Origin of the sequence: Brevibacillus sp. BD137, from assembly GCF_041644655.1 — a bacterium.
GTDB classification, from domain to species: Bacteria; Bacillota; Bacilli; order Brevibacillales; family Brevibacillaceae; genus Brevibacillus; species Brevibacillus brevis_D.
Window position 1 is genome coordinate 1 of record NZ_JAOTNO010000014.1, and the last position, 56,480, is coordinate 56,480.

Sequence of the window (56,480 nt, forward strand, 5' to 3'; positions counted from 1 at the left end):
CCAATAAAGTTTGTTACTGGTTCAAAGCTAGCAAATCTTTTAATGATAGACTCATTAACGCTTTCGCTGTTCAGTTTTCAAAGAGCATATCGTTCTTTTCTTTCGTCGTTAACGCTTGTGGCGCCGACCTTTTAAACTATATCAGATCTTCTTTTGAAAATCAAGGGTTATTTTTAGAAGTTCGAAGTTTTTTTCATTCTCTCTAAAATTCCCTTCAAAAGCGACAAGAGTTATCATACCAAGCCGTAAGAAAAAACGCAAGCATTATTACCTAGAATTTTATCCCATCCCCTGTTCATCCAGAGCAGAAAGCAATTCTCCCATAGAATGAATAACAATTCGCGGCATGAAAAGCTCCGGAAGCTCTAATAATAATGGGTTCTTGCACTCCCTCCTCCACTTCTCCAAGCAAAACAAGGGCATTCCGTGATCATTTACACGCATCTGCGGTTGGAGCTTCAGCAATTCCTCTGGCAAATTTCGCTCAATTAAAATAGAGGTTACATGACTGCGGTTAGCAAGTTGAACGTCATGATCCAAACGATCTCCTACATGAGCAATTACTTCTCCCTGCAGTTTTTGCAAAATAGCTGGATCAGGTTTGCCTGTACCAGCTCGTTCTGGCGTAATGATCTCATCAAAGTATTCCAGCAAGCCTAATGCTTCCATTACTGGTGCCTGAAACTTGTAAAAACCATTAGTGACCACCGCTAAAGAAAAGCCCCGCTTCTTTATCTCCTCGAGCATCTGGAGTATTCCATCCTCGAGCAACTTAACCTTGGGCATTACAGAGTATTTCCGAACCAGCGATTCAATATCAAGCATTTTTTCTATACTCCATGCATCGCATCTACTAGCGAGGATATCATCCCAATCATACGCTTCTACATAGCGTTTTTGGGACATACGCTGCTCATGCTCGGCTACCATTTCAGAAACAATGTCATGCTCTCTCCCCAATTGACCAGTGATCACACGCGCTATCTCTGGAAATACCCACGCTCCAAACGGGTTTTGCATCAAGGTTCCATCCAGATCAAAGCTAATCCAGCGCTTACTCATTTTATCACCCCCGACGTCAGTCCTCCGATAAATTGCTTGGAAGCATTGAAATAGTCAAACACTCCGTGTCGCACTCCCCAAATAGTGTAAGCGCGCCTAACGGAATGGTGCTAAATTTTTGCTCTTTCAAAAGATCAGCAGGTAAATAAAAAGAGACAGACGATTTGTCTGCCTCTCTTTGAAGAAAACGGCGAGCCGCTTTCTTACATCATGCCCATACCGCCCATGCCACCCATATCTGGCATGCCCATAGGAGCTTTGTTTTCTTCTGGTTTGTCAGCAATTACTGCTTCTGTAGTCAGGAACATAGCCGCTACAGATGCAGCGTTGGACAGAGCGGAGCGAGTAACTTTCGCTGCGTCAACGATACCAGCCTCGAGCATGTTTACATACTCTTCAGTTGCAGCGTTGAAGCCGATGCCCACTGCTTCTTTTTTCAGACGCTCTACGATTACAGAACCTTCGAGTCCTGCGTTCGCAGCGATTTGACGAACTGGCTCTTCCAGGGAACGGAGTACGATTTGTACACCTACAGCCTCTTCGCCACCTACATTGATCGCTTCAACCGCTTTGATTGCGTTGATCAAAGTAGTACCACCACCAGGTACGATACCTTCTTCTACTGCTGCGCGAGTAGAGTTCAGAGCGTCCTCGATGCGGAGTTTTTTCTCTTTCAGTTCGGTTTCAGTAGCTGCACCGACTTTGATTACTGCTACACCGCCAGCCAATTTAGCCAGACGCTCTTGCAGTTTTTCACGATCGAAATCGGAAGTAGTATCTTCGATTTGTTGACGGATTTGGGTTACGCGGCCCTCGATGGAAGCTTTGTCGCCAGCACCTTCAACAACAGTTGTGTTTTCTTTTGTAACCACGATTTTGCCAGCGCGGCCCAGTTGCTCCAGCTTAGTGGATTTCAGGTCCAGACCCAGCTCTTCTGTGATTACTTCGCCGCCAGTCAGAGCAGCGATGTCTTGCAGCATAGCTTTGCGGCGGTCGCCGAAGCCAGGAGCTTTAACCGCTACAGCTGTGAAGGTACCACGCAGTTTGTTCACTACGAGAGTAGCGAGCGCTTCGCCTTCAACATCTTCAGCGATGATCAGGAGTGGTTTGCCGCTTTGTACAACTTGCTCGAGTACAGGCAGAACTTCCTGGATGTTGGAGATTTTTTTGTCAGTGATCAGGATGTAAGGGTTGTTCAGAACCGCTTCCATCTTGTCAGTGTCAGTGATCATGTAAGGGGAAGCGTAGCCACGGTCAAATTGCATACCTTCTACTACTTCCAGCTCTGTTACGAATCCTTTGGATTCTTCAACAGTGATTACGCCATCTTTGCCCACTTTTTCCATTGCTTCAGCGATCAGGTTACCTACTTCTGGATCGTCAGCGGAAATAGCAGCTACTTGCGCGATAGAGGATTTGTTCTCAACCGGCTTCGCGATGGATTTGATTTCTTCTACAGCTGCACGAACTGCTTTTTCCATACCGCGACGGATAACCATTGGGTTAGCGCCGGCAGTTACGTTTTTCAGACCTTCACGGATCATAGCTGCAGCAAGTACAGTTGCAGTTGTTGTACCGTCACCAGCGATATCGTTGGTTTTGGTAGCAACTTCTTTAACCAGTTGCGCACCCATGTTTTCGTAAGCGTCTTCCAGCTCGATTTCTTTCGCGATGGTTACTCCGTCGTTGGTGATCAATGGAGAACCGAATTTTTTCTCAAGAACCACATTACGGCCTTTTGGACCGAGGGTTACTTTAACCGCATTTGCCAAAGTTTCAACACCGCGCAGCATGGAGCGGCGAGCGTCTTCAGAGAATTTGACTTGTTTAGCCATCTAAACTCAACCTCCTGTTATGTGTTTATTCGTTCGACTTCCTATGTCAAGAGCCTTAACCGATGATCGCGAGGATATCGGATTCGCGCAGCACGAGGTATTCGTTGTTGTCTACCTTTACTTCAGTACCAGCGTATTTGGAGAAGATTACTTTATCGCCTTCTTTTACTTCCAAAGCGATGCGCTCACCGTTGTCAGCAACACGGCCAGAACCTACTGCGATTACGCGGCCTTCTTGCGGTTTTTCCTTTGCAGAATCAGGCAAAACGATACCGCTTGCAGTCGTTTCGTCTTTGGAGATAGCTTCGATTACCACACGGTCACCCAATGGCTTAAGCACTAAAAACACCCTCCTCAAAAAATGTAGGTAAACAATATTTCTGTTGTTAGCACTCGACTGTTATGAGTGCTAACACCCAATTCCTATAATAATGAATCACTATGTACTTTGCAAGTAGTTTCCCTCACTTTTTTCCATTTGCAACTGCTTGACTACTCTTCCTCCTATTAAATTGTATTCTCTAGCAAGAAGGTTCTAGTATTCGGACACGCTCATATAAATGAAACATAGAATCAGGCAAGCTCACCAAGGAGGGAATTGTTCCATGCACAAATGGCTCTGGATTGGCTTAATTGCCCTGGGAGTCTTCGGAATCAGCCGTCTCTTCACTTCGGATACTACTTCCTTTATACGGGTCAATCTTAACCCAGCCTCTATCTATTGGGATGGCCGAGAAATCGTCGCAAGCGAAAAGCCCGGGTACTACATGGAGGAAGGCAAGGAAATACCAGCTTCCCTCGAATACGAAGGAACACTATATGTACCTCTGTCCATGATCAGTCGCCACTTGAATAAGCCTATCGGGTGGGATGAAGCTTCCCAAAGCGCTTGGGTCGGTCAACCTCCCGTATTCTCCGTTGGACAGCCTGAAAAACAGAATACACCCGATGCAGTCCCTGCCTCTCTGACGCTTCCCCAAAAGCCCGCAACCGTCAAACCACCTGCAGCACCCGTTCGAGAGGAGAAGCCTAACACGATTTTTGACATCGCTCTCGGCATGTCTTCTGAGGAAGTACACAAACGGTTAGGTGAGCCTGCCCGTAAAGAGCCAAGCAGTCTCGGCTATCAATGGTGGGTGTACAATCACGAGCCTGCCCGATACATTCAAGTCGGCATCGCAAATGACAAAGTCGTCGATGTGTACTCGCTCGCTCCTACAGCAAAGCTCGGAAACATCGGAGTCGGCACCAGCCAGCAATCACTTGAGCGTCAATTGGCTGTACAAAACATCGTTTCTTTCTCTTTTCAAGGGGCACAACTCCAAATAACCAATCAAAAGCAGCAACGCCCTCTCGTCATGAAAGATGGCACCCCCTACATTTATTACTTGGACAAGCAGAATGGCAACAAGGTCACTGCTGTACGTATGATGGATACGCAAATGCTGTTGCGCGGCAGTTTTTACGAAACGAAGTGGACCTATCAAGGTCAAGCACCCAATTTTGATCCCCCACCGCTTCGAGTTGGCGAACGAGAAAAGGTCAATGCTGCATCTGAGCGCCAAATCCTCGATCTGGTCAATGTCTCCCGCTACCGATACAAGCTTCCGCCCCTTCAATGGAATGAAAAGGCTGCCGATGTGGCACGCAAACACAGCATGGACATGGAGAGTAACAATTTCTTCGATCACATCTCTGCGACGACTGGGAGTAATCCATTTGACCGCATGAAAAGTGCCTCTCTCGCTTATAGCATGGCCGGAGAGAATATTGCAGCAGGCTATACGGATGCCATCGAAGTCCATGAGGGCTGGATGAACAGTCCAGGCCATCGCAAAAACGTACTCGAAAAAGGCTTCACCCAATTAGGAGTGGGCGTATATACAGACTACTTCACCCAAACCTTCCTCACTCCCAATAAATAATCGAAAAGCCCGGTCTCGTCGCTTTTTATGGACGACCGGGCTTGTTCTTGCAAAAGCAAGTGCCACTTTACGGCAATTTCACCTGTTTCCTCAAGTCGTCAACCTTTTCGATAAACTCCACAACGACCGTTTCATATTCCTTCGTATGCAGAATCAGCCACGGACGACGCTCCCCTTTTTTGGGCATGATGACAAACATCTCTGCAATCATCGCATCGAGATTAGCGGATTTTAGCTTTATCGGCTTTGGAGGGACTAGTGGAATTTTTACGATCATGGCGGAATCCAAGGATGGATTAAACTCCAAGACCCTCCCGCTCACACTTTGCAAAATTTGCTTGGCTTCCTCCTGAAATCCAGTTGTATTTTCAAAGCTAGCCACAACGCGCTGCTTGTCCGTATCAAAGAGTTCAATAGGCTCCCCCAGCCCAGCGGCATTTGCAGTACTCCCAGAAAAAAGCAACGCCAAACATACGATTAGCCGCCACATATTCAGCACCTCCCGGATCATAACGTCCGTAGTATTTCCCGATTTCTGCCAGAATACCAAAAAAGCCCTCTGCCACTCAGGACAGAAGACTTTTCTCATGCTCGTTATTGAACAGGTTCGTTTGTTTCCAAACCGCCGTATTCTTGTTCCCACGCTTCTTGTTCTTTTAATTGCTTGCGATAAACAATCCGGGATAGCCAAATGCTCAGCTCGTACAAAAGCAGCAAAGGGATGGTCACGAGAATATCACTAACAATCTCTGGAGGCGTCAAGGTAATCCCGACGACAGCCAATGCAAAGTAAGCGTAGCGTCGTGCCTTTGCCAGCCTCATTGGATTGAGGATTCGCAGTCTCGTCAGGAACATAACGATAATCGGCAGCTGGAACAGTATCCCGAACGGAATGACCATATTAAACATGAAGCCAAAGTATTGCGCGATTCCGTAGTTCGGGTCTGCGCCCATCGATGCTGTAATACCGGTCATAAACTGCATGACCATCGGAAAAACGACGTAGTAGCCAAACAAGACACCAATGATAAACAAAAAACAAGCCGCCGGGATAAAGTAAAGTGTCCCGCGCTTTTCCTGTTCTTCCAGCCCTGGCGAAACAAAACGCCAAACGTGATAAAGTGCTACAGGCAGTGTGATGACAGCACCCACTAGGAAGGCAACCTGCATGTAAACACGAAGTGCGTCTGACGGATGCAACGAGACAATGGGCACGCCATCCGCAATCGGTTCTTGCTTTAAATAATCCACAAGTGGACCGGCGAGGAAAAAACCGACGATCAATGCGACAATAAACACGGCCAGCACCCATATGATGCGCTTGCGAAGTTCCGTCAGGTGTTCTACCAATGTCATTTCCTGATCCTTCATGGTAACCACCAACCTTACCTGTTACGCGTTCTTCTGCTCTTTTTCCAATTGCAGGCGCTCTTGCTCCAGCTTTTCGCGGATTTCTTTTTCCAAGCGTTCACGTTCTATTTTTTCACGAACCTCGCGTTCCATTTTTTCACGAACTTCGCGTTCAATTCTCTCCCGCTCCGCTGCTTCCTTGTCAGCGACAACCGGCGTTGTTTTGGCAAGAGACACTTCTTTGGAAGCTAGCTCCTTGCGCTTTTTCTCCTCATCGTCGTCTTCATCGTCGCTCGTCAGACTACGGGTAGCATTTTTGAATTCTTTCAAAGTATGACCTACCGCACGCCCCAATTCTGGAAGCTTTTTCGGACCAAAAAGCACCAAGGCTAAAACTAAAATTAAGATTAATCCAGGAATCCCGATTGAGCTCATACGTGTTCACTCCTTTTTCTTGTGAAGTCGTTTGCTTTTCGTTATTTGCCAGTCTAACCAGCTAGCACTTTCGTAAACCACCATATCCGAGTCTTGTCATATCAGAAGCTACAATTCGCTCCCCAGCTAAAATGCGAGGCAAAAATACATCAAAGGAAGTAAACGTTTCATGCATGACCGCTCCCGGCAATCCGAGAATCGGTACTTCGCCTTTATAAGCAACCATCAGCATGGAGCCCGGCAGCATCGGCGTACCGTAGCGCACTACTTCTGCTCCTACTCCTGCAATCGCTCCAGGCGTTCGGTCATCTGGATCGACAGACATGCCCCCCGTGACCAGGATCAGATCGACCCCTTCATCAAGGAACGATTGAATCTGCTGTTCGATCGCTTCCTTGTCATCTGGCGCAAAACGCTGGTCTACGACAGTAGAACCAAGAGCTTCCACCTTGTTTCGAATCACAGGACCGAACTTGTCTGCGATCCTGCCAGAGAAAATTTCTCCCCCTGTCGTAACAAGTCCCACTCTTTTATCCTGAAACGTTTTTACTTGTACAATCGGTTCGTCAAACTGTTTGGCCAGTTGCTCCAGCTCGATGATTCGAGACTCTTCCATAATTAACGGGATGATTCTCGTAGCCGCCAATGTATGCCCCGGATGCACGACCTGATCTCCATAAATCGTGGAGAACGCAATTCCTTCGAGCTGGTTCAACGCATGGACAGCTTCCTCGTTGATTTTGGCTAAACCTGTTCTTGAGGCCTTCATCGATACTTTGCCCTCATAAGGAGGCGTCAAGGTCAAGCCAGGTCCGGAAACAGCCTTCGCGATACGAATGCCCGCTTCTTCCTCATGGATGTAGCCTTCTGGCATCTCCAGCACGTAAATATGCTCTTTGCCAATGGACAACAGTGGCTCAATATCCGCCTCGGTGACAACATGTCCTTTTTTGAACAAGCGTCCTTTGAATTCTCCAGGCAAAATTTGCGTCATATCGTGAGGAAGCATCATGCCGATCGCTTCACGCACTGGCACTTCCCGCATTTGAGGTTTTTCTACCAATGCAATCCTCCCCAATCTTCGTTTGCTTCTCCCGTGCCTTGCAAAATGTGCAAAGCGTCGGACAGCATATCGCCAATCGCATTAAAACAGATTTCTACGCCTTTCGGATTGCCAGGGAGGTTGATAATCAACGAATTCCCCCTCGTTCCCGCAACTGCACGGGTCAGCATCGCCCGGCGGGATTGCTTCAAACCAGCACGGCGCATTTCTTCAGCCAAGCCGGGGACTGGTCTGTCAATGACCCACGCTGTCACTTCTGGCGTAACGTCACGCGGGCTAAGTCCCGTTCCCCCAGTAACAATCAACAGATCGCATTTTTCGCGGTCTACGAGCTCAATCATATGTTCTTGCAAATCTTCCATATCATCACTAACGGCACGGTATACAGCGACATCTACTTGAAGCCATTCCCTTGTCAGATGACGAACGATTGGCATACGATCGTCCACACGATCTCCTCTGGCAATCGAATCACTTGCAGAAATAACGCCTACCTTCCATTTGCTCACGATACATTCCTCCGGTTTCTCATTCGATAGTATTGTACACTTTTCTGTAAAAAACGTCTCGTCGTTTTTCCTTGGCGGATAGCACCATTCGCAACAGAAGAAGGCATGTAAAAGCTACTGACACAAAACATTCAAAAATGCAGAAGACCTTTTTCGGTGACAACTGCATCTAGCAAAACATCATGAGTCTCTAAGGGTACATGCTCCACAACCTGAATAGAGAAGCCGACTCCAACCAAGAACGGGAGCTTTTTCAGCGTTGCCAGAAAGCGATCATAATAACCACCACCATATCCCATACGTCCCCCCTTGCTGTCAAAAGCAACGCCGGGAACAATGATCGCATCCAGGTGTGATACGTCCGCTTCCTCTGCCAGGGCAGGATCTGGCTCCCAAATCCCGTAGACTCCCTGCTTTAGCATGTCCGTTCCTGTATACCGATAGGGAATGAGACGTCTCTCGGCAACGTTTGTGAGCGGCAGCCATATGTCTTGGCCTCGCTTTTTTGCCTCATGTAGAAAGGGCAGAATATCCAGCTCATCGCCAAAAGGATGGAAAGCCATGATTGCTTTGGCATCAGTCAGCCTTTCATGAGACAGCAAATGCTCGCATACCTCTCTGGAAAGCTGCTCCCGTTCCTTTACTGACATGGACTTGCGCCTCTCCAAAATATGGCTTCGCAGCTGTTTTTTATTCGTTTTTTGGTCCATGACAACCTCTACCCTCTTTCGTATCGTGCATGGGACATTCCCACGAGGCTTGTCCCATGCGCTCTCTCTAGGCTACACTGGCATTAGTATATAAAGAGGTGAATCCGATGATTTTGCTACAAGCTGAACATATAGAAAAAACATATGGTATCGAAACCATTCTACAAGACATCTCCCTGCAAATTCAAACCGGGGAAAGGGTTGGTCTGGTTGGCGTAAACGGTGCAGGCAAATCGACTCTAATGAAGATCCTCGCCGGCGAGCTAAGCTACGACAAAGGAATTATCCGCATTCCAAAGGATGTTACACTCGGGTATTTGGCACAAAACAGCGGCCTTGAATCGGAACGATCGATTTGGGATGAGTTGTTGAGTGTTTTTTCCCATCTACAAAAGGAAGAGCTGGAGCTTCGTGAGCTCGAAGCCAAAATGGGCGATCCCGCTATTCTCGCTGATGAGAAGCGTTACCAGCAACTGTTGGAAAATTACTCCCTCCGCTCGGAGGCCTTTAAGGAAAAAGGCGGATACAGCTACGAAGGCGCGATTCGCGGGGTTTTGCACGGTCTGCGCTTTGCGGACTTCGATTACACGACGCCAATCCGCACATTGAGCGGTGGACAAAAGACACGTCTGGCACTCGCCAAGCTGCTGCTCCAATCTCCGACTATTCTTCTGCTCGATGAGCCGACGAACTACCTGGACATCGAGACACTGACTTGGCTAGAGACGTATTTGCAAAACTATCAGGGCGCCATTCTCGTAGTTTCCCATGACCGTTACTTTTTGGACAAGCTCGTGACCGTTGTCTATGAAATCGAACGGACACGCGCTACTCGCTATGTCGGTAACTACAGCCGCTTCCTCGATGAAAAGGCGGCTCGTCTCGAACAGGATTTGAAGCGATTCGAAAAGCAGCAGGAAGAGATCGCCAAGCTGGAGGATTTCATCGCGCGAAACATTGCTCGAGCTACGACGACCAAACGAGCACAAAGCCGACGGAAGACATTGGAAAAGCTAGACCGATTGGACAAGCCAATCATGAACAACAAATCCGTCCACTTCTCTTTTGATGTAGCGAAAATGAGCGGTACTATTGTGATGAAAGCAAACAACGTCGCGATTGGTTACCCGGATGCTGTCCTTTCTCAGGGTCTTACGTTTGAAATCGAGCGCGAAGAGCGTGTGGCCTTGGTCGGTCCCAATGGTATCGGGAAATCGACACTGTTAAAAACGATCGTGGAACAGTTGCCTAAGCTGCGCGGCGATATTCATTTCGGGAGCAATGTAACGATCGGGTACTACGACCAGGAGCATCGTAACCTGAACGAACGGAATACAGTGCTCGGCGAAATTTGGGATGAATATCCGAATATGTTGGAAAAGGAAGTCCGCACCCTGCTCGGCAACTTTTTATTTAGCGGTGATGATGTACAAAAGAAGATCAGCGACCTGTCTGGTGGAGAGCGTGCACGCGTCTCTCTGGCAAAGCTCATGCTGAAGCAAGCAAACTTCCTGATCTTCGACGAGCCGACGAACCACTTGGATATTTTCAGCAAGGAAGTGCTCGAGAATGCCCTCTACGATTATCCGGGTACGATCCTGTTCGTCTCCCATGACCGTTACTTCTTAAACAAGATTGCCACCCGCGTCCTAGAGCTGACAGGTGATGGCGTGACCAGCTATTTGGGTAACTACGATTACTTCGTGGAGAAAAAGCAGGAGCTGGAAGAGCTCGCAGCCGAACAAGCAGCGTTGCCCGCAAAAAAACAAGGCGGTACCGCAACGGCACAGCCTGAGAAATCCTCTTATGAGCTGGATAAGGAAGCAAAACGTCGCGAGCGTCAACGTCAGCGCCGATTGGAAGAGATTGAGGTCACGATTCAAAAACGAGAGGCTGACATTGTCAAATGGGAAGAAGAGCTTTGTCTCCCGGAAATTTATAGTGATCATGTACAGGCAAAAGAACGCAACGATCAAATTCATGCTGCCAAACAAGAATTGGAGCAGTTGTATGACGAGTGGAGCGCGCTATCAGAAGAGTAGTCCCGTCTTCAGAGTAGTCCCGTCTTCACGTAGAACAGCGCTCTTGTGCAGGCTCCTCCAAGGCGGCATAGAGAGCAGGAACCACCAGAAAGGTAATGCAGGTAGCTGCTGTGACGATGCCTGAGTCATTGAGAAACAGCCCAGCCAGTGCACCCACAATGACACCAGCAAAGCCTTTAACCAAGTATGGCGTGTCCTTCGCCAGATGGTGCAAAAAGCGGTCGTTTTTCAAGGTGAGAACGCCTAGTGCAATCAGTGAGACGACAAATGCTTTGCTCCAAATGGAAACGCGAATCAAGCGGAGATTCATCGCCAGTTTTCGTTCAATCATCTGCCCTACCTCGGCCCATTCCCCATGTACAATCTGCTCGGAAAGACGTCCGACATGAGTCAAGGGTTGATCTGACATGAGACTGATCGCCATCAAACCGCATACACCCATAACCAGGCCGCCTGCAAACAGCAGGAGGCCTTTTTTGCCAATTCGCCAGCCCTCAAGCCGTGACAATGCCACGGTAAATCCGATCAGCCCCGCAAGAAAACCGCCTGCGTCCGTTCCCAGGCTCGGTGCCACCATGTAATAAAGCACGACACTGTATATGGCTGCGGAGACAGCAGGCAACCATTTCTGTTCCCGACGTAGCTCCTTTTGTCCTCCGGTCATTCTCTCGTATAGCGAAGCCACAAGCATGATTGTGCTGCCGATCAGGACCCCTTCGTATTCATTTCCTAGCCCGTAAAACCTCGCTCCGATTACCGGATCATACCCGAGATACGATTGCCGCATCAAATGAGCACCCGTCCATCCGTCCACCAGCAGAATGGCTGTCGTCACTCCGCTAACTGTCATCACGATTCGCGGGAGAGCGTGGGTTTCCTGCCAAAAAGCCGCGATCAAGGCAGTCATGATGAGCCCTCCCAAGACAACCGCGCCGGAAACCTGCCAGTCGAGCAGGCTCTCCGCCAAAAGCAATGCGGGAAACCATAATAAAGCCAGCAGCGCAAGTCGTATTCCTCTACGAAGCCGCAAAAGTCCTGACCCTTCTCTCTTCCGCCCAAACCACCAAAGGACAACCGCACACCCTACAATGACAATCTGCAGCATGACGTAGGTATAGAGCACTGCTGGCCTTGTTGCATATGTATGATGAATCTTGCCTACCTGATTCTGAAGGGCAGTGAGACCATTCCCTTTTTCGATACGTATGACATGACCAGCCAACCCTTTTGGTACGGGTACGTCCAGCCAAGACAGTATAGTTGGCACCATATCGAGTCCACTGACTAATCCCGACTGCCTCGTGGTAGCGGAGGTCAAAACTCCATTCGCTTTCTCTCCCCAAATGAACACGGGAGTTAAGAGAGTCTTTTCTTTTGTCGCCACATGATTAACAGCTGGTGATGCCAATACAATGTGTTGATGTGGTTTACGTTTCTCAAGGAGTTGGTCAAGGAAAAAGGACAAGTCACGTAAAGCGCGCTGATACTGCTGGGTAAACTGGCCTTGGTCCATATCCGCACTCAACTGGTATAACCGGTTTAAATCTGAGAGCTGAGCAATAATCAAGCCCGCTTGATGTTCGCTGTGGATTTTCTCAAGCAGGTACGTGTAGTTTGTCTTGATCCCGTACGGATAGCCACGAAGGAGCTGCATGCTTTTTGCCGAAATGTCCCCTGTCGGAACCCTTCCTTGCTGATCCATCGCAAACAGAACGGCATGTCTTAGTCGGATATCCTCATAGTCACCGTTTCCGTATAAAGCGACCTGAATGTTGTTTGCAGCAAGCACGGTCCCAAGAAGCCCGATTTGCGCAGAATATGGTTTCTCCCGATTATCTGCCAAGAGCCGGAAAATACCCGGAAAAATGATCGAGGAGCGCGCCACCTCCTGCGCTTCATCACCGCCTAGCTCTTGCGCCCTTTCACCGGCTGTTTCCCTGGACGAGAGCGCCTCAAACGGATGATAGCCTGTCCCGCTCCTTTCAGAGTAAAGCGCTTGACCGCCGCTCCCCATGAGCAGGTAGCCGTTTGCGGCCGTGCGCGATCCGGGTGTTCGTATGGACAGAGCCCCAGCTCCTGCACCATCCAACCATTTATCCACAGTAGATAACTTTTTGAGCTGCTCCAGATCATGAAACGACAGCCCCTCCACAAACAGCATGATGACCTGCTGTTTTTCCTTTGCTACCAACGGTTTTCCTATATTTGTAGCTAGAAACAATATCAGGAATGACAAGCAAATCAGCGCGAGTTTCTTTCTCACGAGACTCCCTCCTGTTGATAACTCGACTTTTTTATCCACATTTTCCACAGAACAATCCACAGAGTATATGCGGTTTTCCCGGTCATTTTCTCGTGTTATCACCAGTATTCACAGGAGTACATGTGAACAATCCAGAAAGTTATCCTATGATGTGGATAAATCGGCGGACAGTCTAAACTCTTGTGGGCGTAGGCCGAAGCGTAGACTGGAAATGCGCTTCTTCCCCCCACCTACAGCCGCTCGTTTAAACAAATAAAAAAAGCATCTCCGACTCAACCTCAGAGATGCTTTTCATCCATTCACTCTATTGCTCAGAAAGCGACAAGCTTGGGACCCCGTTCAAATCAAGCCCCTCAAACTGTCCTTTTTCATACTTGATAAAGCCTGCTGCCGCAATCATCGCAGCGTTGTCTGTGCATAGCGAGAACGGTGGGATCACCAACGGTATTCCTTCTGCCTCGCACCTTGCCTGCAACCGCTCACGCAATCCGCGATTCGCCGCAACGCCCCCAGCCAGTAAAACCTGCTTCGCTCCATGCGAACGGGCTGCCCGAATCGTCTTTTCTACGAGCACTTCTGTTACAGAATCTTGGAAGCTCGCCGCCAGATTCGCCGGTTCGATCGTCTCTCCTCGCTGTGCTGCATTGTGCAAGGTATTGAGCACAGCTGATTTCAAGCCACTGAAGCTGAAATCGTAGGAATCTGGCGCAAGCCATGAACGAGGGAGTGGTACATTTGCCTCCCCTTCATGCGCGAGGCGATCAATATGAGGTCCACCTGGATATGGCATATTCAGCGCTCGTGCTACTTTGTCGTAGGCTTCCCCTGCAGCGTCGTCGCGCGTTTCCCCCAAAATCTCGAACTGACCATGCTCCTTCATCCAGACAAGCTCCGTATGCCCGCCCGATACGACGAGTGCGATCAGCGGAAACTCCATTTCTTGCACCAGACGATTCGCGTAAATATGACCCGCGATATGATGGACTCCAATTAGCGGGATGCCTCTAGCCATGGAAATGGCTTTTGCTGCTGCCACGCCAACTAACAGGGCTCCGACAAGCCCAGGCCCGTACGTCACCGCAATTGCCTGGATGTCATCCAACGTTTTCCCAGCCTCGGTCAGAGCCTCTTCGATGGTAAGCGTAATATTCTCTACATGTCTGCGAGAAGCCACCTCGGGCACGACTCCGCCAAACCTTTTATGGATATCGGCTTGGGAAGCGATGACGTTCGACAGAACCTCTCGGCCATCAAGAATGACAGCAGCAGATGTCTCGTCGCAGCTTGTTTCAATTCCTAAAATATAAGTAGGAGCACCTGATTCCATATGTGCTTCGTATTTTTGCTGTATGCGCTTCTCGTAGCGCGACGTATACGTCTTGTTCATTACAATGTCACCCACATAATGATTGCGTCCTCATTGTTATCCGAATAATATCTCTTGCGTCGCCCATGCTCTTTAAAGCCGAGCTTGATATACATGTTCCGCGCGACTGTGTTCGAAGGTCGCACTTCCAGCGTCATGCTATGGGCACCCTGCAGCTTGGCAACACCCATCATTTTGATCATCAGCGCCAATCCAACCTTTTTTCCACGATAGAGTGGATGGACGGCGATATTTGTAATATGTGCCTCATCGATCACGATCCACATGCCGCAGTAAGCGATAATTCTATTTTGGTGAGCGACGACTACATAGCGTGCATTTGGATTTCTCGTCAGCTCGTTGACAAATGCATCATGCGGCCATGGAGTTGTAAAAGCCAAGCGTTCCAGCTCTGCCACAGCCCCAACGTCCTGCATCGTCATATAACGATATTCCAAATCGATTGGTTGACTCATGCTTTTACTCCTTTACGGCCCCCGCCTGCTTTTGGGCAAGCCACTTCGCTTCTGCTTCTGCCAGTTGCAAATACTCTGGAACTAGTTCATGCGCATTTCCGCCTTCTTGAAGCTTGCGTAGTGCCACATAGCCGATATGGGCAGCACGCGGGTGATTGAACGCTGGAGAAGCAAATTGCGCCTGATCCCCGAGCTCTTGCACAATTGTCTCCCGATGCAGCCTTACATCTTCACCCAAGAACAAGATCGGCTCTCCTTGCGCCAGGTCTCGCAACAGTTGCAGCCATTCTCGCAGCAGGATGATTTGTTCTGTGGACTGCGCTTGCACTGCCTCCATGCCACGGGAACGGTAACAGCCAGTATACACTTGACCTCTGCGCGCATCGAACAGCGGGACAATCAATCCAGAGAAGCCTGTGGCATTCATGGCGATTACCTCCAGACTGGATACACCGATGACTGGCACATTCAGTGACCAAGCCATGCTTTTCGCTGAGGCTACGCCGATTCTCACGCCCGTGTAGGAGCCCGGTCCGTTTGCCACCCCGAAACCACTGAGATCCTCTGGCGCTGTTCCTGTTGCATCGAGCAGTTCACTGACGCAATCCATCAGACGCACGGAATGGTTTTTTTGCTGGTTTGTCGTCATTTCAGCCAAGACTCGCTCTTCCTCTACCACAGCTACACTTAGCACCAGATTCGATGTATCAATCGCCAGTACGCGCATCAAAATCAAACTCCTCACACAATTTCACATAACGATTCCCTTGAGGAACCAGCTCAATCATACGCTGTTCCTCCCCTTCTCTACGCAGGAAGACGGTCATCCGATCTGTCGGCAGGACATCCTCGATCAAAGAGGCCCACTCTACGACACAAACACCTTCGCCAAAAAAGTAATCGTCCAGACCAAGAGAGTCTGGATCATCGCCTACCCGGTAGACATCCATATGATAAAGCGGCAAGCGCCCCTGATATTCTTTTATGATAGTAAAGGTCGGACTGTTCACTACTTGTCGGACTCCTAGTCCTTTGGCCAACCCCTGGGTAAAAGTCGTCTTGCCCGCTCCCAGATCTCCCTCCATCGCGAGGAAGTCGCCTGGTTCAAGCAGACTTGCCAGTTGCTCGGCAAAGCGCTGCGTCTCCTGCGCTCCCGTGAGCCTCCATGTATAGCTCATCTCTTTCATCCACTCCTAAAATGGTTGAATCCCGCTTTGGGCAACGGGAGCTGTTGATCATCGCGCTGAAGCATCAATTCTGGTTCATGCCTTTTTTCTACCACCTCACCGATGACAGTAAACGGTACACCACTAGCGGCAAATTGCTTGCTTACGGCTTCGTAGTGACTTTTCGCAAGCGTTCCGACCAATTGATAATCTTCACCACCATAAAAAGCCCATTCCAGCGGATCTTTCTCTACGTGCCGTGCATACTCCCGAACTTCGTCATGGATCGGTACCGTTGCAGCATCGACCAAAATCGATACGCTACTGGCCTCAGCAATCTCCCACAGCTCTGAGGCAAGTCCATCACTTACATCATTCAGCGCACTGCATGCCCCTGATTCCAGTAGCAGTCTGCCCGCCTTTATTTGGGCAACGGGACGCTGATGGGCATCCATCAATGTCTCCCAAGGTACAGAGACGCCTCTTTCAGCAGTCTCGCCTTGCAGGAGAAGATGTAGTCCTGCTGCGGAAGTTCCGACATGCCCTGTAACAAAAACAAGCTGTCCAGGCTTTGCTTGTGAGCGGCGAATGGCGCGCCCTTTTTCTACCTCACCCAGTACGGTAACACTCAGGTGTAGGGCATCAGGCGCAGAAACGGTATCGCCACCAATGACACGAACTCCATATGCCTGACAAGCCTCGTAAATACCTTCATAGATTTGCTGGCATTCGTCAGGCGTCCATTGCGGACTTACCGCGATACTGACAAGCGCATACCGGGCAACCCCGCCCATCGCTGCTACATCGCTCACATTGCTGATAACAGCCTTATATCCGATATCACGAGGATTCATCGTTTTCTTCAAAAAATGAACCGTCTCCACCATCGCATCGCAGCAGGCCACGACTTCCATTTCTGGCGCTGGGGAGAAGACAGCGGCATCATCCCCTATCCCGACGGTCAAACCGTTCCCTTCCTGCCCCGCAGAACGACTCGTCCATTGCCGGATCAGGGAAAATTCGTCGTGTGCCACTTCAAACGCTCCTTTTCTTCGCGGAAAACATTTTTCGTCTGTTCATTATACCCCTGCTGTCAAAAGACGCGCAAGAAAGCCAACGCCTCTGGCTATTCACATCGTTAGCTCACGCAACAGCAGCTTTCCTTTGCAACGCCCGCAACGATAGCGGCTCGGATTCATCTTTCGTTTGCGTTTGTAGCTCATGCCACATTCCTTGCAAACCAACTCGTAGCGATAAGGCAGGGTCGTCCGGCCACTTCCTACCTGTTGACAGTATCGGCTTCCCCCCACGTGACGCAGAAGCAGTTGAAAATCCCGATCAGCGTGACGATACCCTCTCTTTTCTATGTGCAAATGATAATGGCAAAGCTCATGCTTAATGATCGCAATCAATTCCTCTACCCCATGCTCCTGCAAATGCTTCGGGTTCAATTCAATGTCATGCGAGCGTAGCAAGTACCTTCCGCCAGTCGTGCGCAATCTGCTGTTAAAGCGGGCCTGATGGCGAAAGGGCTTGGCAAAAAATTCGCTGGATATTTGCTCTACCAGCATTTGCAGTTCCGTATCGGTCATCTCATCTCCTCCGCTTCCTTCTTTTCACCATAGCAGTTCCAGTTGAAAAGTTCCAGACAGATAGGCTACACTGAGTGCAAATAAACGGTTGTGACCGTTTATTTGCTGACCGCATGCGGTTATATCCTGTTTAATGAAAAACGTCTAGACGTTTTTCACAAATAAACGGTCATATCTAAACGGTAGACAGAATGGTGGAGGAGCTTATGCGCTATTTGTTGTTGCAGTCCAGTGACGGACTACAGTTTGTCTCGTTGCCCGAAACGCATATGTACCAATTAATCGCTCTATTGAAACGACTTTACAAGGAAATTGACAAATTGACGATCACAGAGCGTCCAGAATTACCTACGGTTCTGGCAGACTGTGCAGATGTGGAGCGGTTAGGAAACGAGCTTTCAATCGTGGATGGTTTGGAGTACGTCAGTGGTCTGGAGCGCCGTTTCGCTGCCTTACAAGAAACCGAGTATCCGCTCATCTCTTTATTAACAGAGATTCGTGCCTTGCAAGCCCAATTGGAGTATTTACATGAAGAAGAAGAGTAAATGAAAATTCTAGGCACCTCCTGCTCGTCTTGGCGCATACATTGCCTATAGACGAATCTCTCCAGGAGGTACTTTCATGCCACAATGGATGCGCAGGCAGTTGCAACGTGCCTTTAATGGGAAGGACGTTCGCCAAATCCGTGTGCTCAACAGTTGCTGGTTTTTATATTTAGAAAAAAATGGCGGCCGCCCTGACTGACAGGAGGCCGCCTTTTAGTTCTTTCTTATCCTTCTGTTGGAGCGATCATGGTCATCCCTACACGCTGACGTTTTTCGTCAATTTCTACTACCCATACATCTACGATATCGCCAACAGTCACCACTTCAAGCGGATGCTTCACAAAGCCCTTCTTCAAACGGGAAATGTGCACGAGTCCGTCATTTTTCAGACCGATATCCACAAACGCTCCGAAGTCGACCACGTTGCGCACAGTACCTTGCAGCTTCATGCCCACACTTAGATCAGACAGCTGGAGGACATCACTTCGCAAGAGTGGTTTTGGCAGCTCGTCTCGTGGATCGCGACCAGGACGCAAGAGACTGTCTACAATGTCTTGCAGCGTAGGCTCGCCAATCCCGAGCTTCGCAGCAGTCTCTTTTACATCCAAAGACTGCACGCGTTCCTTGCAGTTCTCACTGCCGATCTCCTGAGCGCTAATGCCCAACATCGACAGTAGCTGGTGAGTCGCCTCGTACGATTCCGGGTGAATCGGTGTTTTATCCAGTGGATTCGCTCCATCCATCACGCGCAGAAATCCGATACACTGCTCGTACGTTTTGGCGCCCAAGCGAGTAACCGCCTTAAGCTGAGATCGCTCCGTGAACATCCCGATCTCTTCCCGTTTTTTCACGATATTTCCCGCCACTTGACGGCTGATCCCTGATACATACTGCAAGAGAGAAGGAGAAGCCGTATTCACATCTACCCCGACATGGTTTACGGCAGACTCAACCACAAACTGCAGACTGTCTGCCAGCCTCGATTGGGAAACATCGTGCTGGTACTGACCAACGCCGACGGACTTTGGATCGATTTTGACCAACTCAGCGAGCGGGTCTTGCAAACGTCGCGCGATCGATGCCGCACTTCGCTCTGCTACATCCAGGTCCGGGAATTCTTCCTTGGCCAAGGCCGATGCAGAATACACGGATGCTCCTGCCTCGTTCACGATGATATACATTACCTCTCGCTTCAGCTCTTTCAGAAGCGTGGCAATGAACTGTTCTGTCTCGCGCGAAGCAGTACCGTTCCCAATCGCGACAACCGTAACCCCATAGGTTTCGATCATCTGCTTCACTTTCACTGTGGCTTCTGCCACTTTATTGGCCGGAGGGGTCGGATAAACGACGGCAACCTCGAGCAGTTTCCCGGTTTCGTCTACAACAGCGAGCTTACAGCCTGTCCGAAACGCCGGATCTACCCCAAGGACGACTTTCCCTTTTACAGGTGGTTGAAGCAGTAAATTGCGCAGGTTTTCTGCAAAGATGTGAATTGCACGTTCCTCAGCTGCCTCTGTCAGCTCGGCGCGCACCTCTCGTTCAATAGAAGGGGCGATCAGACGCTTATACGCGTCCTCGACTGTCACTGTCAGCAAATCGCGGGCAACTGTATCACGCGGAATGGTGCGTTTTTGCATCCAAGCCAAAATCTCTGCGACAGGCGCTTCAATGGAAACCTTCAAAATGCCTTCGTTTTCTCCCCGATTAATAGCCAGTACCCGATGGGGAACGACCTTTTTCAGAGGCTCACTATATGCGTAATACATTTGGTATACATTTTTCTCGTCTGCTTCTTCGGCTTTTTGCTCCGTCAGAAGCAATCCTTTTTGCACGGAGCGTTGACGAACCCACTGGCGAATTTCCGGGTCATCAGACAGAATTTCCGCCACGATGTCCATTGCTCCTTGCAGAGCTTGCTCAGTTGTCTCGACGCCTTTTTCCGGGTTGATATATGGTTTTGCTTCTTCTTCCGGATTCCCGGTTTTCGGTAAGCTCATGAGGTAGTTGGCAAGTGGCTCTAGTCCCTTCTCCTTAGCCATGGTTGCACGCGTGCGGCGTTTTTGGCGGTAAGGGCGGTACAAGTCCTCTACCTCTTGCAGCTTTGTCGCACGCTCAATAGCTGCGCGCAGCTCGTCCGTCAGCTTGCCTTGCTCATCGATGAGTCGAACGACTTCTTCCTTCCGCACTGACAGGTTGCGTAAATAGCGAACGCGTTCCTCAATCGCTCGAATTTGTGTTTCATCTAGCTGCCCCGTCATTTCTTTACGGTAGCGGGCAATAAAAGGAACCGTGTTTCCTTCATCCAGGAGGGCAACCGTGCGCTCCACCTGGTGAGGTTTGACACCCGTATCTTGGGCGATTGTCTGGATCATCAACGTAAGCTCCATACCTGTCCTCCTGCGCTCATTCTTCGTCGTTTATTGTACCACATTTGCTAACAAGGACTGGAAAAAGGAAAGAAAAAAGAGGAGCCACTTGGCCCCTCTACGTCGCGGTTTCCAGCTGTTCCACTCTCAATGCTTCTCTCAGCTTGCCCAACGCCCTGCGCTGAAGGCGGGATATATGCATCTGCGACATCCCCATGATGTCCCCCGCTTGCTTCTGACTCAAATTTTGATAAAAAGTTAATTGAATGATTTCTTTTTCACGGTGATCCAAAATTTGCAGGGCCCGCTCCAGCATCAGATTCTGCTCGACTGCTCCGTACCCTTCTTCCATCGTCCCTACTAGGTCGAGTAAAGAAATGGTGTTGCCGTCCAGATCCGCTTCCAGCTCACTGTCCATAGAGAGAGAATGATAGCTGCGCCCCATCTCCAATGTCTCTAGAATCGCTTCCTCTGAAACACCGAGGCTGTTGGCAATGTCCGCAATTTGGGGAGAACGCTGTAGCTTGATCGTGAGCTCATCGACCACTCGTTTGATCTTGGGACTCAGTTCCTTTACCCTGCGCGGAACATAGACACTCCATGTCTTGTCCCGAATATAGCGCTTAATCTCCCCCACGATAGTCGGAATCGCAAAGCTCTCAAATGTCCGTTCAAAGCTAGGGTCGAACCGACGAAAGGAAGCAAGCAGGCCGATTAATCCGACTTGCACGAGGTCTTCATACATGACTTGTCCGCGAACAAACTTCTTCGCTAACGATTCCACAAGAGGAGTATAGGCCCTCACCAGTTGTTCCTGTATCGTAGGATCTTTTGTTTCACCATACAGGTGGATGAGCTCCTTCAACTCCTCTGGACTATATTTCTGCTTCCGAGATTGTCCAGTCATTGCCAGCCACCCCATCCTGCCGAACATACTTGGTCATGGAGACTACTACTCCTGATTCAGAGCGAGTCTCCACCTCATCCATAAGCGTGTGAATGAGATAGAGCCCGAGCCCACCCTCATCCAAATCCTCAAGGCTTTTCCCTGCATAAATCGGCGTCAGTTGCTCAGCAATGAGCTCATTCGAAAATCCAACGCCCTGATCGCTTACCTCGATCATCAACCGATCTCCATAAACGTGGCATTGGATATGAATGGAGCCAGGATTCTCTGTTTCCTTGTATGCATGTCTTACTACATTCGTGCATGCTTCTCCGACGGCAAGCTTGATATCCTCAATCTCTTCATAAGAAAAGCCCATACGGTTGGCTATACCGGATACAGTCAGACGTGCTACTCCCAAATACTCCGCCTTACTTGGCAGAGCCAATTGAATCACGTCTGCCTGAGGTCGATTTGGACCCATTACTCGCTCTCTCCTTTGCGGATGGCAATATGATCGTATAAGCCAGTGATGCGAAATAGCCTTTCCACACGCGGAGACATTTTGTGCACCTCAAATGTTCTATTTCTTTGGAAGCACTCTTTCATAATCCCGATGAAAATTCCGATTCCGGTACTGTCCATGTATTCTACTGCTTCCAAATCAACCGTAATGTGATTGATGTCCGGTTTGGTGACGAGTGACATGAGTGTTTCCTTTACTTTCGGTGCTGTAAAAGCATCAATATCTCCACCAAGGACCACTCGGTGCTCAGTTTCAAGGCTCGTTGTCTGAATTAGCAGGTCCATCTGCGTCTCCCCCCGTACGTTGCTTAAGTTCTTCGAAGTACAATCATGGTGTAATCATCCAGCAGGTTAAACTGGGAGAGCAGAAGCAGTCTATTGTACAGGCCGTTTGCCATCTTTTGGGCAGATTCGCCAACCTCTTTTTGCAAATGGTGTACAAGCTCTTCCCTTTGCAAATAATATCGGTTATTTTTGCATTCTGTTACACCATCCGTCAGAAGAATCAGAACATCATTCATTTCTAAACGAATCTCCTGAACTTCGTATTCACTGTTTGGGCATAAACCGAGTGCATTCCCTCGTCCTTCAAGATCGTAAAACTTTCCTTCGGCCGACCGGTACAAAAACCCTGGCTCGTGTCCTGCCATGGCATAGCGGAAACAGTGTTCCTTCGCGTCGTAACTGCCAAACATCATCGTCACAAACATGCTCGGATCAATATTTCTTCCCACGATCCGGTTTATATGGTGCAGCATTTCATCGGGACCCAGCTCCATTTGTCCAAGGCTGTCTATCGCATATTTCACCATCGACATACACATCGCAGCAGGCATTCCTTTTCCGGTAATGTCTGCTATGGCGACACCAAAACGCCCTTCACTTTGCTCAATGAAGTCGTAGTAGTCGCCCGAGATTTGTTTGGCAGCAATACTCACTACGCCAATCTCCAGTTCTGAATAGACTGGAACCTCACTTGGCAAAAGTGATTGCTGCATCGCTTTCGCCACGGCTATTTCTGATTCCATCTGCTGATGGCGATTGCGCCAGCTATTTACGGATCGGTGCTCATTCCCATATTCGATCATGACCTCTGTCAAAATGGAGAAGGAGGAGCGTACAAACTCTGGCACTTCCCCGAGCTGCTCAAGCGCTTGCGCATGCAAATCAGTTATTTCTTCTGGTGAAATATCTTGAGAAAGCATCCATTTGCCCAACTGCTGGGCTCCATAAAGCTGGTCCTCTCCTTGAGCACTCAGGTAATCCCGAAGAATTTTTACATACTCTTCTTGGAAGCTCCGGGTTACCATCTATCTCATTCCTCCTTTGCTTGATCGCTCCACTTCACAACAACAACACGCGTTCCTTCCCCCAGGGTACTGTGGATCTCGAATTCATCCATCATGCGCCTGACACCCGGCAATCCGGCTCCGAGGGCACCCGAAGTCGAATAGCCATCATCTAATGCCTGGCGAATATCAGGAATCCCTGGACCGCTGTCATTTGCTGTTATTTGCAAGCCGATCATTCCTTCGCGCTCAATCGGCGAAATAGTGATCGTCCCCGCGCCCGCATACAAATAAATGTTGCGAGCTAATTCAGAGATTGACGTGGCGATGCGGGACTGCGTGATCGTGCCAAAGCCAAACAGCTTCGACATATTTCGCCCCACTTGCCGCGCCGTCACGATGTCTGATTCTTGTTCTATATTGATTGTCTCAGGAGAATAGTCTGCCACAACCAAAAAAACCCCTTCCGCCTCGCTTGGTAGGTAGAAATGAGTTTTTTCTCTACCTCGAAAAATAAATCATATTGTGTCACATTTTGTCTTATATTCTCTTTTCGAACAGTTCGATGTACACCCACGAAATCCCTGCAAATCTGACAGCAAAAAACCACTTGCTTCACTCAAGTGGCTTTTCCTATCAAATAATCTGATCTTTTTTCACACGTTAAAAATCAATGAGTCCTAAACTGATTTGCAAGGATTCATTAACCCGATCCATCATCTCGTCATCGAGATGCGTAATTTTATCAGTTAGACGTTGTTTGTCAATGGTTCGTATTTGTTCCAACAGAATAACGGAGTCACGATCAAATCCATAAGTTTTTGCGTCAATTTCCACATGCGTAGGCAGCTTCGCCTTTTGAATCTGCGCCGTAATGGCTGCGACGATGACCGTCGGACTAAATCGATTTCCAATGTCGTTTTGAATGACTAAAACAGGCCGTACGCCTCCTTGCTCAGAGCCAACGACCGGGGACAGGTCCGCGAAAAACACATCGCCACGTTTGACAATCACCAGTCACACCCCGCTAACTAAGCGGACAAGAGTATGGTCAGCCTCTTCTTCAGCGCCAAAAGCCTCCGATGCCATATTCAGATTGATCTTCGCCATCTCCATGTACCCTTTTTGCATGGTCTCACGGATTGTGCGTTTTTTTCGCTCTTTCAAATACAAATGCATCGCTTGACGAATAAACTCGCTGCGATTGGATTTTTCCTTTTGAATAACGCCATCCACTTCCTGAAGCAAGTGTTGTGGCAAGCTGATCATGATGCGTTTCGTGTTTGACTTCGACAAGACAAATCCACCTCCAACCATGACCGTAACTTCCATCCGCTTTGCTGGTTCTAGAAAGAACAGCCAATATGAACAATACCATTATGTCGAATCCATTGCAAAAATATACCTACTGTGCGCTTTTTCGGTGAGAAAACGTGAGTGTAAACAATCCAAAGGTGCAGGTGAAGACTTCGTTTACCCAAAAAAGCCAGCTTTTTCGCTTAACTAGTATTCGTGTTCCACGGGGAAATTCCTGCTGATTTTCCCTGCTAGATATTTACATTTTCATGGGACGAGTGCTTCATCGTCAATGGGTGAAATACGTCTGTTACCTTCTGGTCGCGCAAATAGAGGCGCGGAATTCGGTAATTCAGCATACAAGGAACCTCATAATTGATTGTTCCCAGCAAATCGGCAATTTCATCCAAGGAGATTTCCTCATCACCCTGCTTACCATACAAGACGACCTCATCATTGACCGCTGCTTCTGTCGAATTCAGGCTGACCATGATTTGGTCCATGCAAACTCTGCCTGCAATCGGGTAGCGCGAGCCATTGTACAACACCTCTCCGCGGTTGGACAAAAGGCGAGAATAGCCATCTGCGTATCCGATCGGCAGCGTTGCAATCCACTCATCCGGCTGTGCTGTATACGTAGCACCATAGCTGACCGTAAATGGCTCATCTGCCTTCTTCACGTGGGCAATTCTGGTCTTGAGCGCCAACGCGGGGGCAAGAATAACATCCGCACGTTCTTTCATGTACAAAGAAGGATACAATCCGTATAAACCTATGCCTAAACGAATCGTATCATACCCCCAATCGGGAAATGCGATAGCCGCAGCCGTATTGCAGCAATGAACGGTCGGCAATGTTTTATCTGCTTCACGCAGTGCTTGCAAAAAGGATTGAAACAAGTCGTGTTGTCGTCGCACATGGGTTGTATCTGGTTCATCCGCGCAGGCAAAATGCGTAAAAATGCCTGTCCACTTAAGCTTCGAGCATTCTTCAAGGGCACTTACAACCGCAAGCAAATCTTCCTTTGTCCGAACACCTAAACGTCCCATCCCCGTATCGGTCTTCACATGAATCCCGACAGGCTTGTGATCGTTTTTCTGAAGAATGTCGTTCGCTTCTGTGATCCATTCGACGCTGTAAGCAGTTAACTCTACTTCCAGCTCGCTTGCAGTGACAATGGACTCGACAGGTGTGTATCCCAACACTAAAATCGGCGCTTTGATCCCTGCCCTCCGCAAAATAAGCGCTTCATCGAGCAATGCGACTGCAAGTGAATCTGCACCGCTCGCCAACGCTTCTTTTCCAACATGGACAGCGCCATGACCATACCCGTCTGCTTTCACAACAGCCATAATACCCGTTTTTTCTGGCAAATGGCGTTTGAATGTCTCGAGGTTCGCCCGGATGGCATCCAAATCAACCTCTACCCAAGTGTCACGACAAAACGATTTCATTCCTATCTCCTCTTGTTCCCTTTTTTATAGTAAAACAAGCGTTCATTCAAATGACTGAGAAATTGCCTGGAAACCATCAGGGATTCCTTTTTGCCGCCTACGAGATAAAAATGACGGCCTTCATAAATTTGCTCGACTTCAGACAGCGGGTAGCTCTTTTCCTGTCCTGACAAGGAGATAATCAGGTGGGTCTTGGTCAGCTTGTACACCGGACGTAATACCGATTTGTACATAAACGGAGACAATCCAACAACAGCAATGGCAATGGCGAAAACAAGGACCTTGAATCTCGTGTCATTGGTCGGGAAAAATTGAGCGAGAATCATCATCCCCAGAACAAACATGACAGTCTCGTTAATGCGCATTTTCCAGCTTTTTCGCAGGAGCATGTCTTTGTAGGTCGATGCTTCCTGGTACAAAACTTCGTTAGACGGTTTCTTCATGTAAAGCATGCCACCTCATTCAATAAGTTACTCTGAATGTATCGTGTTTTCCCGCTGTGTGTCAATTCGCGGATTGTCCTTTCACCTCATTCGCACGTTGGTTTTTATGTACAAATCGACGCACATCGACCAATCCCGAGAAAATAGAAAAGCAGATGGGAGTAACTCCCACCTGCCTGACTTTTCTACATGGTTTCCTTCTGGTCCTTTTTCTCTTTTTCATGTCTTGGGAAAACGACTTTTTCAAAGCTGCCGTCCACCATCTTTTGCACCATCGCAGTCAATTCCTCGCTGCGCTTGTCAGCTTGCTCCTGTGTGAGCTTGCCTGCCTTAACTGCTTCTTTTAGCTTGGTTTCGTGCTGACCTACCAAGAGCTTGATAACGTCATCCACTTCTACACCTTGCTCCTTAGCGATAGTCGCCAACGATTTTCCTGCTTTTTGCTCTTCCTTCAGCTTGTCTGCATCCAGCTTCAGGAGGGACAGCAGTTCTTCATTTTTCTCGATACCCATTCCTTTACCTGGTCCACGTCCGTGATGCGTATTTTGCACCATTTCTTTTACTCGTTCGCTCGCTTTTTCATTCATCTTGTCGGCTTGCTCCTGAGTGAGCTTGCCTGCCGCTACTGCCTCTTTCAGCTTGGCTTCCTGTTGTTTCACCAACAGTGCTACCAGATCATCCACGGATACGCCTTGGGTCTCTGCGATTGTAGCCAGCGATTTCTCCGCTTTCAGCTCTTCTTGGAGTTTATCGGCGTCCAGCTTCAAGAGAGACAACAGTTCTTGGTTTTTCTCGAAGCCACCGATGAAGCCTCCTCTGCCGAAGCCTTTATCCGGTTTCGAGTTTTCTACCTGTTCTTTTACGCGGTCGCTCAGATTTTCAGACAGCTTATCTGCCTGCTCCTGCGTGAGCTTGCCTGCTGCTACTGCTTCCTTCAGTTTGGCTTCTTGCTGGTCAACCAGAAGTGCCACGACATCTGCAGTGTCAACTCCTTGGGCTTGTGCAATCGCTGCGAGTGTTTTCCCTGCCGCAAGCTCTTCTTTCAGCTTGTCAGCATCCAGCTTTAACAGAGAGAGCAGCTCTTTATTTTCTTTGAAGCCCACCCCACCGTGGTGGCCCATCTTGCCAGTTTTGAATTTTACTTCTACGGGTTTATTCAATGAAGTTGGTTTTGCTGAATCGGCTGCCATTGCTCCGCCTATGCTACCCAGACTCAGAACTACTGCCATCGTTCCCATCAGCATTCCCATTTTCGTTTTGCTAAACATATACACTCAACCCTTTCGTCTTTGCTCGTGTAGTGTGCTTGTTCTTTGGTACAAGACCAAGTGTACATGGGTATTTTTAGATTCCCGTTTGAGAAAAAAGGAAAACTTGAGGGAAAATCGTAAAAAACTATGAGTCAACATGGTGGAGGAAAAGAAAAAGCACAGTTATCTTCGACTCTGACACGCCAGCAGGGGGATTGACTGACCGTCTCCACTGCAAAAAGAGGACCGTCGATCCAAAGCCACCCTACGGGCGGATGTTTCTCAAGGAAGAAGTGTTCGACAAGCGTGGTCCTCTTTTTGCAGTTCCGACTGGGTAGGCGTTGTCAAGGTCTGCGAGCCCTGTGCTTTTTCTTTTCACCAGCTTTTTTGATTCATCGCTACCTTTAATACTTAGGAAGATCATCCTTTGAGTATCAGGGGGTTCTTCTCAAATAGTAGAACAAAGCCGCTTGGGAAGAAGTGCATTTCCAGTCCAAGCGCCTCTGGAGCCCACCTGAGCGTAGGATTGAATGGCGGGGAATTTCAGCTTCACTTATGAACTACTTCATCGAAACTTCTACGTTTGAAGCGCTCCCGACATTCAATCCGAAGCGGACAGTCTAACCCCTTGCAGGGCGTAGGCCGAAGCGTAGACTGGAAATGCGCTTCTTCCCCTCCACCGCAGCCACTTTCAAATTGGAAAACAAAAGAGGACGGCATTCACCGTCCCCTCTCCCACGCTTTTATTTCGCGCTGAGGCCATATGTCGACTGAGCGACATTCACCATTTCTTCCTCAGGAAGATCCCCCGCGATTGTATATTCGATGCCGTCGAGCTCCCACGTCAGCAGTCGCTGATTTTCACCTGTCTGCGCAAGCACACCAACCGTAAAGCCGAGGTTCACAGGCATACCTTGCTCATACGATACAGATGCTGCTGTCGGGCGACCTTCGATTACCTTGTAGTTGTAAGTCCCTTTGTAGGTTAAGATAACCTTTCTCTCTCCATCACGGGTGACTGGCTCGATATCTCCTTGCTTAACCCCTTCTGGCATATACGTAGGGACGATAACACCGAATTGGCTGTTCGGTTGTTTTACGACCTGTCCATTTGTTTGCGCCATTGTTGGGATCGTTGTCAACGAGCTTGTTGTCATATTGCGCTCTTTGTCAAAGGCGTCTTTGTCAAACATAGGGTTGAACGAAAAATCAGTGAAATCAATTCGTACGAGCGGATTCATGCTAGCATCCATAATTTCGGCGTGCGTTGGTTTGAAATCTTCTGTCAGCCAAATTTTTTGCTTGGTCAAAGAACGATTGCCGCTGTAGTTCGCTTTCACTTCGAATACATACTGTTTTTCTTCCATCTTCATTTGGCGCTCAGTGTCATCGATAATGCTCTTGGCCAGCGTTTCGTATAGATATAACGGTCCGTTGTTCTCAGGCCAGCCACTTTGGAAGCGGAAGCTCTTGTTTAGGTGCGGGGTCAGTACAAAGACTCCTTCATTGTTTCGCAAGATGATTTGTGTAATGCCACGCTGCTTTGAGGTGAGAGCTACCCGATAGTTGGTTGGCTTTTCATACCAGACCTGAACATCGTACTCCATGGGGGTAGAGCCTGTCTGCATGGTCAAAACTGCCTGAGACTTGTACCCAGACATTTTTCCCAGCGCACCGTTCAGGTCGCTCACCACATCTTCTGGTGTTTTCTGACCGAAACAACCGCCGAGGAACAGGGTGAAAACCAACAATAACACCAGTGGTAAAGCTACCCGTTTCATTCAATGAACTCCTCCTTGTCAATATTTTCGACAAAGAAGGGCATCCCTGTCTATTTCCTGGGAAATCTGTCAGTCTCTCGCCCATGCAGCGCACATCGTGTCAATGGTTGCAAATGGTTACGAAGTTGGCGACATATCGCTTGGATCGGCTACAGACTTAGCCTTCCTGTGTAAGAGCAGGTAGTCCCTCCTGATCTACGCGATATAAATGTATGTCCATCCTCGTCCCAATATGCAGACAAGTTTATCGGTTTTTTCCAAACATCTATCGTTCTTCTACAATGACTTGCGCAATCGCATGCGACTGGCTATGCGAAATGCTCACATGAATATGAACCCGAGTGGGGTCCAGATCAAGTTTGCTGTACACCTCGTTCTTTATGGTCATGACCGGCTTGCCCAAATGATTCGGGAGGATTTCCATATCCAAAAAGCTGAGTACAGCACCAATGCCTGTGCCAAGAGCTTTTGCTCCCGCTTCCTTGGCAGCAAATCTGCCTGCAACCATTTCCGCCTGTCTCGTCTCTGATTTTCCATGCAGGAGCTGTTGTTCATCTGTGGTCAAAAAATGTTTGATTGCACGCTCTTGTCTTTTTATCAAAGTAGCGATGCGCTCTATTTCCACAATGTCTACGCCTGTTCCAATGATCATGAGCATTTGCCTCCTAGTGGGCTGATTTACGAATCACAGTATCATCCACTTCCACGCTTTTGCAAGTGCGAGGATAGAGACCACATTTCATGCATAGACTTTACGGAAAAAATAAAACCCCCGCAAATTGCGAGGGCTTTTGTCCGCTGGCTCCTACTCAGTAACTTGGCCAGAAGATTGTTGTGCAGCCGATTGTTGGTTCTGACGGCGAACTTCCGCAACATTTGTCTCACTTGCGAACTCAGTCGCAGCGCCTTGGGAAGTAGCGCGTTGTGCGGATTGTTGGTTCTGACGACGAACCTCTGATACGTTTGTTTCACTTGCGAATTCAGTCGCAGTGTTAGCTGCTTGGCTAGCTTGGTTCGCTTGGCCCATACCTGCTTGGTTGTTTTGTTTAGGCATCGTTAACATTCACCTCCTCGACGTCACTGAATATAATTTGTACAGCCCCCTACATGCGTATCCATCCTCATTTTTCCAAATCATGCTGTTGTTTACTTGCTTTGTCTCGGCCGATCATTCATATTGGAAAGGCAAGGCTTCTACTCTGCTTTTGAAAGGAGCAATTCTGTATGGCTCACAAGGTTATTATCTATACCCAAGTCACTTGCGGTCCTTGTCAGGAAGAAAAAATGTGGCTGACTTCAAACAACATTGCTTTCGAAGACAAAGACATCCGTCAAAACGAGGCTTTTTTCCAGGAAGCCATTCAATTAGGCGCCAGCATGACACCTGTAACCTACATTGAAAAGGAAAACGGCGAGCAAATTGTCATCCATGGATTTGACAAGGATGAACTAAAAAAAGCGTTGGATCTCAATTGATCCAACGCTTTTTACGACTGATCAGCCAAATGAAGGTTCACTTGCAGCTGATTTTTGTTTGACGACTGGCGACATGTCCGGCAAGTTAGACAAAATTTGCTTCACTTCAGGACTGCATTCCGTATTAACGGAGTAATAAACCCATGGTCCTTTCCTGCGCTCTTTGACCAAACCATGCGTTTTTAACTTAGCCAGGTGCTGGGAAACAGAAGGCTGGGAAGTTTGCAAAATTTCCACGAGATCACGGACACATAAGGACTGTACTTGCAGGAGAGCCATGATCGTCAAGCGCGTCTTGTCACCAAGTAGCTTATAAGTCTCTGACAAAAACAGAACCTGCATCAAATCCATTTCCATAAGGATACCCACCTTTGCCTTACATATCTGTTTATCAGTATACTATATGGCTTATATGATGGGGAAGATAGAACGCAAAAGTTATGTGAACCCCGCCTATACATCTTGCTTTTTCATCGCCTCAATGATCTTGTCTGCAGTGCGAGCAGCCAGCGCCATGACTGTATTTGTCGGATTACTACCACTTGAGGTAACAAACGTAGAAGCCCCTGCTATGAAAAGATTGGGTATGTCATGTGACTGCCCGTATTCATTCACAACAGAGGTTTCCCTGTCATTCCCCATCCGGCATCCCCCCATGAGATGAGCGGTATCAGACACCACATGCTCCGGATGTCCCCCCATCGCTTCAATAATCCGGTTCATTTGCCCAATGGCATGCTTGTAAAGCTGTTTGTCGTTCTCCTGATAACTGAACGTTACCGTAGGGATCGGCATTCCGTATTCATCCTTTTCCCCTGAGAGCGTCACTCTGTTATCGGGGTGAGGCAGTACTTCCCCTACCAAGGTGACCCGCGCATACATATTGTAATCCAGCATGGTCTCTCGAAGCTGTTTTCCCCATAAATACGAGCCGTCTTCTCTCTCGGCAGCAATGGCAGCCGCCATCCCGACCGGACGTGACCCGTGTGCACTCAATGTATATCCGCGGGCAAATCCTCGTTCGCGATCCGTCTCATAAAAATGCTGCGTCAAGGCAAGCACAGGGGTTCCTTTATACAATCGCACTTCCTCCGGTAGACGTCCGTATACATCATGACTGGAGTGGGGCATAATTGCTTTTCCTACCCATCCACTCGAATTCGCCAGCCCTTGCGGAAACTGAGTATTCGCCGAACTGAGCAGCAATCGGGGAGTCTCCACCACAAAACCAGCCAAGATGACCACACGAGCCATTTGCCTGTGCGTCATACCATTATGGTTAAACAACACACCGCCGACCCGGTCGCCAGCCATCAAAATTTCCGTCACCATGCAGTCGGCCAGTACCTCTGCCCCCTCCGCTATCGCTTTGGGAATATGATGAATCAACCCGCTGTACTTGGCATTCGGCATGCACCCTTGATTGCAAAAGCCACGATTGATACAGGGGGGACGCCCATCAAATGGACCCGATAAAATCGCCAGAGGGGCGACCACACTCTCGATCCCCAGCTTCTCGCACCCTTCCCGGAATAGTTGCGCGTTGGCGCTGATGGGCTCCCGAACCGGGTACGGATACGGGCCTTGAAAGGAACCCCACGGAAAATGATTAGGACCTGAGACCGCAATCTCCCGTTCGATCTTGTCGTAGTACGGGGCAAGGTCCTGATACGTAATCGGCCAGTCTTCCCCTACGCCGTCTACCGTCTTCGTCTTAAAATCACTCTCGTGGAAACGCAGGAACACCCCCGTAAAATGCACGGTGCCTCCCCCAATTCCCCGTCCTGAGTTGTTATGTCCCAAACGCAGCGGGTCTTTGCCTGCTACCAGCCTCGTTTCCTGCCAGGCCAATCTCCGCATCGACAGCTCATCACTGGCGAAATCGTGCTGCGGGTCCCAAAACGGCCCCGCTTCCAGTACGACTACGCGCAACCCGGCCTTTGCCAACTCATAAGCCAGCACGCCTCCTGCCGCTCCGGCACCTACGATACATACATCTGCGTCATCGGCGTATTTTCTTTGATCCACAGGAGTAGGGCGATGAGTAATCGTATGATGGTCATGACTCGTCATTTGTTTTCGCCTCCCATGGGTCCGTCAATCCTTTTTCCACCCGTACATAGCCGCGCGGATATGCTGGTCCGCCATAGCCGATATCCGACCAAACTAACGGATGCGAATAGTACGCACTGACTGTGTCATGCAGCAACCGCTTGAAAAAATCTGCGGGAGCAAAGTCTTTCCACGCCTCCTGGTTTTGGATGCCTCCATTCGCGACGTGCTGAAGAACAGCTTCCTGCTGATCTAGCTTCAACGCAACAAAATCAGTTCCATAAGCGGCATGACTCTCCGCATCAATCCCTTTCAAGCCCGAGCGATAGAGCTCTTTTTTGGGTGGAATTCCGACCTTACGTTGTGATTCTCCGATATTACTAGCCGTCGTATTATCTAGATGCTCCACCACAAAGGTCAGCACCTCCAAACGGTGATCATTGACCAATACGCCTACGACTGTCTGCAAAAGCAAGGATTCAGGCTTGGTAAAAAATTGATTGGCAATCGCGGGCATTCGTCTGGCGCCTACCACTTTCCTGGTGTGAGCATCCCACTCTGTATGCTGGTCCCAAACATCATAGGATGGGTAACGTTTAGGCTTTTCCATGTTCTCTCACCCCTTTGAAAACGATTTTTACCAAAACAGCGCAAGAAGCCCTAATGCAGACATTGCCGTGATCAGTAAAGGAAGAATCACAGGAGGACCGACGAGAAAATTTTGACCCTGTGAATACCCCCCCACACGCTGCCCGACGCCAACCGTATGTAAATAGGCCCCATACAAACCCCCAACCATGCCAACGACCATCATCAAAGCAAACACCCAGCGCAGCCAACCCGCATTTACAAACGATAAAACAATAGCAGTAACCGCAAATACAGGGAGCTCAAGCACAGGAATCCACATTGCCCAATGTCGGAAGTTTTGTCGAGAGTGAAAAAGTGTGACCTGAACCGCAATCAGGGCAAACGCCAATCCAGTAAAAAGTATCAGTACGCGTTCGATCGGCCAGCCATGCCACATGGAAACATCCTCCTTTTTACGTACATTGCGCCTATTTTTTCCGTCCTTGTCAGGTCCTATTCTGCCTATTTCAATACAAGCAGCATGATGAATAGAAAAAAGCCTGCTACTAGCCAGCAGGCTTTTCATTCCCTATGAAAAATAAACCAATGTCAAATACAAACCGAGCAAGGTGAACATCAATGTCGGTACGGTCAAAATAACCCCTGTCCGAAAATACTGCCCCCACGTAATCGTCACGTCTTTGCGTCTCAAGACGTGCAACCAGAGCAAGGTCGCAAGCGATCCGATCGGCGTCATTTTCGGCCCCAAATCGCTTCCGATCACATTCGCGTAAATCATTGCTTCCCGCAACACTCCATCTGCTTGTGTCCCTGCAATTGCCAACGCGTTGAAGATGACTGTCGGGAGGTTGTTCATGACAGAGGAAAGAGCAGCAGCCAGAAAGCCTGTTCCCAAGGTCGTTGCCAATAAACCATGCGCCATGAACCAATCCAAGGCGTCCTTGACCAAGTCAGTCAATTTCGCGTTGTGCAGCCCCCACACCACGACATACATGCCAATCGAAAAAACAACGACTACCCACGGTGCTTCTTTCATAATCCGCCGTATGGCGATCGCTTCACTTTTTCTTGCAGCCAAGCAGAAAATGATGGCTGCCCCCGCAATAATGATAGACACGGGCGTATGGATGGACTCGCTAATAAAAAAACCAATCAACAGGACCGCAAGAATCGGCCACGACAAGCGAAACATTCTGTGGTCGCGTATCGCTTCCTCCGGATTTTTCAGATGGGAAAGGTCTATCTGCGCTGGGATGCTTTTGCGAAAATATAGGTACAAAACCAGCAAACTTCCACCAATCGAAAACAAAGTCGGAATGATCATTTTGGCCGCATACGCAGCAAAGCCGATATCAAAATAGTCAGCGGAAACAATATTCACCAGATTACTAATCACAAAGGGCAAAGAACTCGTATCTGCAATGAACCCGCTCGCCATGACAAATGCCAAAACCGTTTTCCCATCCAGCTTCAGTGCCCGCACCTGTGCCAACACAATCGGTGTCAAGATCAAGGCAGCCCCATCATTCGTAAACAAAGCGGATACGAGCGAACCAAGCAGGATTACATAAACGAACATAAGCCGCCCATTCCCTTTGGAAAAACGAGCCATATGGAGCGCAGCCCATTCAAAAAAACCGATTTCGTCCAATACGAGCGAGATGATAATAATCCCGATTAGAGCCAGCGTCGCATTCCAAACAATGGAGGTCACCTCTGCAACATCACCGATCGTGACTACCCCAATCGCCAACGCCAACAGTGCACCACCAACAGCCGGATAACCAATCGACAGCCCCCGTGGTTGCCAGATAACCAATGTCAACGTGATCAGAAAAAGGAAAAATGAAATCCAAACCACTGCAAGTATCTCCTTTCCAAAAACCAAAGAGAGCGGACCTCGAAAAGTCCGCTCTCCTACCATACTACAAATTGAAATGATCTGAAACGTCAAGTAATGGAATCCTTTAAAGTAAAATGTGGCCACCTTCTACATGAAGTACAGTTCCGGTAACAAAACTATTTTGGAGTAGGTATAGTACACTTTGTGCGACGTCTTTTGCTTGTCCAACTCGCTTCACAGGAAGCTTGTCTGCCAACGTTGCATAGAAATTTTCGCGCATGTCTTCAGGCATTTTGCTGCGTGATGGTGTATCAATAATGCCAGGTGAAATGATATTTACTCGGATTGGTGCCAGTTCCAGGGCGAGGGTTTGCCCCAGATTCGAAACTGCCGCATTGACTGCACCAAGGGCAGAGGAACCAATCATCGCTTTGTAGGCGACAACTCCGGAGAATAAGGTGATGGAACCGTTTGTGGAAATCTTCGTTGCTCCGTACTTCGCTGCGTAGTATTGGCCCCAAAATTTGTTGTCAAACAGCTTCCGCGCTTGGGCTGTATCCGTTTGAAGAAATGAACCACCTGATGTTTCCGCTGCGCTGACGACCAGATGATCAAACGTACCTACTTTTTCAAAAAAGGCCTGAACCTGCTGCTCATCGGTGATATCAAGCGTATACGCCGAGGCTTTGGAGCCCAGACTCTCTTTTGCCTTTTGCAATTTCTCTTCGGAGCGGCTGGCAATGATCACTTCTGCTCCTAGCGCTACTGCCTGTTTGGCGGTCTCCAAACCAATTCCGGAGCTTCCGCCGATGATGACTATCTTTTGATTGTGCAACATGATAAGATCTCTCCCCTTTATTTTGAGGTTTTTATTAGAAACTCAATACCTGTTTGAGATGCTCCTCGAGTTCTGATACAAAACGGTCGATCTGGGGATTTTTGATGACATCATAGCAAGCAAAGCTCTTTACAGGTTGCATGCCTAAAAATTCCTGTACGCGGTGCAAATGGCTGATTGCATCCTCCAGGCTTTCTCCATTAAAAAATTGGGTCGGATCGTTAAATGCTTTTTCTGGAGCATTCCAAGTCGTTGAAAACATATATTTTTTGCCGGTTAATAAACCGCCTCTACCGTACTGATTAGCCCCCTTAAAAAACAAGCCGTAGGCATATACTTCATCCATATATGTTTTCATTAAGCCAGGGACACTGAACCAGTAAATGGGGGTTTGATAAATGACCATATCTGCCCAGAGAAATTTCTCGTGCTCTTCTTCGATTTGGTATCCGTTTTGAATAATGGTAGTTCGTACATGGTTCTCTTTTTCGAGCAGACTCACCATATGATCCGTCAACGTTTGGTTTAGTTTTCCCTCTGATGAGCCATATTTTTGATGGCCATTGATGATAAGGATTTTTTTCATTTTTTCCATCTCCTTTATGTTAGGACGTTCAATTTTCCGCTAAAACGCTAATTTGTTGCATAAAAGTTAAATTGTCTTCCAGGTGCCAGTCTTCAATGAGCTTCCCATCCTTGATGCGCAAAACATCAATTGCCATAAATTGAATGGGCTTCCCGGCCAGAGGTTTTCCCATAAACTCGCCTTTGCTCGTACCCGTAAAGGAAAGACGAGCTGTCACCTTGTCCCCCACTACCAGTAAATCCTCAATCTTGCATTGCAAGTCGGGAACTGCTTTACGGAAGTTGCGGGAAGCGAATAACAAGCCATCGGGGCCTTGCGGTCTTCCTTTCGGCAACGTGTTATCTATGAAACTTGGGGAAACGGTTTGTGCAATGAGATCCTCATTCCCAGTGTTCCAGAATCCGTAGAAACGTTGTGCAGCCTGTACCATCTCGGTAGCTTTCGTTGAATCCAAAGAGGAATCAATCGTCATCGAAACGGGTTGAGGAAGATCCTTCAATAGTTGGACGTCTGTCTTGGCGGACAACACAGCCGTTTGTTTATCATAAGCAGACGTTTTCGAATCAGTAGCGCACGCTGTCGTGAACAGCATCGTCCCGAAGATGACAGCAATACCAGCTATCGAACTCATTTTTTTGGTAAGTGGAATCATGTCGTTCTAATCAGCTCCTTATTTAGAGGGGAAGTATCGGTTTACATTGCTATTGTAATGACACTAACTTCATTTATGGAAGTAGTGATATTTATTTCATATAGTTTCCGAAAAGATACTATTGCGCTATAATAGCCAAAAACCCTAATAATTTTTTTGGAGGATATTCCGATGAACGTTCTTGAGCCAATCGAACTGAACAAAGGAACCCCAGGCCAATCTTGCCCCATTGCCAAGACGCTTGACGTAATCGGGACCAAATGGACCTTTTTAATCATTCGGGACCTGCTTATCGAAGGAACGCTGCGTTTCAGCGACCTGCTGAAATCCATGGATGGGATTAGTCCAAAAACACTGTCGCTCAGATTGAAGGAATTGGAGGAGCACGGCATACTGGAGAGGAAAGTGTTTCCGGAAGTCCCTCCCCGCGTGGAATATACGTTAACGGAGAAGGGGAAACGATTGGAAGGTATTTTCATTGAATTAAAGAGATTTGGGTTACATTTATAAACGTTTTTCAAATCAAAAAGAGCGGACCTCAAAAGTCCGCTCTTTTACCATCATGCCTATTGAATTATCCGAAACGTCCGGTAATGTAATCCTCTGTTCTTTTGTCACGAGGATTTTGGAAGATCGTCGGGGTACTGTCAAACTCGACTAGCTCGCCATTCAAGAAAAACGCAGTCTTATCGGAAATACGTGCCGCCTGCTGCATGTTGTGCGTAACGATTACAATTGTATAGCGGTTCTTCAGCTCTTCCAACAGCTCTTCGATTTTGGCTGTCGAAATCGGATCCAAGGCGGAGGTTGGCTCATCCATCAAAATAATCTGTGGCTGAACAGCGAGTGCCCGTGCGATGCAGAGGCGTTGCTGCTGTCCACCGGAAAGCCCTGTTGCTGGCTTTTTCAGTACATCCTTCACTTCATCCCAAAGGGCTGCTGCCTTGAGGCTTGTCTCTACCAGCTCGTCCAGCTTGTTACGATCGTTCATGCCATGGAGTCTCGGCCCGTACGTGATGTTGTCATAGATGCTCTTCGGAAATGGATTCGGATGCTGAAACACCATGCCGATATTTTTGCGAAGTCGCTCAACTTCTACACGAGAGCTATAAATATCCTCGTCGAATACTTTTACCGTTCCCGTAATTTTGGTGTTCGGTACAGAGTCGTTCATTCGATTTAACGTCCGTAAAAATGTAGACTTACCGCAGCCTGATGGACCAATTAAGGCTGTAATGGAATCAGACTCTACATCCAGATTTATATGATAGAGGGCTTGCTTATTACCGTAGAAGAGATTCAACTCTCTCACCGAAATAACACTCATACGGTCTTCGCTCCTTCGTGGTTGTTACGTCCTTTTACTTCCCCACTATAGCGCATCAATGTTAGGTTTCCGTGTGGTGTTTATTAAGTTTCGATAAAGATTTCGACTTAGGACTTTTTACATAGGTCATCTTACATTAATTTATGGTAAATCTTGTCGATAAAGCATATACGCTCCTCTAGGTACCCCCTACAATAAAGCTGAACGTTTTGTTAAGGGGAGAACAATTAATGCCAGACATAAGAAAACCGTGGGGTCGCTCGTCGTTTCATTATCGTTCAATTTTCACCAGGCTGTTCGCAGGAATCATGGGAATGGTTGTCTGCATGATGGCAATTGCCGCTTTCTTCATCAGCTATCAATCCGAAGCCACACTCAATGAAAAAACAAAGCAGCAATTACACGAAGCATCAGGTGCAGCTCTACAGAAAGTACATAGCAGGGTCTATGACATCGTAACCGCCTTGCAATCATTTGCCTCCACTTATAAAAACAGCAAGATCACTAACAGTCAGATCTTTGGCATTTTTACTGATTTGTCCACCAGCAATTCTACGATTTCCGAATTACAGATCGTCACCACAGACGGAAAGTATTTGACCTTTCCGGGATCACCTCTCGACAGTTCCTACGATCCGCGAAAAATGGACTGGTATGAGGGAGCATTGAATCAACCGCAGCAGGGGGTTTTTGTCTCAGATGTCTTCCAGTTTTCCAAGACGGAGTTTCCAAAGATAGCCGTCTCACTCCCTTTGCGCAATGAAGACGAGGAGCCTGTAGGCGTCGTCGTGGCATTCGTCTCTGTTCCGAAGCTGAGCGAATCCATTGGCCAGATCAAACTGGGGGAAACCGGATATGCCATGATCGTTGATCAACAAGGCAAGCTGGTCGCTCATCCCGATCAATCCTATGCGTTGCAGCGCCCCCTACTTACTGAGCTTGCCATCGTACAAAACGTCATCGCCGGTCAATCTGGGTACGAGCCGAGTAGGATCAATGGGGTGGACTCTTTTGCCGCCTATCAATTTGCCCCTTCGCTAAAGTGGGGAGTGATCGTCGCACAGTCGGTATCCGAGGTAAAGCAAGAGGTCCGTCGCCTTCAGCTAACTATTTTGGCCGTCTCACTCGTCGGACTCGCTGCACTCGCCCTGATGCTGTATGTGTACGTTCGCCGAATCATCAAGCCGATTAAGGAAGCACAACAAAAAATGTCCGCCTTTAGCGAGGGAGATCTGCTGCAAACCATGCACGTACAAAGCAATGATGAAATTCGTCAGCTGGCTGACAGCTTCAATCGAATGAGTGAACAAATCCGGACGATCATCGGTAAAATCCAGTATGTCATCTCAGACGTCAAACAAGTAGCTGATCATGTAGGAAAAGGGTCCCGCCATTCTCACGCCATGCAGTCAGAAGTCGTATCCGTAACAGAGCGGCTTGCCCAAGAAATGGACAATCAGCAGGAGCAAATCGATGATATCCACGCCACGATGGCCGGCATTACACAAGAAATGTCTCGGATCACAGACTCCATGGAAAAAGCAATTGTACAAAGCCAGGAATCACGTCAGCAAAATGCAAAAGCAGCAACCTCCATCGATTTACTAAAAGAAAATATGCACAGTATCTCGGAAGATATGAAGGCATCTATGCATGCTATGTCCTCCATGAGAGAGAGCATGGGCGACATCAACGAAATGCTCGGTCTGATTTCCGCTATCTCCAAGCGAACCAAGCTTTTGTCCTTCAATGCTCGAATCGAAGCTTCCAGGGCTGGACAAGCTGGGATCGGCTTCAGCGTCGTAGCAGACGAAATTCGCTTGCTGTCCGACCAGACAGAAGAGGCATCCTCCCGTATTCAAAAGGTAATTGAATCAGGGGAAGAACGAATGGAGCATGTAGCCGCCTGCTTGCAAACAACCGATCACGCTACTGTAAATGGCATCCAAACCTTGCACCAGGCTGCTTCTATCTTCCACAATACGATCCAGCTCAGCGAAGCGTTGACTGCCCAATTTGAATCGATCAGAATGCTCACAGGAACAATCTCGACACAGAGCCTAGCCATTTCACAGCGGGTAGACAATCTGTCTGCCTCTGCACAGCAAGTAGTATCAGGCACACAGCAAGCTGTAGCCGCCAATCAAGAAAGTCTATCCTTATCGGAGCAATTTCTCGATGACTCCCTGCGCCTGACAGAAATCGTAGAAGATCTCGAACAAACCATTAAATTTTTTCGAGCGGGAGAACCAACCCTTTCTTTGAAAAATTCATGATATCATAAAGTGAATGTGAACTCTTTACAAACCTATCCTGCGAAAGGGGATGTCTGGACCTTGGATAAGCGTTCCATTCACTTTTATGTTATTGCCCTTTTTGTACTGCTAGCAATGTCCCTCGTAACCTTTATCAAGATCTTTGATCAAAGCCACTATCTGCGTTACTTGTTTGTGGCGATATTTTTTGTTGGCTTGATAGTCGGTTATGTTCGATACTTGATGAAGGTCAAAAGCGAGAACATGAAGGATCAAAGCAAATGGTACAGGTATGGATTTTTACTTGCTTTTGCCCTTATCTATATGGCTATCAAATATGGTGTAAAAGCTGTTGTAGGCTATGAAGCTTCCAGCGAAGACTACGGCACTGTCATCGCGTTCTTCTTCTTGGGTCTGTTTATTACCTACTATGGTTTTTATTCACGATATCTACGGAAAATCTGAAACCAATAGAACACGAAGCCCTCCTGCAAGCTGATTTGCTTGGGAGGGCTTCGTGTTCTTTTCTATTCTCACTTATCCAAAACGTCCGCTAATATAATCTTCGGTTTTTTCGCTTTCAGGCGATGTAAAGATTTTTCCTGTCTCATCCATCTCGATTAGCTCACCCATCAGGAAGAAGGCGGTTTTCTCAGAAATTCGCGCTGCCTGATGAAGGTTATGGGTAACGATCACGATCGTATACTCATCTTTTAGCTGCATGACCAGCTCTTCGATTTTCATGGTAGAGATCGGATCGAGAGCGGAAGCCGGTTCGTCCAACAGCAAAATGGTTGGCTGCATCGCAATTGCACGCGCGATACAAAGCCTTTGCTGCTGTCCACCAGAAAGGGAGAGCGCTGAGTCGCGAAGGCGATCCTTAACCTCATCCCAAAGCGCTGCTTTTTGCAGGCTCGACTCAACCAATTCGTCCAAATCACGTTTATTGGTCATCCCATGGAAACGCGGTGCAAAAGCGATGTTTTCATAGATCGATTTAAAAAATGGATTCGCTCGTTGGAACACCATTCCTACCACTTGGCGCAGGCTCTCGATGTTTACTTGCGAGCTGTTAATGTCGATACCATCAACAATAATGGAACCCTCTACCCGACAAGAAGGAACCAGATCATTCATCCGGTTCAAGCTCCGCAGAAGCGTCGATTTGCCGCATCCGGATGGGCCGATAAAGGCCGTCACGGAGTTTTTTTCAATATCCATGGATATATTTTTTACGGCGTGCTTCTCTCCGTAGTATACATTCACGTTATTCGTCTGAATGATCGTTTCTTGCATGGTCAGTACGGACATGGCTGCCACCTACCTCTTCTTAGTTTGATCCTGACGTCATCTTTTTGTAAACCCAATTCCCGAACCAACGAGCGGAAAGGTTAAAGAGCAAGACGGCAATAATCAGAACAGCAGCCGCGCCATCTGCGACATCACGTGCATCCGGTGTCAGCCCCTCGCTGTTTACCTTCCAAATATGAACGGCCAGGGTCTCGGCAGGACGGAACGGATTCAGAGGTGATGTTGTGCTGTTCATCGAGAAGTCGGTGAAATCCAGATTTGGTGAAGACATCCCTGCCGTAAACAGCAAGGCAGCCGCTTCCCCAAATACACGGCCAGAAGCCAGAATGGCCCCTGTAAGGATACCTGGGAGTGCTGCTGGAAGGATGACAGACACGATGGTACGCCATTTGGTAATACCAAGCGCGAGACTCGCTTCCTTTTGACTGCGTGGTACGTTGCGCAGTGCATCCTCTGTTACACGAACCAAGAGTGGCAGGTTAAATACCGTCAGCGCAAGTGCCCCACCAAACAGGGTATAGCCCCAGCCTGTCATATTTACGAACACGAGCAATCCAAACAAACCAACTACGATAGACGGAAGGGAAGACAAAACTTCTATACTCATGCGGATAAACTGTGTAATCTTGTTATCCGGCGCATATTCAGCCATATAAATGCCTGCTCCGATCCCGAGCGGCAACGCGATCAGCATAGTTAGGACCAGCAAGTACAACGAGTTGAAAAGCTGTGGTCCAATACCGCCACCCGCATTGACAATATCCGGCGGAGAGGTCAAAAAGTCGAGATTCAGCTTATGCCAGCCTTGTGAGAGAATGAAGCCCAATAATCCCACCAAGGTACCGATAATCAGTACGGCAATCAGTGTCAAAACAACAGTAGCAGCGCGGTCCATCAGTCTCGCTTTCATCTATTTTGCCAACCTCTTTCTGCCCAACAGGCGCAAAATCACGATAAAGATGAAAGACATCGCCAAGAGCAGCAAAGCCATTGACCAGAGAGCATTGTTATACGGAGTTCCTTGAATCGTGTTCCCCATGTTCAATGTAATACCGCTAGTGAGCGTACTGATTGGTTCGAACAAACCGCTTGGCAGCTTCGTTGTGTTACCGATAACCATCTGCACAGCCAAAGCTTCTCCAAAGGCGCGAGACATTCCCAAAACAATGGCCGTCAAACAGCCAGGAAGTGCGGAATGCAACACGACATTCCAAATCGTTTGCCAACGAGTAGCACCCAGTGCGAGCGAAGCATTGCGCAAATCTTGCGGAACTGCCTCAATTGCATCTGCTGCCACACTCGTAATGGTTGGCAAAATCATCAGGGCAAGAACAAGTCCCCCTGCCAATAAGCTGAAGCCAAGAACATCAAATTGTTCGCGAATAAAAGGAACAAGTAAAGTTAGTCCGACATAACCGTAAACGACCGATGGAATACCAACCAACAGCTCGATAACCGGCTTCAATACTTTTTTCCCGAAGCCAGGAAAGATCTCTGTCATAAAAATAGCGGCGCCGATTCCGAGTGGCGCGGCAATCAAAGCAGCCAGTGCCGTTACGAAAAACGAACCGAGGATAAACGGCAACACACCATACGAGGATGGCTCGCCTTCTGGGTCCCATTTAACGTGGGTTAAAAATTCTTTGAAGCTTACTCCATCGACAAAGAACGTCGACAGCCCTTTTGAAGCAATAAAATAGGTGATCGATAAAACCACAATAACGAGCAAACCCGCACAAATCATCGCAATGGTTCTGCCAGTAATATTCTCTGTTTTTTGACGCTTGTTCGTTGTCAGCATTTTTTGCGCAATCATCGATTTACGCTCTGTATTTATCCCTTCAGTACGATGGCTCATGTTCTCCCTCCTGGAAAGAAAACGACTGTACGCAAGCAAAATGAGGGGAAGGCCCCCCTACCCCTCTATTTTGCTGTTGATGATAACGCTTATTTTTGAGTTACTTTGCCTTCTGCATCACGTTCCACTTTCATGTCTGTGATTGGCAGGAAGCCCAATTCTGTAACAGTTTTCTTTTGTACTTCGTCAGTCAGGATGAAGTCGAGGAATGCTTTTGCATCGCCAGTTGCTTCACCTTTGGTGTACATATGCTCGTACGCCCATACTGGATATTTGTTCGTTGTAATGTTTTCTGCGTTTGCTTCCATGCCATCCAATTTCAGAGCTTTTACAGTGTCATTGAAGTAGGACAGTGCCAAGTAACCAATTGCACCTGGTGTTTCTGCAATGATTTTGCGAACAGTACCGGAGGAATCCTCTGTGATACCTTCTGCTTCTTCTTTGCCATCCAAAGCGAATTTGCTGAATGTCGCGCGAGTTCCGGAAGATTTCGGACGGTTAACCAGCGTGATCTTCATATCATCGCCGCCAACTTCTTTCCAGTTCGTGATTTTTCCAGTGAAGATGTCGATCAATTGTTGCTTGGTCAAGTTGTCCACTTTTACTTTTGGGCTTACCGCTGCTGCCATTCCGACAACCGATACTTTGTGGTCTACCAGTTCGTTTGCTGGAATGCCTTTTTTCTCTTCTGCAAAAATATCGGAGTTACCAATCGTTGCTGCACCACTTGCTACTTGGCTCAAGCCTGTGCCGCTTCCTCCGCCTTGTACTTGGATTTGTGCGCCTGCATTTTTTGCCATAAAGTCTTTGGCCGCTTGCTCGACCAGAGGTTGTAAAGCGGTAGAACCCACTGCTGTGACAGGTTCACCGGAAGTTTTTGTTGTCGAACCAGAGTTGCTTTGCTCCTGGGCTGGTTTTTGCGCCGGTGCTGGTGTCTGTGTCTGCGCAGTGTTGCCGCTTCCGCACCCCGCGAGTAATGCCCCTACACATGTCAGCGCAATAAACATTTTGCTGAGTTTTTTCATTGGATGAAAATCCTCCTTAAAAGGTTCGGTTTGTTTTTTTCTCTCTTACAAGTACAAACTATACAGCGGGAATGTTGTCGTATTATGTTGTGAATGTAAAGCTTTCTTAAAGATCCCAGGATTCCTGTTGTAAAACGGCGCAAACATGGGAATAATGTCCCTATTCTTTTGGTGGGGGTGTCCATGTGGAACGTTTGGCCTTGCTTTTTGTGATCATCGGAGCCCTGAACTGGGGGTTAATCGGGTTATTTCAATTCGATTTAGTCGCAAGCTTGTTTGGTGGAGCGGAGTCTATCGTAAGTCGAATCGTGTATACGTTGGTAGGCTTGTTTGGGGTGTATGCCATCAAGTTTCTATTCACGGATCGGGAAGAAACGCCAACATCATAAACACTGTGTCCGGCTGTTGAGGAGAGGAGGAAACAGGAGAAAACGCTCAGCTTCTTGTCCCACCCGCTGAGGGATTCACTGCCCGCCTCCATGCAAAAAGCGAAACCGCGTCCAAAGTAGTTCTTTCAGGATGTTTTTCAGAGGTGGACGCTTAAGAACGTGTTTCGCTTTTTTCATTCCGCCTCAGTCGGTGTACCAAAGATCTTCGCTTTTTTCTCCTGTTTCCTCTACGAGCTTTCCATGCTATTCGAGATTTTCAAAGCCTTAAAAGAATGAAGAATGTAATCAGTCACGACAGAGAAGAATATTTCCAGACGTAGCGACTTGTGGAGTCCTACCGAGCGGAGATGCGATTAGCGGGCAAAAGAAACGCAACGTGCCCATGCGACGAAGCGGCTACCACTTTTGCGTTTCCCCGCTAATCGCTTCGGAGCGGGCAGTCTCAGCCCCCAGCAGGACGTAGCCTGGAGCCTAGACTGGAAATATTCTTCTCTCCACGACAGCCACGTTATTATAAAAAAAAGCGGCACATCCCGATGAACAGGGTGTGCCGTCTTTATGGTGATGATTAATTGTCTCGTTTCAGTGGCTCGGAGAGATCTACGTGCCCCATCAGCGTTTCTACTTTCTTGCCATCCTCCAAGAAGACAATCTCCTTTACTTCCGAGAATTGAAAGAAGGTATTCTTCAACGCATCCAAAGCCATTGTCTCGCCACTTGAACCCATGTTGAACTTATTTTTGCTATCTGCATCAATCGTCAGGGTGCCTTTATCGATTGTAATGGAATGGTACTTAAAGTCTCTCCACAGTGGAACGTGCACGTCTGGCTTTACAGGCGTCTCCAGCAGGGCAAGTGTCTTTTTGTACTTCTCGATATCTTCTGCAAACGTGATCTCTTGCTCTTCTTTTTGCAGCTCCATCACATTATTATCCGAATAGTAAACGGTGACCATTTGCTTTTTCAGAGTCGGCTCTGTTGTCGATGGATCAGTGTTTGAACCAGATGGCTGTTCTACTGGTGTGGTTGGCTGTGGTGTTTCTGTCGCGTTTTGCCCACATCCGGCCAAAAGCAGCATCACTAACGCTGCCATCCAGATCACTCGACTTTTTTTCATCGTGTAAAGCCCCCTTACTGATAAGACTCGTAGTATTCACGAATAGCCGCAACAATGGCTTTCGCGATTTTATCTTGGAATGCCGGATTCGTTAGCTGCTCGTTCTCCTGTGGATTGGAGAGGAAGCCAGTTTCGGTCAATACAGCAGGCATTTTCGTGTTTTTGATCACATAAAAGCCGCTCTTCTTGAAGCCTCGATCCGGGAACTGCGTTGCCCCACGCAAATATTTATGTACCAATTGGGCAAAGTCTTTACTGTTTTCATTATAATAGAAAGTTTCTGTTCCTGCAGCCGTCGGTTTCTCGAATGCGTTGGCGTGAATAGACAAGAACAAGTCGGCATCTAACTCATTGGCAACAGCGACACGCTCTGACAGTTCATAAAACACATCCGTCGTGCGGACAGGAACGACTTGAAACTCTGGGTATTGCTTCAGCAAAGCCACAATCTTATTGGAGACAGCCAAGTTGTAATCTTTTTCATTGTTGCCAGCGGAGCCCTTCGTACCAGGGTCTTTTCCTCCATGACCGGCATCAACGACGATCAGGTAGCCTGTTTTCTTCGGTTTTGGCACCAATTTTACTTCGATACCATCTTTCGTGTAAGCCAGCTCATACGTGCTCTTTTGGTTCAGCTCAATAACGACGCGAACTGTGTCAGGAGACGCACTGTATTGGCTGTAACGCAGGTTAGTGATGAGAGGCTCTTCTGTTGCTTGTTCTGCCTGATTCAGTCCGTCAGAATCTGAATCTGTGCCTTGGTCTTCATCAGCAGCGGAGGCCGTTTCCTCGGATTCGCCTACGCTATCATTTTTCTCGTCTTGACGCTTCAGATCATCGATTAAATCATCATCCAATGCGGTTTGTGGGAGATCCAAGACGATCCGGTGTGGTCCTGTCATCACAAAGGACTGCGGAATGACAGGTATGGTCGTTTCAATACGAACACGGTCGCCGTTCTCAGATACACCTTTCAAAATATTGAGGCGATCGATCTCAACCTGACTATTTTTCTTGTCCCACGTAAATGACCCTCCAAGCTCGTCCTCCAATTGACGTAATGGGAGGACCAACTGATCATCAATCGTCATCCCGCGCTCAGGTCTTTTCCACGTAAAGCCTTTTTGTCCCACTTGCTCAGCTACGGCCTGTGCGGACGCGTACATTGTGTCTTCCACTTGATACAGCTTGATCGGCTGGGTTGGTACCTTGCCATTCAGTTTGACCTGCGGTGTTTCGTTCGCAATGACAGTACGCTTGCTGTTGTCCCACCCGACTGTAACACCAAGTGACTCCCCGACAAAACGCAGTGGCAGCAGCATACGCTTTTGTGAAATAACAGGCGGCGTATCGAGTTTCATTTGTTTGCCGTTCAACACTGCTGTACGGGAGTCAAGTGTAAGGGAGAGCTGCTGTGTGCCTTTGGTAATGACAGCTGTTCGAGTAGCCTCATTCCAATCCACATTTGCACCTAGCCCTTCGGCGATGACACGAACGGGTACCAACGTGCGCCCATTCTTGATGACTGGCGGCACTTCAGCATTTACTGCTTGTCCACCAATCACGAGATTGACAGCTTCCTCTGAGGCACTGCTTGCTGCAACCGCCCAACCGGGGATTAGCAGCAGGACCAGCAATGCAAAAAGCAGAGGGTAAAATCGTCTCTTCATCCTGACCTCCTCCGTGATGTCTGTATTCTTCGTTATGTGGCGTCAGCCAATGTGCAACGTTCACCATTCTATTAGACGCTGGATGATCTGTAAAGTTTATAGTCTTTTGGTACCAAAATGAAAAGACCGCCTCCGCAAGCCCCGCGAGACAGTCTTTGTAACTGAGCATTTGTTACCGAAAAAATCCCCTTCTCTCTTGCCTACTTACTTGTTGAACCGGTTTTTTTATCATGTTCAAGCCCCCATTAGCAAGAAATTGCTGGATCAGCGATATCACAGCTGGATTCGATAGTACCTTAATGGAGTCGGCTACCTTGGGGTTTTTCAATTGGGGAATAGCGTCGCCTAGATGCGGTAAAAGCGGCAGTAAATCTTCGATAGAAATGGCAGGCTTTTGTGGTGGGGGTACAGCTTCCACTTGGGCGGTATTCCGTCGTCCTCCAAACAGCAGACTTCGCCGTTCTCCTGTACCTTTTGGAGGTGCCTGTTTGAGACGCCCCAGTGTATTTTTCATATCCTGTAGCTCCTGGCGCACCTGACTCATTTCTTTCATCATTTGGGCATTGTTTGCATGCTGCGCATCCGCAAGTTTGTTGATCGATTCTAGCAAAGGGTTCTTGGGGACAGCCTGCTTCTTTTTCGCTTTCATTTTCTCAACGATAATCCCACCTCCCTCCTCACTCTCCCCCCTTATCTAAAACGTTTTTTTATATTTTCCAAATCCTTTGCAGTGACACCTTTTTTCGAAAGCTTATTCAACAAACTTCCGACATTTTCTGTTTTCTGCATCTGACGAAACTGCGCAGCATAACTGTTAACCTCTTGCTCGGTCAATTTTTTCCCTGACTTTCTGGCCATTTCACGAATGACTTCCTTGATTCCCGCATCTGTCCTCAGCTTTTCCTTAGGAATGGATTTCACAATGTTGAGCAAAGACCCAATATCCATCAGTATCCCCCCTAATTGCAGTTAGTTCCTTTTTACTCTATGTAGCCAAGGACGTAATGGATTGGTCATTTGTCCATGAGACAGAAAAAAAGAAGAGGGCACGAAAATAGCCCTCTTCTCCTGCATTTTTATTTTTTGGTAAGATCCGCATATTTGAAATCAATATCACCCAGTCCATCGATTACGACATCCTTCAGATTCTCGTTTTGCACCCAAGAGTTCACGTAGAAGTAGATTGGCATAATTGGCATTTCATCCATCAGGATTTGCTCAGCCTCCATGAGAATTGCTTTGCGCTTCTCTGGGTCTTGCTCCAGAGCGGATTGGTTCAGGAGCTCCTTGTACTTTGGATTTTCCCAACGTGTATCGTTGTTTCCGCCGTCTTTTTCCTGAAACATTTCCAAGAAGTTGATGGGATCATTGAAGTCACCCAGCCAGCCTCCACGAGCGATTTGATAATTACCTTGGTGTACGTCATCTAAGTATACTTTCCACTCTGAATTTTTGAGCTTGATATCTACACCGAGGTTTTTCTTCCATTGAGCCTGTATTTCTTTTGCGATCTTTTTATGACCTTCGGATGTGTTGTAGCTGAGTGTAATTGGAGGGAGTTTGGAGATACCCTCTTCCTTCATACCTTCTACCAGTAATTTCTTTGCAACTTCAAGATCATTGTCTTTGAAGTAACCGTCTTTGTTCAACGCCATGCTCGGTGGTACATAGCCTGTTGCCGGTACTTGACCTGCTTGCAGGACATCGGCAGTGATACTTTCACGATTAATTGCATAGGCGAACGCCTTACGAATTTTTGCGTTGGTAAACGGTGCTTGCTCTGTATTGAAACGATAAAAGTAGGCACCGGCGATTGGCTGTGTCTTCAGGATGCCAGCTTCCCTCAAAACTGGAAGTGCGTCCATTGGCAGCCCGGACGTTGGAGCACCCGCCCAATCCAGCTCGTCGTTATCAAACAAGGACAATTCGGTATTCTCATCCTCTATCATGGAGAATTCGATCTTATCCAATTTTACATTGGCTTTATCCCAATACTTCTCGTTCTTTACGACAGTCAGCTTGCTCTTGTGTTCCCATGTTTCCATTTTGAATGGCCCGTTGCCAACAACCGTCTTTGCCTCGTCAGCCCATTTTCTGTTGCCTTCGACTACCTTCTTGTTCACCGGGAAGTATGTTTTGAAAGCAACCAGCTCCGGGAAAAATGGTGTCGGGTTTGTCAGTTCCACTTCCAGCGTCTTATCGTCAATTGCCTTAACACCAACGTCTCCCGCTTTACCGATCCCTTTGTTGAAGTCTTCAGCACCTGTCACATAATACAACTGGTAGGCGTAGTTGGAAGCTGTCTTTGGATCGAGCACGCGTTTCCAAGCATATTCGAAATCATATGCCGTTACTGGGTCGCCGTTGCTCCATTTTGCTTCACGAATCTTGAATGTATAAGTCTTCCCATCCTTAGAAACGGTATAGCTCTCTGCCGCGGCTGGGTGTACCTCTCCGTCTTTTCCGAGACGTGTTAGACCTTCGAATATAGCCGTGATGATCGTACCAGAGGTAGTATCCTCCGCAATTCCTGGGTCTGCTGTAGGTGGCTCCGATTGCAGATTCATCCTTAAAACCTTCGGCTCAGCCGCTTGGACAGCGCCTTCGTACCCTGTCATCATTCCGCCCAAAACGAGAGCCGAACTCAATACCATAAAAACACTCTTCTTCATCATATACCCTCCAATAACCCCTGATAGAATCTTCCAAAAATAGTATACAATAAAAAGTAAAAATTTGGATGTTAAATAGATAAAAAAAGAAGAAAGGTGAGTATAGCACCTCTCTTCTTTTAATTGCACAGCTATTATTTCTTTTCTACGAAATCTGCGTATTTGTAGTCTACAGCACCCAGACCATCGATGATAACATCTTGTACTCTGTCGTCCTTAACCCAAGATTGCGTATAGAAGTAGATTGGCATAATCGGCATTTCATCCATCAGGATTTGTTCAGCCTGAGCCAGGATTGCTTTACGTTTTTCTGGGTCTTGCTCCAGAGCGGATTGGTTCAGGAGTTCTTTGTACTTCGGATTTTCCCAACGAGTATCGTTGTTTCCGCCGTCTTTTTCCTTGAACATTTCCAGGAAGTTGATTGGATCGTTGAAGTCACCCAACCAGCCTGCACGAGCCACTTGGTATTTACCTTGGTGTACATCATCCAGGTATACTTTCCACTCTTTGTTCTCGAGCTTCACGTCTACGCCGAGGTTTTTCTTCCATTGGTCTTGGATTGCCTCAGCAATCTTTTTGTGACCTTCGGAAGTGTTGAAGGAAAGAGTAAGTGCCGGGAATTTGGTGAGGCCCTCTTCTTTCATACCTTCCTCAAGCATTTTCTTCGCTGCTTCGAGGTCGTTATCCTTGTAGAAGCCGTCTTTGGTCAGCGCCATGCTTGGTGGTACATAGCCTGTTGCAGGCAATTGACCAGCTTGCAGGATGTTGTCGATCAGGCTTTGACGATCGATTGCGTACGTAAAAGCTTTACGGATTTTTGCATTGTTAAACGGTGGTTTTTCTGTGTTGAAACGGTAGAAGTAAGTACCCGCGATTGGCTGTGTTGTCATTTTGCCGGAATCTTTCAAAGCCGGAATCGCGTCAGTTGGTAGTGCAGAAGTTGGAGATCCCGCCCAGTGCAGTTCACCGTTTTCAAACATGGACAGCTCTGTATTCTCATCCTCTACCATGGAGAATTCGATTTTGTCCAATTTTACGTTGTCTTTATCCCAGTAGTTATCGTTTTTGGAAACGACGAGCTTGCTCTTGTGCTCCCAAGAATCCATTTTGAATGGACCGTTACCAACAACTGTTTTCGCATCGGTAGCCCATTTCTCGTTGCCATCCACTACTTTTGGATTAACTGGGAAGTATGTTTTGAATGCAACCAGCTCCAGGAAGAAAGGAGTTGGGTTCGCCAATTCTACTTCGAGTGTTTTATCGTCAATTGCTTTTACGCCAACTTCTTCTACTTTACCTTTGCCCTTGTTGTAGGCTTCTGCGCCCTTCACATAGTACAGTTGGTATGCATAGTTGGAAGCTGTTTTTGGATTAAGAGCGCGTTTCCAAGCATATTCGAAATCTTTTGCGGATACTGGATCGCCATTGCTCCATTTGTTATCACGAATTTTGAATGTATATTTTTTACCGTCTTCAGAAACAGTGTAGCTCTCTGCTGCTGCCGGATTGTATTTACCGTCTTTACCAACGCGAGTCAGACCTTCGAAGGTAGCAGTGATGATGGTGCTGGAAGTTGTATCTTCCGCGATACCTGGGTCAGCTGTTGGTGGCTCGGAGTGCAGGTTCAGTTTCAGTACTTTAGAGCCAGCTGGTGCAGAATTTTCTGTCTTTGCTCCGGAAGCGTTGTTATCTGCCGGTGCCGCCTGGTTTCCGCCACCGCATCCTGCGAGTGCCGCGCCAAGAACGAGGATAGAACTCATTGCCACGAAAACATTCTTTTTCATACAAGTAATCCCCCTTTTCTAAATCTTTTATCAATATACATGGTTTTATATATTTTTTAAATATGTTTTAGAATGATTTAATAAATTTTTATTTATTTATAAAGAGAATTAATGAATTATAAAACAAATTGATCAGTAAATAAAATTTCCAAAACATCCCTCTTTCGATATTTCTAATAAAAACCGCATAAAATCAAGCTTTTTCAGAGTTGAGGATTCACCCCTCATTTATTTACATACTTTTTCGTTCACCCAATTTTATCTACATTCAGTAAAGTGGCAATAGTAATATAATTTATAATTTTATAATTCCTACTCTCACCTTTAATCCTCTGCTCCATTGTTCTCTCTTAAAATGGTTTACAAAAAAAAGAAGAGTGCCGTAGCACCCTTCTTTTATTACAACAAGCTATGCGCTTTTTCTTACTGAATGTCTGCCCATTTCCAGTCTGCGAAACCGAGACCGTCGAGTACTACACCTTTTACTTTGTCTTTTTTCACATAGGAATGTGTGTAGTAGTAGATTGGAGCTGCTGGCATTTCGTCCATGAAAATAGCTTCTGCTTGTGCCAGGATTTGTTTGCGTTTTTCTGGGTCCTTTTCCAGAGCAGATTGGTTCAGCAGCTCTTTGTACTTCGGATTTTCCCATTTCGTGTCGTTGTTGCCGCCATCTTTGTCCTTGAACAGGTCCAAGAACGTGTATGGATCGTTGTAGTCACCAGTCCAGCTGGAACGTGCGATTTGGAATTTACCTTGGTTCACATCTTCCAAGAATACTTTCCATTCTTTGTTCTCCAGCTTAATATCTACGCCGAGTGCTTTTTTCCATTGGTCTTGGATGGCTTCGGCAATTTTCTTGTGACCTTCAGACGTGTTGAAGGAAAGAGTCAGGGTAGGCATTTTGGTAATGCCTTCTTCTTTCATACCTTCTTCCAGCATCTTTTTCGCTGCTTCTACATCGCCGTCTTTGAAGTAAGGGCTTGTTGCCACTGCCATTGTTGGCGGGATCAGACCCATAGCTGGCTCTTGGTTTGCTTGCGTAATGTTGTCGATGATCGATTTACGATCGATAGCATAAGCAAACGCCTTACGGATTTTCGCGTTGTTGAACGGCGGAACTTCCGTATTGAATTTGTACAAGTACGTACCCGCGATCGGGCGTGTTTGCATTTGACCGGATTCTTTCAATGCAGGAATCGCATCGGTAGGAAGTGAGCTCAAAGGCGCTCCGGACCAATCCAAATCGTCATTGTCGAACATGGACAGCTCTGTATTTGCATCTTCAACCATGGAGAAGTTGAGCTTGTCGAGTTTTACAGCGTCTTTATCCCAGTAGGTATCGCTCTTCACGAGAACCAATTTGCTCTTATGTTCCCATGTTTCCATTTTGAATGGACCGTTACCCACGTGAGTTTTTGCTTCGCCTGCCCATTTATCGCTGCCTTCTACTACTTTTTGGTTAACTGGGTAGTACGTATAGAACGCAGTCAGCTCCAAGAAGAATGGTGTTGGGTTCTTCAAAGTCACGACGAGTGTTTTATCGTCTTTCGCTTTTACGCCAACATCATCAGCTTTTGCTTTACCCTTGTTGTATTCTTCTGCATTTTTCAGATAATACAATTGGTAGGAGTAGTTAGCTGCTGTCTTCGGATTGAGCGCTCGCTTCCAAGCGAATTCAAAATCCTTTGCAGTAACTGGCTCTCCATTGCTCCATTTGCTGTCACGCAGAGTGAATGTATAAGTAAGGCCATCTTCGGATACGTCAATTTTTTCTGCTACAGATGGATGTGGTTTGCCATCTTCGCCAATACGAGTGAGACCATCAAATGTTGCACGCAGAACCGCACTGGAAGTAGAATCCTCAGCCAATGCAGGGTCAGCAGTTGGTGGCTCGGACATCATGTTCATTCTCAATTCTTTAGGACCGCTTGTTTGCTCCTTAGAAGCACCGCCTTGCTCGCCTGCTTTCTCACCACCGCCGCCACAACCAGCCAGCGCCGCACTAAGAACCAGGATAGAACTCATTGCTGCAAAAACGCTTTTTTTCATGGTGTTGACCCCCTCTTTTTCTATCGGTAAAGATTCCTTGAAAGCTACTCCACAAATATACTGCATTTTTAGTAATATTGAAGACATTTTAAGTAAAATTAATTATGTTTTATTCAAACATCAAATTCTATTAAAGGAAATAAAATTGGTAGTTTCATCATGATGAAGTATGCCTCGTACATAAAAATTTATGCAGAAAGAAACAACCCCTCCAGCCAGAAGGCGAAGGGGTTCACTATGATTAAATTTGGGCTCGGCGATACTCGTTCGGCGCTACACCGACAATTGCTCGAAAATCTCGAATGAAGTGAGAGTGATCGTAGTAGCCTAGAGAGGTAGACAGGTCCAGCCAATCTCGGACCGTTCCTTGGTCAATCTGCTCCGCTGCTTCATGCAATCTGTATCGTTGGATGACCGACTTCGGGCTAACCCCTACATAACGATCAAACAAGCGCTGCATGGTCCTCATGTTCATACCGGTCAACTGTACGGCATCCTCTACCTTGAGTACGGATCGATCTGCCTGGATCATCCTGACGATTTCACTAATGCGCGCAACATTCGGGTCAGGCTTCGGCAAATGTTCGAATAGAAAGGCTTCTACTCTTTTCATCATTTGCTCATCATTTGGCAGGCTTAGCACTTCTTTCTCAAGCGGGTCAGTGGCAACACCAAACACGGCTTCCAGACTGGTAGAAGTGCCGCTCAGCTTTGATATCGGGGCATTTAGAAACGGATAAAAACCTCCGGGCCTGAATTTTACTCCGAACACCTGACCTTGTCCCTTTAAAAGATGCGAGGAAGTCGTGCGGGCTACACCAAAAATACCACTTGCTCCTTTTTCAAATACCAGATTCACATTGGGATGAGCCAGTACAGTTTGCAAGTAAGGTGGTTCCGTACGCAAATCCCAGCGGACGACCCAGTAATGCTGCACGAAGTAGCTGATTTCAGCAGATGGCTCGTATCTGACTAGCGAAAATTTCTTCTGTCCAATCATGGCATGCAGTACACCCTTTGGGAGCTTGGCAGTCTGTTTTTCCAAGATGCGCCTCCTGTCGTGTTTTTACAATACACGCTACCTATTTCTTCATATAGTAAGAGTAGTAGTTGGGAGACTTGATTACAATTCCCAAATGAAAAAATGAGGGGGTAAAACGATGGATCTTCGCTTCGATTTCTACATTGGTGCTACGCCAGAGCAGGTCTGGCATGCCCTTACTTCCGATGAAGGCGTAAAGAGTACTTTCTTTGGCTGTACGATTCGCTCAACTTTTCAAGTAGGCGATGAGATGGCTTACGTTGGTCCGGGAAAAGCTGGTGACGACACGGTGCATGTTTACGGGGAAATTTTGC

General features: G+C 47.7%; 61 protein-coding genes (1 of these 61 running past the window's edge). 10 read left to right on the forward strand and 51 right to left on the reverse strand.

Annotation, left to right across the window (positions count from 1 at the left end; all coding sequences use genetic code 11):
• Positions 1-279 precede the first annotated feature (279 nt).
• The 3 genes from ODZ53_RS23725 to groES form a co-directional block, all read right to left on the reverse strand.
• Positions 280-1,062, reverse strand: coding sequence for an HAD family hydrolase (locus ODZ53_RS23725; RefSeq protein ID WP_372680521.1), 783 nt, complete (start codon positions 1,060-1,062; stop codon positions 280-282).
• Positions 1,063-1,265: 203 nt separating this feature from the next.
• The gene (groL, locus tag ODZ53_RS23730) at positions 1,266-2,897 is read right to left on the reverse strand and encodes a chaperonin GroEL (protein ID WP_017246591.1); all 1,632 of its coding nucleotides are present in this window, start codon (positions 2,895-2,897) and stop codon (positions 1,266-1,268) included.
• Positions 2,898-2,952: 55 nt separating this feature from the next.
• Positions 2,953-3,237, reverse strand: coding sequence for a co-chaperone GroES (gene groES, locus ODZ53_RS23735; protein WP_012684268.1), 285 nt, complete (start codon positions 3,235-3,237; stop codon positions 2,953-2,955).
• A 265-nt stretch (positions 3,238-3,502) separates the two neighbouring features.
• Between groES and ODZ53_RS23740 the strand changes: the two genes are divergently transcribed.
• On the forward strand, positions 3,503-4,822 hold the full coding sequence (locus ODZ53_RS23740; RefSeq protein ID WP_372680524.1) for a CAP-associated domain-containing protein: 1,320 nt from the start codon (positions 3,503-3,505) through the stop codon (positions 4,820-4,822).
• Between the two features lie 67 nt (positions 4,823-4,889).
• Here ODZ53_RS23740 and ODZ53_RS23745 read toward each other — a convergent pair whose 3' ends face one another.
• The 6 genes from ODZ53_RS23745 to ODZ53_RS23770 form a co-directional block, all read right to left on the reverse strand.
• A complete protein-coding gene (locus ODZ53_RS23745) occupies positions 4,890-5,312 on the reverse strand; it encodes a hypothetical protein (RefSeq protein ID WP_041749217.1) in 423 nt (140 codons plus the stop codon).
• A 104-nt stretch (positions 5,313-5,416) separates the two neighbouring features.
• Positions 5,417-6,193 carry a twin-arginine translocase subunit TatC gene (gene tatC, locus ODZ53_RS23750; RefSeq protein WP_087345491.1) on the reverse strand — a complete coding sequence of 259 codons (777 nt, stop codon included), beginning with the start codon at positions 6,191-6,193 and terminating at the stop codon, positions 5,417-5,419.
• Between the two features lie 21 nt (positions 6,194-6,214).
• Positions 6,215-6,607 carry a twin-arginine translocase TatA/TatE family subunit gene (gene tatA / locus ODZ53_RS23755; RefSeq protein WP_199928167.1) on the reverse strand — a complete coding sequence of 131 codons (393 nt, stop codon included), beginning with the start codon at positions 6,605-6,607 and terminating at the stop codon, positions 6,215-6,217.
• A 61-nt stretch (positions 6,608-6,668) separates the two neighbouring features.
• Positions 6,669-7,670: a molybdopterin-binding protein gene (locus ODZ53_RS23760; RefSeq protein WP_372680527.1), complete on the reverse strand. Its 1,002-nt coding sequence runs from the start codon at positions 7,668-7,670 to the stop codon at positions 6,669-6,671.
• Positions 7,664-8,179: a MogA/MoaB family molybdenum cofactor biosynthesis protein gene (locus ODZ53_RS23765; protein ID WP_012684262.1), complete on the reverse strand. Its 516-nt coding sequence runs from the start codon at positions 8,177-8,179 to the stop codon at positions 7,664-7,666. The genes ODZ53_RS23760 and ODZ53_RS23765 overlap by 7 nt, the downstream gene beginning before the upstream one ends.
• A 131-nt stretch (positions 8,180-8,310) precedes the next feature.
• Complete coding sequence (locus tag ODZ53_RS23770; protein ID WP_372680529.1) at positions 8,311-8,889, reverse strand: 5-formyltetrahydrofolate cyclo-ligase; 579 nt, start codon at positions 8,887-8,889, stop codon at positions 8,311-8,313.
• A gap of 107 nt (positions 8,890-8,996) precedes the next feature.
• Between ODZ53_RS23770 and ODZ53_RS23775 the strand changes: the two genes are divergently transcribed.
• Positions 8,997-10,931, forward strand: coding sequence for an ABC-F family ATP-binding cassette domain-containing protein (locus ODZ53_RS23775; RefSeq protein WP_372680531.1), 1,935 nt, complete (start codon positions 8,997-8,999; stop codon positions 10,929-10,931).
• A gap of 25 nt (positions 10,932-10,956) precedes the next feature.
• Here the strand turns inward: ODZ53_RS23775 and ODZ53_RS23780 are convergent, their stop codons facing one another.
• The 7 genes from ODZ53_RS23780 to ODZ53_RS23810 form a co-directional block, all read right to left on the reverse strand.
• Positions 10,957-13,194 (reverse strand): hypothetical protein, encoded by a 2,238-nt coding sequence (locus ODZ53_RS23780; RefSeq protein ID WP_372680533.1) that lies wholly within the window; start codon positions 13,192-13,194, stop codon positions 10,957-10,959.
• A 304-nt stretch (positions 13,195-13,498) separates the two neighbouring features.
• Positions 13,499-14,581: a tRNA (adenosine(37)-N6)-threonylcarbamoyltransferase complex transferase subunit TsaD gene (gene tsaD, locus ODZ53_RS23785; protein ID WP_372680535.1), complete on the reverse strand. Its 1,083-nt coding sequence runs from the start codon at positions 14,579-14,581 to the stop codon at positions 13,499-13,501.
• Positions 14,581-15,036, reverse strand: a complete 456-nt coding sequence (rimI, locus tag ODZ53_RS23790; protein WP_012684257.1) for a ribosomal protein S18-alanine N-acetyltransferase — start codon at positions 15,034-15,036, stop codon at positions 14,581-14,583. The genes tsaD and rimI overlap by 1 nt, the downstream gene beginning before the upstream one ends.
• 4 nt (positions 15,037-15,040) lie before the next feature.
• Positions 15,041-15,763 (reverse strand): tRNA (adenosine(37)-N6)-threonylcarbamoyltransferase complex dimerization subunit type 1 TsaB, encoded by a 723-nt coding sequence (gene tsaB, locus ODZ53_RS23795; RefSeq protein ID WP_372680537.1) that lies wholly within the window; start codon positions 15,761-15,763, stop codon positions 15,041-15,043.
• Positions 15,744-16,214 (reverse strand): tRNA (adenosine(37)-N6)-threonylcarbamoyltransferase complex ATPase subunit type 1 TsaE, encoded by a 471-nt coding sequence (gene tsaE, locus ODZ53_RS23800; protein WP_007721055.1) that lies wholly within the window; start codon positions 16,212-16,214, stop codon positions 15,744-15,746. The genes tsaB and tsaE overlap by 20 nt, the downstream gene beginning before the upstream one ends.
• Positions 16,215-16,219: 5 nt before the next feature.
• Positions 16,220-17,236, reverse strand: coding sequence for a thiamine-phosphate kinase (thiL, locus tag ODZ53_RS23805; protein ID WP_372680539.1), 1,017 nt, complete (start codon positions 17,234-17,236; stop codon positions 16,220-16,222).
• Between the two features lie 96 nt (positions 17,237-17,332).
• Positions 17,333-17,794: a SprT family protein gene (locus ODZ53_RS23810; RefSeq protein ID WP_012684253.1), complete on the reverse strand. Its 462-nt coding sequence runs from the start codon at positions 17,792-17,794 to the stop codon at positions 17,333-17,335.
• 206 nt (positions 17,795-18,000) lie between these two features.
• On the opposite strand from ODZ53_RS23810, the gene ODZ53_RS23815 reads away from it, so the two are divergent.
• Positions 18,001-18,339 (forward strand): hypothetical protein, encoded by a 339-nt coding sequence (locus ODZ53_RS23815; RefSeq protein ID WP_012684251.1) that lies wholly within the window; start codon positions 18,001-18,003, stop codon positions 18,337-18,339.
• A gap of 76 nt (positions 18,340-18,415) precedes the next feature.
• A complete protein-coding gene (gene cmpA / locus ODZ53_RS23820) occupies positions 18,416-18,538 on the forward strand; it encodes a cortex morphogenetic protein CmpA (protein WP_012684250.1) in 123 nt (40 codons plus the stop codon).
• Between the two features lie 25 nt (positions 18,539-18,563).
• Here cmpA and ODZ53_RS23825 read toward each other — a convergent pair whose 3' ends face one another.
• The 14 genes from ODZ53_RS23825 to ODZ53_RS23890 form a co-directional block, all read right to left on the reverse strand.
• On the reverse strand, positions 18,564-20,726 hold the full coding sequence (locus ODZ53_RS23825; RefSeq protein WP_372680542.1) for a Tex family protein: 2,163 nt from the start codon (positions 20,724-20,726) through the stop codon (positions 18,564-18,566).
• Between the two features lie 97 nt (positions 20,727-20,823).
• Positions 20,824-21,612 carry an RNA polymerase sigma factor SigB gene (sigB, locus tag ODZ53_RS23830; RefSeq protein WP_012684248.1) on the reverse strand — a complete coding sequence of 263 codons (789 nt, stop codon included), beginning with the start codon at positions 21,610-21,612 and terminating at the stop codon, positions 20,824-20,826.
• Positions 21,581-22,075, reverse strand: a complete 495-nt coding sequence (rsbW, locus tag ODZ53_RS23835) for an anti-sigma B factor RsbW (RefSeq protein ID WP_372680544.1) — start codon at positions 22,073-22,075, stop codon at positions 21,581-21,583. Before rsbW ends, sigB begins: the two co-directional genes overlap by 32 nt.
• The gene (locus ODZ53_RS23840) at positions 22,075-22,401 is read right to left on the reverse strand and encodes an anti-sigma factor antagonist (RefSeq protein WP_012684246.1); all 327 of its coding nucleotides are present in this window, start codon (positions 22,399-22,401) and stop codon (positions 22,075-22,077) included. The genes rsbW and ODZ53_RS23840 overlap by 1 nt, the downstream gene beginning before the upstream one ends.
• Before the next feature lie 23 nt (positions 22,402-22,424).
• Positions 22,425-23,426: a PP2C family protein-serine/threonine phosphatase gene (locus tag ODZ53_RS23845; RefSeq protein WP_199928175.1), complete on the reverse strand. Its 1,002-nt coding sequence runs from the start codon at positions 23,424-23,426 to the stop codon at positions 22,425-22,427.
• 5 nt (positions 23,427-23,431) lie between these two features.
• Positions 23,432-23,860 (reverse strand): anti-sigma regulatory factor, encoded by a 429-nt coding sequence (locus ODZ53_RS23850; RefSeq protein ID WP_173627302.1) that lies wholly within the window; start codon positions 23,858-23,860, stop codon positions 23,432-23,434.
• Positions 23,861-24,068: 208 nt separating this feature from the next.
• Positions 24,069-24,419 carry a type II toxin-antitoxin system PemK/MazF family toxin gene (locus ODZ53_RS23855; RefSeq protein WP_005830205.1) on the reverse strand — a complete coding sequence of 117 codons (351 nt, stop codon included), beginning with the start codon at positions 24,417-24,419 and terminating at the stop codon, positions 24,069-24,071.
• A gap of 3 nt (positions 24,420-24,422) precedes the next feature.
• Positions 24,423-24,722, reverse strand: coding sequence for a CopG family ribbon-helix-helix protein (locus ODZ53_RS23860; protein WP_007721089.1), 300 nt, complete (start codon positions 24,720-24,722; stop codon positions 24,423-24,425).
• Positions 24,723-24,952: 230 nt separating this feature from the next.
• Entirely contained in the window at positions 24,953-26,155 is a 1,203-nt protein-coding gene (alr, locus tag ODZ53_RS23865; protein ID WP_372680548.1) for an alanine racemase, read from the reverse strand.
• A 2-nt stretch (positions 26,156-26,157) separates the two neighbouring features.
• On the reverse strand, positions 26,158-26,598 hold the full coding sequence (locus tag ODZ53_RS23870; RefSeq protein ID WP_012684242.1) for a hypothetical protein: 441 nt from the start codon (positions 26,596-26,598) through the stop codon (positions 26,158-26,160).
• Between the two features lie 185 nt (positions 26,599-26,783).
• A complete protein-coding gene (locus ODZ53_RS23875; protein ID WP_372680550.1) occupies positions 26,784-27,866 on the reverse strand; it encodes a hypothetical protein in 1,083 nt (360 codons plus the stop codon).
• A 725-nt stretch (positions 27,867-28,591) separates the two neighbouring features.
• A complete protein-coding gene (locus ODZ53_RS23880) occupies positions 28,592-29,629 on the reverse strand; it encodes an outer membrane lipoprotein-sorting protein (protein WP_064203384.1) in 1,038 nt (345 codons plus the stop codon).
• Between the two features lie 265 nt (positions 29,630-29,894).
• Entirely contained in the window at positions 29,895-30,281 is a 387-nt protein-coding gene (acpS, locus tag ODZ53_RS23885) for a holo-ACP synthase (protein WP_012684238.1), read from the reverse strand.
• A gap of 153 nt (positions 30,282-30,434) precedes the next feature.
• Positions 30,435-30,683, reverse strand: a complete 249-nt coding sequence (locus ODZ53_RS23890) for a gamma-type small acid-soluble spore protein (RefSeq protein ID WP_199928178.1) — start codon at positions 30,681-30,683, stop codon at positions 30,435-30,437.
• 170 nt (positions 30,684-30,853) lie between these two features.
• On the opposite strand from ODZ53_RS23890, the gene ODZ53_RS23895 reads away from it, so the two are divergent.
• A complete protein-coding gene (locus tag ODZ53_RS23895; protein WP_372680553.1) occupies positions 30,854-31,105 on the forward strand; it encodes a glutaredoxin family protein in 252 nt (83 codons plus the stop codon).
• Positions 31,106-31,126: 21 nt separating this feature from the next.
• Here the strand turns inward: ODZ53_RS23895 and ODZ53_RS23900 are convergent, their stop codons facing one another.
• From ODZ53_RS23900 to ODZ53_RS23935, 8 genes are all read right to left on the reverse strand, one after another.
• On the reverse strand, positions 31,127-31,462 hold the full coding sequence (locus tag ODZ53_RS23900) for an ArsR/SmtB family transcription factor (protein WP_012684235.1): 336 nt from the start codon (positions 31,460-31,462) through the stop codon (positions 31,127-31,129).
• A 96-nt stretch (positions 31,463-31,558) separates the two neighbouring features.
• Positions 31,559-33,178 (reverse strand): GMC family oxidoreductase, encoded by a 1,620-nt coding sequence (locus ODZ53_RS23905; RefSeq protein ID WP_372680555.1) that lies wholly within the window; start codon positions 33,176-33,178, stop codon positions 31,559-31,561.
• Complete coding sequence (locus ODZ53_RS23910) at positions 33,165-33,767, reverse strand: gluconate 2-dehydrogenase subunit 3 family protein (RefSeq protein WP_173627308.1); 603 nt, start codon at positions 33,765-33,767, stop codon at positions 33,165-33,167. The genes ODZ53_RS23905 and ODZ53_RS23910 overlap by 14 nt, the downstream gene beginning before the upstream one ends.
• 27 nt (positions 33,768-33,794) lie before the next feature.
• Entirely contained in the window at positions 33,795-34,184 is a 390-nt protein-coding gene (locus ODZ53_RS23915; protein ID WP_012684232.1) for a hypothetical protein, read from the reverse strand.
• A gap of 132 nt (positions 34,185-34,316) precedes the next feature.
• Positions 34,317-35,609 carry an arsenic transporter gene (locus ODZ53_RS23920; RefSeq protein ID WP_372680557.1) on the reverse strand — a complete coding sequence of 431 codons (1,293 nt, stop codon included), beginning with the start codon at positions 35,607-35,609 and terminating at the stop codon, positions 34,317-34,319.
• 106 nt (positions 35,610-35,715) lie between these two features.
• Positions 35,716-36,429: an SDR family oxidoreductase gene (locus ODZ53_RS23925; RefSeq protein ID WP_372680559.1), complete on the reverse strand. Its 714-nt coding sequence runs from the start codon at positions 36,427-36,429 to the stop codon at positions 35,716-35,718.
• 34 nt (positions 36,430-36,463) lie between these two features.
• Positions 36,464-37,015 carry an NAD(P)H-dependent oxidoreductase gene (locus ODZ53_RS23930; protein ID WP_199928185.1) on the reverse strand — a complete coding sequence of 184 codons (552 nt, stop codon included), beginning with the start codon at positions 37,013-37,015 and terminating at the stop codon, positions 36,464-36,466.
• 28 nt (positions 37,016-37,043) lie between these two features.
• The gene (locus ODZ53_RS23935; protein ID WP_372680561.1) at positions 37,044-37,667 is read right to left on the reverse strand and encodes an ester cyclase; all 624 of its coding nucleotides are present in this window, start codon (positions 37,665-37,667) and stop codon (positions 37,044-37,046) included.
• 171 nt (positions 37,668-37,838) lie between these two features.
• Between ODZ53_RS23935 and ODZ53_RS23940 the strand changes: the two genes are divergently transcribed.
• Entirely contained in the window at positions 37,839-38,177 is a 339-nt protein-coding gene (locus ODZ53_RS23940; protein WP_372680563.1) for a winged helix-turn-helix transcriptional regulator, read from the forward strand.
• Positions 38,178-38,241: 64 nt separating this feature from the next.
• Here ODZ53_RS23940 and pstB (ODZ53_RS23945) read toward each other — a convergent pair whose 3' ends face one another.
• On the reverse strand, positions 38,242-38,994 hold the full coding sequence (gene pstB, locus ODZ53_RS23945) for a phosphate ABC transporter ATP-binding protein PstB (protein ID WP_012684227.1): 753 nt from the start codon (positions 38,992-38,994) through the stop codon (positions 38,242-38,244).
• Between the two features lie 230 nt (positions 38,995-39,224).
• Here pstB (ODZ53_RS23945) and ODZ53_RS23950 point away from each other — a divergent pair, with 230 nt between their 5' ends.
• Together ODZ53_RS23950 and ODZ53_RS23955 are read left to right on the forward strand one after the other, a co-directional pair.
• Complete coding sequence (locus ODZ53_RS23950; RefSeq protein ID WP_372680565.1) at positions 39,225-41,270, forward strand: methyl-accepting chemotaxis protein; 2,046 nt, start codon at positions 39,225-39,227, stop codon at positions 41,268-41,270.
• 60 nt (positions 41,271-41,330) lie between these two features.
• Positions 41,331-41,714 carry a hypothetical protein gene (locus ODZ53_RS23955; RefSeq protein ID WP_372680567.1) on the forward strand — a complete coding sequence of 128 codons (384 nt, stop codon included), beginning with the start codon at positions 41,331-41,333 and terminating at the stop codon, positions 41,712-41,714.
• A gap of 72 nt (positions 41,715-41,786) precedes the next feature.
• On the opposite strand, the gene pstB (ODZ53_RS23960) is transcribed toward ODZ53_RS23955, so the two are convergent.
• From pstB (ODZ53_RS23960) to ODZ53_RS23975, 4 genes are all read right to left on the reverse strand, one after another.
• Positions 41,787-42,560 (reverse strand): phosphate ABC transporter ATP-binding protein PstB, encoded by a 774-nt coding sequence (gene pstB, locus ODZ53_RS23960; RefSeq protein WP_012684224.1) that lies wholly within the window; start codon positions 42,558-42,560, stop codon positions 41,787-41,789.
• Positions 42,561-42,579: 19 nt separating this feature from the next.
• Positions 42,580-43,470 carry a phosphate ABC transporter permease PstA gene (gene pstA / locus ODZ53_RS23965; protein WP_012684223.1) on the reverse strand — a complete coding sequence of 297 codons (891 nt, stop codon included), beginning with the start codon at positions 43,468-43,470 and terminating at the stop codon, positions 42,580-42,582.
• On the reverse strand, positions 43,471-44,418 hold the full coding sequence (gene pstC, locus ODZ53_RS23970) for a phosphate ABC transporter permease subunit PstC (protein ID WP_012684222.1): 948 nt from the start codon (positions 44,416-44,418) through the stop codon (positions 43,471-43,473).
• A gap of 89 nt (positions 44,419-44,507) precedes the next feature.
• A complete protein-coding gene (locus ODZ53_RS23975) occupies positions 44,508-45,443 on the reverse strand; it encodes a phosphate ABC transporter substrate-binding protein (protein WP_372680569.1) in 936 nt (311 codons plus the stop codon).
• Between the two features lie 185 nt (positions 45,444-45,628).
• Between ODZ53_RS23975 and ODZ53_RS23980 the strand changes: the two genes are divergently transcribed.
• Positions 45,629-45,832: a DUF378 domain-containing protein gene (locus tag ODZ53_RS23980; protein WP_016740804.1), complete on the forward strand. Its 204-nt coding sequence runs from the start codon at positions 45,629-45,631 to the stop codon at positions 45,830-45,832.
• 568 nt (positions 45,833-46,400) lie between these two features.
• On the opposite strand, the gene ODZ53_RS23985 is transcribed toward ODZ53_RS23980, so the two are convergent.
• The 8 genes from ODZ53_RS23985 to ODZ53_RS24020 all read right to left on the reverse strand — a co-directional run bounded on the left by ODZ53_RS23985 (position 46,401) and on the right by ODZ53_RS24020 (position 56,169).
• Positions 46,401-46,949: a GerMN domain-containing protein gene (locus tag ODZ53_RS23985; protein ID WP_012684219.1), complete on the reverse strand. Its 549-nt coding sequence runs from the start codon at positions 46,947-46,949 to the stop codon at positions 46,401-46,403.
• A gap of 14 nt (positions 46,950-46,963) precedes the next feature.
• A complete protein-coding gene (locus ODZ53_RS23990; RefSeq protein WP_372680571.1) occupies positions 46,964-48,619 on the reverse strand; it encodes an N-acetylmuramoyl-L-alanine amidase family protein in 1,656 nt (551 codons plus the stop codon).
• A gap of 172 nt (positions 48,620-48,791) precedes the next feature.
• Positions 48,792-49,268, reverse strand: a complete 477-nt coding sequence (locus tag ODZ53_RS23995; RefSeq protein ID WP_050763813.1) for a hypothetical protein — start codon at positions 49,266-49,268, stop codon at positions 48,792-48,794.
• 41 nt (positions 49,269-49,309) lie between these two features.
• The gene (locus ODZ53_RS24000) at positions 49,310-49,567 is read right to left on the reverse strand and encodes a hypothetical protein (RefSeq protein ID WP_007721136.1); all 258 of its coding nucleotides are present in this window, start codon (positions 49,565-49,567) and stop codon (positions 49,310-49,312) included.
• Between the two features lie 128 nt (positions 49,568-49,695).
• Positions 49,696-51,291 (reverse strand): peptide ABC transporter substrate-binding protein, encoded by a 1,596-nt coding sequence (locus ODZ53_RS24005; protein ID WP_372680573.1) that lies wholly within the window; start codon positions 51,289-51,291, stop codon positions 49,696-49,698.
• Positions 51,292-51,425: 134 nt separating this feature from the next.
• A complete protein-coding gene (locus tag ODZ53_RS24010; RefSeq protein ID WP_372680575.1) occupies positions 51,426-53,075 on the reverse strand; it encodes a peptide ABC transporter substrate-binding protein in 1,650 nt (549 codons plus the stop codon).
• Between the two features lie 423 nt (positions 53,076-53,498).
• The gene (locus ODZ53_RS24015; protein ID WP_372680577.1) at positions 53,499-55,124 is read right to left on the reverse strand and encodes a peptide ABC transporter substrate-binding protein; all 1,626 of its coding nucleotides are present in this window, start codon (positions 55,122-55,124) and stop codon (positions 53,499-53,501) included.
• A gap of 241 nt (positions 55,125-55,365) precedes the next feature.
• A complete protein-coding gene (locus ODZ53_RS24020; RefSeq protein ID WP_372680579.1) occupies positions 55,366-56,169 on the reverse strand; it encodes a DUF6597 domain-containing transcriptional factor in 804 nt (267 codons plus the stop codon).
• Between the two features lie 115 nt (positions 56,170-56,284).
• Here ODZ53_RS24020 and ODZ53_RS24025 point away from each other — a divergent pair, with 115 nt between their 5' ends.
• Positions 56,285-56,480: the 5' portion of an SRPBCC family protein gene (locus ODZ53_RS24025; RefSeq protein ID WP_172142774.1), read on the forward strand. 254 nt of this gene lie beyond the right edge of the window; 196 of the gene's 450 nt are visible here — the first part of the coding sequence; it begins with the start codon at positions 56,285-56,287; its stop codon lies beyond the right edge, outside the window.

Coding starts and splice junctions, on each gene's coding strand:
- ODZ53_RS23725 (WP_372680521.1), bottom strand. CDS start 1,062: ATGAGTAAGCGCTGGATTAGCTTTGATCTGGATGGAACCTTGATGCAA.
- groL (WP_017246591.1), bottom strand. CDS start 2,897: ATGGCTAAACAAGTCAAATTCTCTGAAGACGCTCGCCGCTCCATGCTG.
- ODZ53_RS23740 (WP_372680524.1), top strand. CDS start 3,503: ATGCACAAATGGCTCTGGATTGGCTTAATTGCCCTGGGAGTCTTCGGA.
- ODZ53_RS23745 (WP_041749217.1), bottom strand. CDS start 5,312: ATGTGGCGGCTAATCGTATGTTTGGCGTTGCTTTTTTCTGGGAGTACT.
- tatC (WP_087345491.1), bottom strand. CDS start 6,193: ATGAAGGATCAGGAAATGACATTGGTAGAACACCTGACGGAACTTCGC.
- tatA (WP_199928167.1), bottom strand. CDS start 6,607: ATGAGCTCAATCGGGATTCCTGGATTAATCTTAATTTTAGTTTTAGCC.
- ODZ53_RS23770 (WP_372680529.1), bottom strand. CDS start 8,889: ATGGACCAAAAAACGAATAAAAAACAGCTGCGAAGCCATATTTTGGAG.
- ODZ53_RS23775 (WP_372680531.1), top strand. CDS start 8,997: ATGATTTTGCTACAAGCTGAACATATAGAAAAAACATATGGTATCGAA.
- tsaD (WP_372680535.1), bottom strand. CDS start 14,581: ATGAACAAGACGTATACGTCGCGCTACGAGAAGCGCATACAGCAAAAA.
- rimI (WP_012684257.1), bottom strand. CDS start 15,036: ATGAGTCAACCAATCGATTTGGAATATCGTTATATGACGATGCAGGAC.
- tsaB (WP_372680537.1), bottom strand. CDS start 15,763: ATGCGCGTACTGGCGATTGATACATCGAATCTGGTGCTAAGTGTAGCT.
- tsaE (WP_007721055.1), bottom strand. CDS start 16,214: ATGAGCTATACATGGAGGCTCACGGGAGCGCAGGAGACGCAGCGCTTT.
- ODZ53_RS23810 (WP_012684253.1), bottom strand. CDS start 17,794: ATGACCGATACGGAACTGCAAATGCTGGTAGAGCAAATATCCAGCGAA.
- ODZ53_RS23815 (WP_012684251.1), top strand. CDS start 18,001: ATGCGCTATTTGTTGTTGCAGTCCAGTGACGGACTACAGTTTGTCTCG.
- cmpA (WP_012684250.1), top strand. CDS start 18,416: ATGCCACAATGGATGCGCAGGCAGTTGCAACGTGCCTTTAATGGGAAG.
- ODZ53_RS23825 (WP_372680542.1), bottom strand. CDS start 20,726: ATGGAGCTTACGTTGATGATCCAGACAATCGCCCAAGATACGGGTGTC.
- sigB (WP_012684248.1), bottom strand. CDS start 21,612: ATGACTGGACAATCTCGGAAGCAGAAATATAGTCCAGAGGAGTTGAAG.
- rsbW (WP_372680544.1), bottom strand. CDS start 22,075: ATGGGTCCAAATCGACCTCAGGCAGACGTGATTCAATTGGCTCTGCCA.
- ODZ53_RS23840 (WP_012684246.1), bottom strand. CDS start 22,401: ATGGACCTGCTAATTCAGACAACGAGCCTTGAAACTGAGCACCGAGTG.
- ODZ53_RS23845 (WP_199928175.1), bottom strand. CDS start 23,426: ATGGTAACCCGGAGCTTCCAAGAAGAGTATGTAAAAATTCTTCGGGAT.
- ODZ53_RS23860 (WP_007721089.1), bottom strand. CDS start 24,722: ATGGTTGGAGGTGGATTTGTCTTGTCGAAGTCAAACACGAAACGCATC.
- alr (WP_372680548.1), bottom strand. CDS start 26,155: ATGAAATCGTTTTGTCGTGACACTTGGGTAGAGGTTGATTTGGATGCC.
- ODZ53_RS23870 (WP_012684242.1), bottom strand. CDS start 26,598: ATGAAGAAACCGTCTAACGAAGTTTTGTACCAGGAAGCATCGACCTAC.
- ODZ53_RS23875 (WP_372680550.1), bottom strand. CDS start 27,866: ATGTTTAGCAAAACGAAAATGGGAATGCTGATGGGAACGATGGCAGTA.
- ODZ53_RS23880 (WP_064203384.1), bottom strand. CDS start 29,629: ATGAAACGGGTAGCTTTACCACTGGTGTTATTGTTGGTTTTCACCCTG.
- acpS (WP_012684238.1), bottom strand. CDS start 30,281: ATGATCATTGGAACAGGCGTAGACATTGTGGAAATAGAGCGCATCGCT.
- ODZ53_RS23890 (WP_199928178.1), bottom strand. CDS start 30,683: ATGCCTAAACAAAACAACCAAGCAGGTATGGGCCAAGCGAACCAAGCT.
- ODZ53_RS23895 (WP_372680553.1), top strand. CDS start 30,854: ATGGCTCACAAGGTTATTATCTATACCCAAGTCACTTGCGGTCCTTGT.
- ODZ53_RS23900 (WP_012684235.1), bottom strand. CDS start 31,462: ATGGAAATGGATTTGATGCAGGTTCTGTTTTTGTCAGAGACTTATAAG.
- ODZ53_RS23905 (WP_372680555.1), bottom strand. CDS start 33,178: ATGACGAGTCATGACCATCATACGATTACTCATCGCCCTACTCCTGTG.
- ODZ53_RS23910 (WP_173627308.1), bottom strand. CDS start 33,767: ATGGAAAAGCCTAAACGTTACCCATCCTATGATGTTTGGGACCAGCAT.
- ODZ53_RS23915 (WP_012684232.1), bottom strand. CDS start 34,184: ATGTGGCATGGCTGGCCGATCGAACGCGTACTGATACTTTTTACTGGA.
- ODZ53_RS23925 (WP_372680559.1), bottom strand. CDS start 36,429: ATGTTGCACAATCAAAAGATAGTCATCATCGGCGGAAGCTCCGGAATT.
- ODZ53_RS23930 (WP_199928185.1), bottom strand. CDS start 37,015: ATGAAAAAAATCCTTATCATCAATGGCCATCAAAAATATGGCTCATCA.
- ODZ53_RS23935 (WP_372680561.1), bottom strand. CDS start 37,667: ATGATTCCACTTACCAAAAAAATGAGTTCGATAGCTGGTATTGCTGTC.
- ODZ53_RS23940 (WP_372680563.1), top strand. CDS start 37,839: ATGAACGTTCTTGAGCCAATCGAACTGAACAAAGGAACCCCAGGCCAA.
- pstB (WP_012684227.1), bottom strand. CDS start 38,994: ATGAGTGTTATTTCGGTGAGAGAGTTGAATCTCTTCTACGGTAATAAG.
- ODZ53_RS23950 (WP_372680565.1), top strand. CDS start 39,225: ATGCCAGACATAAGAAAACCGTGGGGTCGCTCGTCGTTTCATTATCGT.
- pstB (WP_012684224.1), bottom strand. CDS start 42,560: ATGTCCGTACTGACCATGCAAGAAACGATCATTCAGACGAATAACGTG.
- pstA (WP_012684223.1), bottom strand. CDS start 43,470: ATGAAAGCGAGACTGATGGACCGCGCTGCTACTGTTGTTTTGACACTG.
- pstC (WP_012684222.1), bottom strand. CDS start 44,418: ATGAGCCATCGTACTGAAGGGATAAATACAGAGCGTAAATCGATGATT.
- ODZ53_RS23975 (WP_372680569.1), bottom strand. CDS start 45,443: ATGAAAAAACTCAGCAAAATGTTTATTGCGCTGACATGTGTAGGGGCA.
- ODZ53_RS23985 (WP_012684219.1), bottom strand. CDS start 46,949: ATGAAAAAAAGTCGAGTGATCTGGATGGCAGCGTTAGTGATGCTGCTT.
- ODZ53_RS23990 (WP_372680571.1), bottom strand. CDS start 48,619: ATGAAGAGACGATTTTACCCTCTGCTTTTTGCATTGCTGGTCCTGCTG.
- ODZ53_RS23995 (WP_050763813.1), bottom strand. CDS start 49,268: ATGAAAGCGAAAAAGAAGCAGGCTGTCCCCAAGAACCCTTTGCTAGAA.
- ODZ53_RS24000 (WP_007721136.1), bottom strand. CDS start 49,567: ATGGATATTGGGTCTTTGCTCAACATTGTGAAATCCATTCCTAAGGAA.
- ODZ53_RS24005 (WP_372680573.1), bottom strand. CDS start 51,291: ATGAAGAAGAGTGTTTTTATGGTATTGAGTTCGGCTCTCGTTTTGGGC.
- ODZ53_RS24010 (WP_372680575.1), bottom strand. CDS start 53,075: ATGAAAAAGAATGTTTTCGTGGCAATGAGTTCTATCCTCGTTCTTGGC.
- ODZ53_RS24015 (WP_372680577.1), bottom strand. CDS start 55,124: ATGAAAAAAAGCGTTTTTGCAGCAATGAGTTCTATCCTGGTTCTTAGT.